The sequence below is a fragment of the Algoriphagus aurantiacus genome, from assembly GCF_035156405.1.
Classification (GTDB): domain Bacteria; phylum Bacteroidota; class Bacteroidia; order Cytophagales; family Cyclobacteriaceae; genus Algoriphagus; species Algoriphagus aurantiacus.
This window is the reverse complement of record NZ_JAXRUT010000005.1, coordinates 57672-115342: the sequence shown is the minus strand read 5'-3', so window position 1 is coordinate 115342 and position 57671 is coordinate 57672. Positions and strand designations below refer to the sequence as shown.

At 40.4% G+C, this 57671-nt stretch carries 41 protein-coding genes (2 of these 41 cut by a window edge); 15 read left to right on the top strand and 26 right to left on the bottom strand.

The window, feature by feature from the left end:
- The 15 genes from SYJ56_RS07070 to SYJ56_RS07000 form a co-directional block, all read right to left on the bottom strand.
- A protein-coding gene (locus SYJ56_RS07070; RefSeq protein WP_323832947.1) for an ABC transporter permease crosses the window boundary here: on the bottom strand, nucleotides 1-902 show its 5' end (the start). The gene continues 1540 nt to the left of window position 1, outside the view; the window shows 902 of its 2442 coding nt (coding positions 1-902); it begins with the start codon at nucleotides 900-902; the stop codon falls past the left edge of the window.
- A gap of 212 nt (nucleotides 903-1114) precedes the next feature.
- Nucleotides 1115-3466, bottom strand: coding sequence for an ABC transporter permease (locus SYJ56_RS07065; RefSeq protein WP_323832946.1), 2352 nt, complete (start codon nucleotides 3464-3466; stop codon nucleotides 1115-1117).
- 291 nt (nucleotides 3467-3757) lie between these two features.
- Nucleotides 3758-6127, bottom strand: a complete 2370-nt coding sequence (locus SYJ56_RS07060) for an ABC transporter permease (RefSeq protein WP_323832945.1) — start codon at nucleotides 6125-6127, stop codon at nucleotides 3758-3760.
- Between the two features lie 73 nt (nucleotides 6128-6200).
- Nucleotides 6201-8573, bottom strand: a complete 2373-nt coding sequence (locus tag SYJ56_RS07055; protein ID WP_323832944.1) for an ABC transporter permease — start codon at nucleotides 8571-8573, stop codon at nucleotides 6201-6203.
- Nucleotides 8574-8612: 39 nt separating this feature from the next.
- Nucleotides 8613-11027, bottom strand: a complete 2415-nt coding sequence (locus tag SYJ56_RS07050; protein ID WP_323832943.1) for an ABC transporter permease — start codon at nucleotides 11025-11027, stop codon at nucleotides 8613-8615.
- 34 nt (nucleotides 11028-11061) lie between these two features.
- Nucleotides 11062-13497: an ABC transporter permease gene (locus SYJ56_RS07045; RefSeq protein WP_323832942.1), complete on the bottom strand. Its 2436-nt coding sequence runs from the start codon at nucleotides 13495-13497 to the stop codon at nucleotides 11062-11064.
- A gap of 184 nt (nucleotides 13498-13681) precedes the next feature.
- Nucleotides 13682-16042 (bottom strand): ABC transporter permease, encoded by a 2361-nt coding sequence (locus tag SYJ56_RS07040; RefSeq protein WP_323832941.1) that lies wholly within the window; start codon nucleotides 16040-16042, stop codon nucleotides 13682-13684.
- Nucleotides 16043-16389: 347 nt separating this feature from the next.
- The gene (locus SYJ56_RS07035) at nucleotides 16390-17850 is read right to left on the bottom strand and encodes a hypothetical protein (RefSeq protein WP_323832940.1); all 1461 of its coding nucleotides are present in this window, start codon (nucleotides 17848-17850) and stop codon (nucleotides 16390-16392) included.
- A 591-nt stretch (nucleotides 17851-18441) separates the two neighbouring features.
- Nucleotides 18442-19263 (bottom strand): prolipoprotein diacylglyceryl transferase, encoded by an 822-nt coding sequence (gene lgt / locus SYJ56_RS07030; protein ID WP_323832939.1) that lies wholly within the window; start codon nucleotides 19261-19263, stop codon nucleotides 18442-18444.
- Between the two features lie 7 nt (nucleotides 19264-19270).
- Nucleotides 19271-19471 carry a hypothetical protein gene (locus tag SYJ56_RS07025; RefSeq protein WP_323832938.1) on the bottom strand — a complete coding sequence of 67 codons (201 nt, stop codon included), beginning with the start codon at nucleotides 19469-19471 and terminating at the stop codon, nucleotides 19271-19273.
- Entirely contained in the window at nucleotides 19458-19964 is a 507-nt protein-coding gene (locus SYJ56_RS07020; protein ID WP_323832937.1) for an RNA polymerase sigma factor, read from the bottom strand. Before SYJ56_RS07020 ends, SYJ56_RS07025 begins: the two co-directional genes overlap by 14 nt.
- Nucleotides 19965-20497: 533 nt before the next feature.
- Nucleotides 20498-22954, bottom strand: a complete 2457-nt coding sequence (locus tag SYJ56_RS07015) for an ABC transporter permease (protein WP_323832936.1) — start codon at nucleotides 22952-22954, stop codon at nucleotides 20498-20500.
- A 223-nt stretch (nucleotides 22955-23177) separates the two neighbouring features.
- Nucleotides 23178-24107: a DUF4097 family beta strand repeat-containing protein gene (locus SYJ56_RS07010; RefSeq protein ID WP_323832935.1), complete on the bottom strand. Its 930-nt coding sequence runs from the start codon at nucleotides 24105-24107 to the stop codon at nucleotides 23178-23180.
- A 321-nt stretch (nucleotides 24108-24428) separates the two neighbouring features.
- Nucleotides 24429-25451: a cytochrome d ubiquinol oxidase subunit II gene (locus tag SYJ56_RS07005; protein ID WP_323832934.1), complete on the bottom strand. Its 1023-nt coding sequence runs from the start codon at nucleotides 25449-25451 to the stop codon at nucleotides 24429-24431.
- Between the two features lie 9 nt (nucleotides 25452-25460).
- The gene (locus tag SYJ56_RS07000; RefSeq protein ID WP_323832933.1) at nucleotides 25461-26792 is read right to left on the bottom strand and encodes a cytochrome ubiquinol oxidase subunit I; all 1332 of its coding nucleotides are present in this window, start codon (nucleotides 26790-26792) and stop codon (nucleotides 25461-25463) included.
- A gap of 271 nt (nucleotides 26793-27063) precedes the next feature.
- Here SYJ56_RS07000 and SYJ56_RS06995 point away from each other — a divergent pair, with 271 nt between their 5' ends.
- Nucleotides 27064-28050 (top strand): bestrophin family protein, encoded by a 987-nt coding sequence (locus tag SYJ56_RS06995; protein ID WP_323832932.1) that lies wholly within the window; start codon nucleotides 27064-27066, stop codon nucleotides 28048-28050.
- A gap of 270 nt (nucleotides 28051-28320) precedes the next feature.
- On the opposite strand, the gene SYJ56_RS06990 is transcribed toward SYJ56_RS06995, so the two are convergent.
- From SYJ56_RS06990 to SYJ56_RS06980, 3 genes are all read right to left on the bottom strand, one after another.
- Nucleotides 28321-29016: a head GIN domain-containing protein gene (locus tag SYJ56_RS06990; RefSeq protein WP_323832931.1), complete on the bottom strand. Its 696-nt coding sequence runs from the start codon at nucleotides 29014-29016 to the stop codon at nucleotides 28321-28323.
- 350 nt (nucleotides 29017-29366) lie between these two features.
- Nucleotides 29367-31793, bottom strand: a complete 2427-nt coding sequence (locus SYJ56_RS06985) for an ABC transporter permease (RefSeq protein WP_323832930.1) — start codon at nucleotides 31791-31793, stop codon at nucleotides 29367-29369.
- A gap of 149 nt (nucleotides 31794-31942) precedes the next feature.
- Complete coding sequence (locus SYJ56_RS06980; RefSeq protein ID WP_323832929.1) at nucleotides 31943-32632, bottom strand: head GIN domain-containing protein; 690 nt, start codon at nucleotides 32630-32632, stop codon at nucleotides 31943-31945.
- Between the two features lie 358 nt (nucleotides 32633-32990).
- Here SYJ56_RS06980 and SYJ56_RS06975 point away from each other — a divergent pair, with 358 nt between their 5' ends.
- The 4 genes from SYJ56_RS06975 (at nucleotide 32991) to SYJ56_RS06960 (ending at nucleotide 38245) form a co-directional block, all read left to right on the top strand.
- On the top strand, nucleotides 32991-34928 hold the full coding sequence (locus tag SYJ56_RS06975) for a tetratricopeptide repeat-containing sensor histidine kinase (RefSeq protein WP_323832928.1): 1938 nt from the start codon (nucleotides 32991-32993) through the stop codon (nucleotides 34926-34928).
- Between the two features lie 156 nt (nucleotides 34929-35084).
- The gene (locus SYJ56_RS06970) at nucleotides 35085-35489 is read left to right on the top strand and encodes an OsmC family protein (protein ID WP_323832927.1); all 405 of its coding nucleotides are present in this window, start codon (nucleotides 35085-35087) and stop codon (nucleotides 35487-35489) included.
- A gap of 34 nt (nucleotides 35490-35523) precedes the next feature.
- Nucleotides 35524-36627 carry a DUF6544 family protein gene (locus tag SYJ56_RS06965; RefSeq protein ID WP_323832926.1) on the top strand — a complete coding sequence of 368 codons (1104 nt, stop codon included), beginning with the start codon at nucleotides 35524-35526 and terminating at the stop codon, nucleotides 36625-36627.
- A 400-nt stretch (nucleotides 36628-37027) separates the two neighbouring features.
- Nucleotides 37028-38245: a glycoside hydrolase family 18 protein gene (locus SYJ56_RS06960; RefSeq protein ID WP_323832925.1), complete on the top strand. Its 1218-nt coding sequence runs from the start codon at nucleotides 37028-37030 to the stop codon at nucleotides 38243-38245.
- A 186-nt stretch (nucleotides 38246-38431) separates the two neighbouring features.
- On the opposite strand, the gene SYJ56_RS06955 is transcribed toward SYJ56_RS06960, so the two are convergent.
- A complete protein-coding gene (locus SYJ56_RS06955; protein ID WP_323832924.1) occupies nucleotides 38432-38821 on the bottom strand; it encodes a hypothetical protein in 390 nt (129 codons plus the stop codon).
- 532 nt (nucleotides 38822-39353) lie between these two features.
- On the opposite strand from SYJ56_RS06955, the gene purH reads away from it, so the two are divergent.
- From purH to SYJ56_RS06910, 9 genes are all read left to right on the top strand, one after another.
- Nucleotides 39354-40880 (top strand): bifunctional phosphoribosylaminoimidazolecarboxamide formyltransferase/IMP cyclohydrolase, encoded by a 1527-nt coding sequence (gene purH / locus SYJ56_RS06950; RefSeq protein WP_323832923.1) that lies wholly within the window; start codon nucleotides 39354-39356, stop codon nucleotides 40878-40880.
- 197 nt (nucleotides 40881-41077) lie between these two features.
- On the top strand, nucleotides 41078-41296 hold the full coding sequence (locus SYJ56_RS06945; RefSeq protein WP_323832922.1) for a hypothetical protein: 219 nt from the start codon (nucleotides 41078-41080) through the stop codon (nucleotides 41294-41296).
- Nucleotides 41286-41621 (top strand): type II toxin-antitoxin system RelE/ParE family toxin, encoded by a 336-nt coding sequence (locus SYJ56_RS06940; RefSeq protein ID WP_323832921.1) that lies wholly within the window; start codon nucleotides 41286-41288, stop codon nucleotides 41619-41621. Before SYJ56_RS06945 ends, SYJ56_RS06940 begins: the two co-directional genes overlap by 11 nt.
- Nucleotides 41622-41812: 191 nt before the next feature.
- Complete coding sequence (cysS, locus tag SYJ56_RS06935) at nucleotides 41813-43303, top strand: cysteine--tRNA ligase (RefSeq protein ID WP_323832920.1); 1491 nt, start codon at nucleotides 41813-41815, stop codon at nucleotides 43301-43303.
- Nucleotides 43293-44276: a M28 family peptidase gene (locus SYJ56_RS06930; protein ID WP_323832919.1), complete on the top strand. Its 984-nt coding sequence runs from the start codon at nucleotides 43293-43295 to the stop codon at nucleotides 44274-44276. The genes cysS and SYJ56_RS06930 overlap by 11 nt, the downstream gene beginning before the upstream one ends.
- Nucleotides 44277-44347: 71 nt before the next feature.
- Nucleotides 44348-45370 (top strand): LacI family DNA-binding transcriptional regulator, encoded by a 1023-nt coding sequence (locus tag SYJ56_RS06925; protein ID WP_323832918.1) that lies wholly within the window; start codon nucleotides 44348-44350, stop codon nucleotides 45368-45370.
- Nucleotides 45371-45557: 187 nt separating this feature from the next.
- Nucleotides 45558-46703: a galactokinase gene (gene galK, locus SYJ56_RS06920; RefSeq protein WP_323832917.1), complete on the top strand. Its 1146-nt coding sequence runs from the start codon at nucleotides 45558-45560 to the stop codon at nucleotides 46701-46703.
- A 126-nt stretch (nucleotides 46704-46829) separates the two neighbouring features.
- On the top strand, nucleotides 46830-50273 hold the full coding sequence (locus SYJ56_RS06915; RefSeq protein WP_323832916.1) for a ThuA domain-containing protein: 3444 nt from the start codon (nucleotides 46830-46832) through the stop codon (nucleotides 50271-50273).
- A 397-nt stretch (nucleotides 50274-50670) separates the two neighbouring features.
- Nucleotides 50671-51174: a hypothetical protein gene (locus SYJ56_RS06910; protein WP_323832915.1), complete on the top strand. Its 504-nt coding sequence runs from the start codon at nucleotides 50671-50673 to the stop codon at nucleotides 51172-51174.
- Between the two features lie 124 nt (nucleotides 51175-51298).
- Here the strand turns inward: SYJ56_RS06910 and SYJ56_RS06905 are convergent, their stop codons facing one another.
- The 4 genes from SYJ56_RS06905 to SYJ56_RS06890 all read right to left on the bottom strand — a co-directional run bounded on the left by SYJ56_RS06905 (nucleotide 51299) and on the right by SYJ56_RS06890 (nucleotide 53466).
- A complete protein-coding gene (locus SYJ56_RS06905) occupies nucleotides 51299-51652 on the bottom strand; it encodes a hypothetical protein (protein ID WP_323832914.1) in 354 nt (117 codons plus the stop codon).
- A gap of 157 nt (nucleotides 51653-51809) precedes the next feature.
- Nucleotides 51810-52163, bottom strand: a complete 354-nt coding sequence (locus SYJ56_RS06900) for a hypothetical protein (protein ID WP_323832913.1) — start codon at nucleotides 52161-52163, stop codon at nucleotides 51810-51812.
- A 120-nt stretch (nucleotides 52164-52283) separates the two neighbouring features.
- Nucleotides 52284-53033, bottom strand: a complete 750-nt coding sequence (locus SYJ56_RS06895; protein WP_323832912.1) for an NIPSNAP family protein — start codon at nucleotides 53031-53033, stop codon at nucleotides 52284-52286.
- A gap of 55 nt (nucleotides 53034-53088) precedes the next feature.
- Complete coding sequence (locus SYJ56_RS06890; protein ID WP_323832911.1) at nucleotides 53089-53466, bottom strand: transmembrane 220 family protein; 378 nt, start codon at nucleotides 53464-53466, stop codon at nucleotides 53089-53091.
- A 203-nt stretch (nucleotides 53467-53669) separates the two neighbouring features.
- Between SYJ56_RS06890 and SYJ56_RS06885 the strand changes: the two genes are divergently transcribed.
- Nucleotides 53670-54230: a GNAT family N-acetyltransferase gene (locus tag SYJ56_RS06885; protein ID WP_323832910.1), complete on the top strand. Its 561-nt coding sequence runs from the start codon at nucleotides 53670-53672 to the stop codon at nucleotides 54228-54230.
- 467 nt (nucleotides 54231-54697) lie between these two features.
- Here SYJ56_RS06885 and SYJ56_RS06880 read toward each other — a convergent pair whose 3' ends face one another.
- The 3 genes from SYJ56_RS06880 to SYJ56_RS06870 all read right to left on the bottom strand — a co-directional run.
- Complete coding sequence (locus SYJ56_RS06880; protein ID WP_323832909.1) at nucleotides 54698-55717, bottom strand: SMP-30/gluconolactonase/LRE family protein; 1020 nt, start codon at nucleotides 55715-55717, stop codon at nucleotides 54698-54700.
- 205 nt (nucleotides 55718-55922) lie between these two features.
- Nucleotides 55923-57398, bottom strand: a complete 1476-nt coding sequence (locus tag SYJ56_RS06875; RefSeq protein WP_323832908.1) for an arylsulfatase — start codon at nucleotides 57396-57398, stop codon at nucleotides 55923-55925.
- Nucleotides 57399-57426: 28 nt separating this feature from the next.
- A protein-coding gene (locus SYJ56_RS06870) for a sugar isomerase (RefSeq protein ID WP_323832907.1) crosses the window boundary here: on the bottom strand, nucleotides 57427-57671 show its end. Its footprint extends 1030 nt past the window's final position; 245 of the gene's 1275 nt are visible here — the last part of the coding sequence; its start codon lies off the right edge, out of view; the stop codon is at nucleotides 57427-57429.

The window sequence follows — 57671 nt, the reverse complement described above, 5'->3', positions numbered from 1 at the left end:
AAGGCAATAAGTGTAAGGAAGGTGACGGTCCGACGGCTCCCGTTTACTTCCGCTTCCGCCTCCAAGTTTGAATCCAGATGAATTTGCTGGATGGGCTGCAGGTCAAATTCCTGATAATACCCCTCCATTCGCCATTCGGCTAATGTTTCTCCCTTGTATTTTTCCAATAGGTCATCGAGTTTGCTCTTTACAACTGTGGGATCACTTTCTGGCAAGACTTCGACATAATTGTAAAAATTTCCCCAATCCCAATCTTCATCGAGATTCCAGGGGATGGAATTGAAGGAGATGATTAAATCTGTCTTAAGATGGGAATTGTGTGGAATATCCTCAAAAATCCCAGTGACTTCTAACTGCGTCTGACCTCTATCTCCCATAAAAAAGGTGATAGACTGTCCTAATAACCTGTCAAGATCGGGAAAATATTTCTCGGCCATTGACTCAGACAGTACCACGTAGCCTGGCTTTGACAGTGCATTGCCGGAATTGCCTTGCACCATGCTATACGAAAACATCTCCAAAAAAGAAGAATCAGCGTAGTAAATCCTTTCCTCATGGAAACTGCGATCACCCACTTGGATAACGGGATCCGACATCAATGGAGCAGTATGGACTACCCTGGCTGCCTGAATTACCTCTGGAATATCCCTTTGCATTGCGGGAGCAATTGCAGGAGCGGTTTGGGCCCGATTCCCTACCATTTCCCCGTTCAGGAATGCTGAGCTTGTAACGCGGTATAGTGTAGGTTTGCGAAACTCATCATAGCTCAGCTCAAAATTCACATACCTGAAAATTAGAAGACATGCCGCCATTCCTATAGAAAGGCCGAGAATATTGATCAACGAAAACATCTTGTTTCGCCAAAGATTTCGGGTCGCAATTTTGAGGTAGTGATATAGCATATCTAATATCTTAATTGTATGTACAAATCATGGGTCTGGCTCTAACATCTCGATTCTAAATACTTGATACTTTCAGACGATGGTTAGGAGTTAATCGGTTAAAGGTTAATTGCTTAAAGGCTAAGGGTTAATTGGTTGTCTAATCTTCAACCTCTTGTCATCTAAAATCTTTGATCTTGACTCTAGAGTTTTGATACTAACTACTTCTTACTCTACTCGCTCTTCAAGCTCTTCACCGGATTCATCAGCGCTGCTTTGATGGATTGGAAACTCACGGTCGCCAAGGCAATCAGCATAGTCAATGCCCCCGCTCCTACAAAATACCACCATCGTAGGTCTATTTTGTAGGCAAATCCCTCCAGCCAATTCGAAGTCAAATAATAACTTAAAGGCAAAGCGATGAAAATGGCGACCAAAACCATTTTGGCGAAATCACCCGACAACAGTTGTATGATTTTCCATTCACTGGAACCCAAAACTTTACGGATGCCGATTTCTTTGACCCTTCTTTCGGCAGTGAATGCGGCAAGGCCAAATAAACCCAGACAGGAAATCAGGATAGCTATTCCTGCAAAATACCTGGAAAGTACAGATACCCGTTGTTCCGCTACGTATTGAGCTTGGTATTCTGCATCCAGAAATTGGAAATCAAAAGGAAACCCCGGATAGAATGTCTGAAAAAGCGATTTAAGCTGGTCAATAGTTTCCTGCTCTTTACCTGCTTGCACTTTGACTGCAATGGTCGAGGTTCTCTGGGGAGCTAACCACATTACTACTGGCTTCACTTCTGAATGCAGTGATTCAAAATTAAAATCCTTCACTACACCTATAATCTCCCGCTCCTCTTCAAATAACCTGACCCCCTTACCTATCGGATCAGTGACTCCCATGTGTTCAATTGCCGCTTCGTTAAAGAGAACCTTTGCAGAATCCGTACCGAATTCCCTGGAAAATGTTCGCCCTGCCGCCATCTCTATTCCCAGTAGCTCCAGCATATCATAGTTAACGGGCATCATCTCAAACTCAGTTATATCATTGGGAGCTTTGGCAGGCCACTGTACACCTTGCGTAGAAGCTATGTGCCCGGTCATATCGTGGCCAATGCTGGAAGTCCCCACCACTCCTTGCAATTTTCTGATCTCTGAAAGAAATGTTTCCAAATTCTCTGCCGATCCCAATCTATTAAAATAGAGGACATTCTCCTTATCGTATCCAAGGTGTTTGTTCTGGACAAATTCTATTTGTTTATAAACGACACATACCGCAACGATCAGGATAATAGATAAGGTGAACTGTACTACAACCAAACCTTTTCTGGCCCACAGCTCTCCAACTGATTTGTCCACATATCCTTTCAGTACCTTGGCAGGATTGAAAGCTGAGATGTATAACGCCGGGTAGCTTCCAGCTATTAGGCCGGTAACCAACGTAATCGAGAGAAAGGACAGGATAAGGAATGAATCTAGGGGCAAGTAAAGCTGTTTACCGGTAATTTGATTGAATTGGGGAAGAAGCAGTATCACTAATCCAACGGCTACGACCAAAGATAACATGGCCATCAGTGTAGATTCTCCAAGGTATTGAAGAACCAAGGTTGAACGCCCAGCACCTACCGCTTTTTTAATTCCCACCTCTTTCAACCTTCGGGAAGCCTTGGCCGTGGACAAATTCATGAAGTTGATAGAGGCAATTAAGAGTATAAAAACAGCAATCACTGAAAATAATCTCACATAATCGATTCTTCCACCAGCCTGTTTACCGTTTTCATAGTTACCATACAGGTATGTCTGAGCGTAAGGGGCTGCAAATAAGATACGATGGGTGACTTCACCGTTGGTTTTCCTTTCAATAAGATCAGCCATTTTCTCATTCAATTGATCAACATCGTTTCCAGATTTTAGAAGTACATAAGTATGAGGCCATGCAGTTCGCCAGCGGGAAGCCCACCCGGCATCTTCCATATATATTCTAAAAGGCAGCACAAAATCAAACTGCATCGAGGAATTTTGGGGCACGTCCTTAAATACACCTGTTACTTGGTAGTGCTCCTCGTGCTGCCATTCAATCATTTTGCCCACCACATCAGTAGTATTAAATAGATTCTTTGCCAAGGTTTCGGAAATCACTATAGAACTTCTATCGTCAAGTACCTGTTCCTCATTCCCTTGTATAAGGGGAAAAGAAAAAACTTTAAAAAAAGCCTCACCCACATATTGGCCGGCGGCCTGAATATCCTTGGTATCCACAGAAAGTGTATAGTCCTTAAGATCAAAACATGTAACGGCATATTCTACTTCTGGCATCTCTTCTTCAAGGGTTGGTTCAGTCAAAGCTGAAGTCCTAGTGGATAGCCCGATTTCGCTTTCCAATATTCGATGTTCCATCACTTGGTACAGACGGCTATCATTTTCATGAAACTTATCCATACTCAGTTCATCCCGCACCCAGAGAAAAATCAGTAAGGCACAGGCAAGTCCTGTGGATAGGCCAATCAAGTTAATAAAGAAAGTACTTTTATACCTTTTGAGGCTTCGGTAAATCAGGAGGAGGTTGTGTCGGAGCATGCATTTTAGGAATTGATTTCTTTTGTATTTGCGAGTTTTGTGCCAGTGCAAATCTGCATTTCCGACTATTCATAGACTACTTAACATCCATATTGAGGAAAATTTCGAACAAAATCGTTCGTGAACGGGCAGATCAAAAAAGTCAAAAAGCTGGGAGGCTGAAAAGTTAGTAGGTTGAAAATCCATGTGAACTGACTTCCCTCATGTAAACTGACTTCCCTAAAGACAAAAGTATATATTTTTGATCCCTTGACTTTTGGGTCTTTGCCAATGATTATAGATACTAGCTACTCACTCACTTTTCAGACTCTTCACCGGATTCATCAGCGCAGCTTTGATGGACTGGAAACTTACGGTAAGCAAGGCTATCAGCATCGTCAACGCTCCGGCTCCGATAAAGAACCACCATTCCAGGTCTATTTTAAATGCAAATCCATCGAGCCAGCTTTTGGTGAGGTAATAACTTATTGGAATTGCTACAACTACTGAGATCAATACCATTTTCGCAAAATCTCCGGTCAAAAGGGTCAAAATTTTCCACTCACTGGAACCAAGGACTTTTCGGATGCCGATTTCTTTGATTCTTCTTTCCGCGGTAAAGGTTGCAAGTCCAAACAATCCAAGGCAGGAGATTATGATCGCGATGCCTGCAAAGTACTTGGAAAGTACTGCAACCCGATGTTCTGACTCATATAGGGCCTGATAATCCTGATCTAGGTATTTATAATTAAAGTTATATCCAGGATTAAACTTTCTGTAAACTCCTTCAATCTTTGACAGGCTCTCTTTCGCACTTCCGGCGTCAAGTTTCACCATAAATTGCATAGCTCCACGTTCCAATAAAAAAACATACGGCTTAACTTCCTCATAAAGAGATTGGAAGTGGAAATTTTTCGCGACACCCACTATTTCGGCATTGCCGTAAAAATCTATAACCTGGCCTACGGGATCTTTCAGCCCCATAAGTTCCAAAGCGGCTTCATTGATTATTAGCTGATCATTTTCTGATTGAAAATCATAAGAAAATGAGCGACCTTCTTTTATTTCAATCCCAAGCAGCTCTATCATTCCTTCCATGACACCAGCGCCGTGAAATACAAATTCCTCCTCCGGATTTTTGCCGGGCCAGCTAACTCCAGTCATAATAGCACCCGGATTAACTATAATCTCCGATGTGCCTGAAGCATGGGTTACTCCGGGAATATTACGCACCTCTGAAATAAACGCTAAATCCTGATCAATTCCTTTAAATCCTTCTGAATCAAAGTATATCACATTGTCCTTATTAAATCCTAAATTTTTTGTCTGGATCAAATCGATTTGCTTGTACACCACCAACACCGATACTATAAATATTATAGATAAGGCAAATTGAAACACCACCAATCCTTTGCGAACAGAAACCTCACTCTTTTCGGTTTTTAATTTCCCTTTTAGAACAAGTGCAGGATTAAATCCGGAAAGATAAAGAGCTGGATAACTTCCAGCCAAAAGTCCTGTAAAGGCAAAAACTCCAGAAATAGCCATGCACAACCTCAAGTCAAAGACCAATGAAAGGTTTTTTCCGGTCATAAGATTAAACTGAGGCAGAAGAAGCTGCACTACTGCTATGGATAAAACAAGCGCAAAGAGAGTGATTACCAGTGATTCGGTCAAATATTGAAGAATCATTATCTTTCTTCCTGCTCCCATCGATTTCTTAATACCCACTTCTTTTGCACGGCTGAAAGCCTTAGCCGTGGAAAGGTTCATGAAATTAATCGAAGCTATGACCAAAATGAAGACGGCAATTATTGAAAACAACTTCACGTATTCAATGCGTCCCCCCACCTTAACGCCGTTTTCATATTTCCCATGCAGGTATCCTGAGGAATAGGGTCTTATAAATAGTTCATCCGGAGAGCTTTTATACTTTGTTTTAATAAAACCAGCAATTTTTTCGTTGACGAGGTCAGGATCTGAACCTTTCGACAGCAAAACATAGGTTCGATATAACAACTCATCCCAATCATACCATTGTGGCTGCAGATACCCTTTATACGCTTCCCAAGGGATTAAAAAATCAAAGCTTTGGGATGAATTTGACGGTAAATCTTTGAAAACGCCGGACACTACATATCCCTCTTCTTTAACCTTTAGCGTCACAACCTTTCCAACAGCATTTTCAACAGATTTAAACAACTTAAGTGCAAGTGTTTCAGATAGAGCAATAGAATTTTTATCGGCCAGTATCTGCACGGGATTCCCCTTAATTAACTCGTAGGAGAACATATTGAAAAAATCCTTCCCTACAAATCTTCCCTTTTCTTTTAGGATCACATCTTCATAAGCAATAGAAAGCTTAATGTCTTCAAATCCCTGTATGGAGGCTGTGGTTACAGCCAATTCAACTTCGGGAATTTCTTCAGCCAAAGCTTCTGCTAATAATGCAGGTGTGAAATCTTCTGTCTGAACTCCATTTCCTGACTGCCTATTTGCCATCACCTGATAAAGCTGTTCATCGTTTTCATGAAATTGATCATAACTCAGTTCATCCTTCACCCACAAAAAAATCAAAAGGGCACAGGCAAGTCCGGTTGAGAGACCAATTAGATTGATAAAGAAAGTGCTTTTATCCTTCTTGAAACCCCGGAAGATCAGAAGGAGGTTGTGCCGGAGCATAGATAAGTCGATTTAGGCTTTTGGTTCTAGACTCTAGAGTCTAGAATCTAGATACTTACTACTTCATACTAATTTACTCACTTTTCAGACTCTTCACCGGATTCATAAGAGCAGCTTTGATGGATTGGAAACTAACGGTAAGCAAGGCTATCAGCATCGTCAACGCTCCTGCTCCGATAAAGAACCACCATTCCAGGTCTATTTTAAATGCAAATCCATCGAGCCAGCTTTTGGTGAGATAATAACTTATTGGAATTGCTACAACTACCGAGATCAATACCATTTTTGCAAAGTCTCTTGTCAAAAGGGTCAAAATTTTCCATTCATTGGAGCCGAGGACTTTTCGGATGCCGATTTCTTTTGCCCGCCTTTCTGCGGTATAAGTTGCAAGGCCAAATAAGCCCAGACAGGAAATCAAGATGGCAAGTCCGGCAAAGTATTTTGATAAAATGGAGACCCGCTGTTCGGCAACATACTGGGCTTGATAAGCTTCATCCAGAAATCTATAATCCAGCGAAAACCCGGGATTAAACTCTCCATAGAACTCCTGAAGAAGGGATAGTGTATTTTGCTCCTCACCCGCTTCAATTTTGACCATGATATTCCAAGCCCCATTTTGCGAAAGCCGAAAGAACAATGGTTTTACCTCTTCATGGAATGATTCAAAATGGAAATTCTTGACAACTCCAATAATTTCTCGATCATCTCCCCAAAGTTTAATCTTCTTACCAATTGGATCTGTAAGACCCATGAAATCAATAGCAGCTTCATTAAAAATAATTTTAGAAGAGTCCGCACCAAAATCTCTTGAGAATGTCCGTCCTTCCTCTAGCTGAATATTAAGCAATTCCAGCACGTCATAGTTAACCCCAACATTCTCAAACTCGGTTTTATCTTCAGGGTCTTTCCCAGTCCATTCAACGCCCCAAGTGCCACTCATATGCCCTGCCATATTGTGCCCGATATTAGAGGCTCCAACAACTCCAGGAATTTTTTTTACTTCCGAAATAAACGTCTCCAGTTTACTCACATCACTCAATAGACCCTCTCTTCCAAAACTCACAATGTTTTCTTTTTCATAGCCGAGGTGTTGTTTTTGCACGAATTCAATCTGTTGGTATACAACAAAGACTGAAACGATTAAGATGACAGACAATGCAAATTGAAACACCACCAGACCTTTCCTTGCCCATACTTCCCCAATATGACTGTTAAGTTTCCCACCCTTCAATACTGCGATGGAATTGAGGCCGGAAATATAGAGCGCAGGATAGCTACCCGCGATCAGCCCTGTGACCAACACAACACTCAACAGGGTAAGAACAAAGCCTAAATTGAAGTTCAATGTGAGTTGCTTTTCAGTGATTACATTGAACTGAGGCAATAAAAGTGTAACCAGTAAAATGGCTACACCTAGAGATATTAAAGCCATTAATGTTGATTCACCCAGATACTGTAAAACGAGCGTTCCTCTTTGGGCTCCGATTGCTTTTTTGACTCCCAATTCTTTAATTCTTCCAGAAGCTCTGGCCGTGGAGAGATTCATAAAATTAATACAGGCAATGAAAAGGATGAATAAAGCTATGAGGGAGAATAATTTCACATATTCTATCCGTCCCCCAGCTTGAACTCCATTTTCGTATTGATTGTACAGATAGGTATCAGAAAACTTGGTGGCAAAAGGGGCTCGATGATCACTCTGTCCATTAGTCTTTACCTTCACATAGTCGGCAATCTTTTCATTAAACTGGGCTATGTCTGTGTTTTCCTGAAGGAGAAGAAATGTACTGGGGCCTGAATTGCTCCAGTTTGCCATACCTGGAAAATCATCTTTAAATGATTCAAAAGTCGAGACAAAATCAAATTGCAGTGACGATCGGGGCGATATATCCCGGAATACACCAGTAACCTGATATTGTTTAAGTTGCTGCCATTCCACCATTTTCCCGATTACATTATCGGTAGACCCAAAAAGCTGATGGGCTAGTGTTTCAGATATTACGATGGAATTTTTATCATTCAATACTTGATTTTGATCCCCCTGAATGACTTCAAATGAAAACATTTTGAAAAAATCGGCATCTGCAAACAGTCCTCTTGCCTTGATATCATTGGTCTCTAAAGAGAGGATGAAATCTTCAATCCTGTTGGTTGAGGTGGTCACAGCATAAATAACTTCCGGCATTTCTCTGGCTATGGCTTCTGCCATAGGACCTGAAGTCGATTGTCTGGTGATAGTCTCACCACCTTGCTCTACATTCTCCAATATCTGATATAGCTCCCCTTTTTTTTCATGGAACTTATCGACTTGCAATTCATCATTCACCCAAAGAAAAATCAAGAGAGAACAAGCCAGTCCACTGGACAAGCCAATCAAATTGATTATAAATGTGCTTTTAAACCGCTTGCAGTTTCTGTAGAACAGAAGAAAATTGTGACGTAGCATAGACAGATAGGTTTAGTGTTTTTAAACAATGATTTCTCGCTACTCGGACCGCAAGCTATTCACCGGATTCATGAGCGCTGCTTTGATGGATTGGAAACTGATCGTCACCAGCGCTACGATTATCGCTAACAAGCCAGAAATCAGGAAGATCCACCAGTGAATTGGAGCTTGATACGCAAATCCCTCAAGCCATTTATTCATTGCATACCATGATAGCGGAGTGGCTAAGACTATCGCTACCAGAACCAGCTTGATAAAGTCTCTGGATAGCAAGCCTACTATATTCCCCACATTTGCCCCCAGTACTTTTCTGATTCCGATTTCCTTGGTCCGTTGCTCAGCAGTGTAGGTAGCAAGTCCTAAAAGCCCTAGACAGGCAATCAAAATCGCCAATACAGAAAAGGTGGTAAAGATCTGCCTGAACCTGAAATCCGATTCGTATTGCTTATTGAAATCCTCGTCAAGAAAACTGTAGATAAATGGCCTATGGGGAGCCAGCTGCTTCCAAACTTCTTCTACCTGAGAAAGCGTGGCAGGCAAGTCTTCACCTTTGACCTTCAAACTCATATACCTACTCGCATAGGCCTCAAAAGGCAAAGTCAATGGCTCTACAGCATTATGTAAAGAGATATAATTAAAATCCTTGACTACTCCAATTACTTCCCCAGCTCTTCCCCACTGATCAAACTTTTTTCCGACTATATCCGCCGGATTAGAATAGCCATATTGCCTCGCTGCTGCTTCATTGAGGACTAAAGCCGATGTAGAATCTGAAGGATAGTCCCGGGAATACGATCTTCCAGCTACCAACTCTAAACCATAATGATCGATGAAGTCCAATCCTACCTGAAATATTGCCTGTCCCTGTCCCACCATCTCGCCATCAAAAGTTTCCAAAGTGGTATGGGCATTAGGAAAATGACTTCCCGGCACACTACGTGAAAAAGCAACCGACAGAATATTCGGATTTTTCTCCAGCTCGTTTTCCAAAGAAGAAGACACAAAATTCACCTGCTCATCATAATTGTAATCTATTACCACCATTTGTTCCTTGTCAAAGCCCATGTCCTTGTCCAGCAAATGGCTCATTTGAGTATAAACTATTATCGTCCCGGCGATCAGGGCAATCGATAAGCTAAACTGAAAAACTACCAATCCCTTTCGGAGATTTACTCCCCTTGCATCTGATTTATTTATTCCTTTGAGAATCATTACCGGCCTGAAACCCGACAAAACCAAGGCTGGGTATGAACCTGCCAAAAGGCCAATAACAAGCATGATCACAAGAAAAGTAGGAATGGTCTGCCAGTTGACTATTCGGCTGATTTCGAACACCTTTCCTGTCATATCATTCATCATTGGCATTGCGATGTTCGTCAAAATAACACCGACGACGGCTGCCAACACCACGATAATGAGAGATTCTCCCAAAAACTGGAATATCAGACTTTGGCGATCAGCCCCGATAGATTTACGGATGCCAACTTCCTTGGCCCGCTCCATAGATCGGGCAGTGGAAAGATTCATAAAGTTGATCATCGCAATAGCCAAAATAAAGAGGCCGATGATGGAGAACACGTAGATATTTGTCAAAGAACCTGTATCACCCGGCTGACGCTGAGCATCAGTTCGCAAATACACATCTTTAAGTGGTTCGATTACAAAGGTATATCCATGTCCATTATCACCATTTCTTAGTTTAATAAAATCAGGGATTTTTGCTTCGAAAGCCATTTGGTCAAACTGCTCATTCGCCAAAAAATAGGTGTAGGTATCCACATAACCCCAGGCATCAAAAATTCCCGGTCTGGACTGTTTGTAAGTGCTTAGGGACAATAAAGTATTGAATTTAAAATGGGAATTGGACGGAAGATCTTTCATGACTCCGGTCACTGTATAATCCCCTGGGTTTGATCTACCGGCTGCTTCACTCCCTTTCATGGTTTTTCCCACGGCATTCTCATCTCCGAAGTATTTTTTTGCAGTTGACTCCGTCAAAACCACACTGAAAGGAGCTACTAAAGCCGTCTTAGGATCACCTTCCAGCAGCTCCCAACTGAATACATCAAACACCGTCGAATCCATAAAAAGCACCCCCTCTTCCTGCTGCGTCTCTTCACCTACGGTAAAAAGGATATCCGCTCTTCCTGAGAACTGAACCACTTTTTCAATCTCCGGAAAATCCAGCAGCAGGGCGGGACCAATAGGAGCATTTCCCCAAACCCAAAAAGTGGAAAGATCAGGTTCAACATTTTCCTGCGCCTCACCGTGAATGACTCTAAATATCCTGTCTCCTTTTTCATGGTACTTATCATAAGAAAGCTCATCCTGCACAAACATAAAAATGAGTACACAGCAAGCCATTCCTATTCCCAAACCAATGATATTGATAAAGGAATACACCTTCTTTTTCAGAAGATTTCTATAGGCGATTTTTAGGTAGTTTTTCAGCATAATGGTAGCGGATTGAGTGTTTTTTGTGGTCGTTTTACTCTCCTTTTAAGTTATTTACTGGATTGATCATGGCAGATTTAATCGCATGATAACTTATTGTAAGTAAGGCAATAGTGACTGCCATGACCCCCGATACAAGAAATGTCTGCCAACCTATTTCAATTTTGTATTCGTAATCTTTCAGCCAATCCTCCATCAGGTAGTAAGCTATAGGAATGGCCAAAATCAATGAAATCAGAATCAGTGAAATGAAGTTTTGGGTTTGCATTCTAAAGATCCCTTGGATGGATGCCCCCAATACTTTCCGTATGCTCATTTCTTTGTTTCGTTGCTCCACCATAAATGCTGACAAGGCAAACAATCCCATACATGCAACCAAAATAGCCAACACTGCGAAACTGGTAAATATGGTCTTAATTCTATAAACGTTGTCATACATCTGAGCAAATGAATCATCCATAAAAGCATAGCGGAATGACAGATTCGGAGCAAATTCATTCCACTTGTTTTCTATAGTTTTCAACAAACCAGGCATATCTGCGGTATTAACTTTGACAGATGTAATGGTGTTGCTTTTACCAAAAAACATCGCCAGAGGCATTACTCTTTGCTTCATGTTATCGAATCGGAAATTTTTCACAACACCTACTATCTCATTCAGCTGGCCTGATCTGGATATTTTTTTTCCTATAGGATCCGTAAGCCCCAGCTCTTTTACCATTTGTTCGTTCACAATGGTTGCATTCTGATCTGAAACAATAGCTGCATCGAAGTTCCTCCCAGCTATCAACTCAATTCCCAATGTCTCAACATAGCCTTCATCTATTTGCCAGACCTGTCCTGAGATACTTTCATCAATGTTTTCTCTCCCTTCATTGGTAAATTGATTCCCGTTTCTTTTAGTATTCTCCAGAGGCAGGTAATCACTGATGGTTACTGACTCCACTTCCTGCAATTGGGCAAGTTCTTCTTTGAATGTCACATCTTTATCCCCAAGCATATTCGTTCCATAGAGTTGGATTACCTGATCTTTTTCGAAGCCTACTTTGGAATTCAGAATAAAAGACATTTGCTCATTAATGATGAGTGTACCGATGATAAGTACGATGGAAATCGTAAATTGTAAAACGACTAAACCACTTCGAAAACCACCTGATTTACCCCCTAACCTAAGTTTCCCTTTGAGGACATTGATCGGGGAAAATCCTGATAAATAAAGCGCTGGATAAAATCCTGCCAAGCAACCAACCAGCACCGCTGAAAGTAATAAAACGGGAACGAAAAATCCGTTTTCCCAAGGCATAGACAATTCAATACCAGTCATTTCCTGAAAAACAGGCATAAGGGATTGCGCCAATACTAAACCGATCGCAAAAGCTATCAATGTGAGCAACAGCGATTCTGTTAAGAATTGTAGGATTAAGTTACTTCGTCCTGAACCCACCACTTTTCGGAGACCTACTTCCTTTGCTCGATTGGCGGACCTGGCAGTTGACAAATTCACAAAATTAATAGTGGCAAGCAGCAAAATAAACACTGCAACTGTCCCAAAAATCCAGACAACTTTGATATCATTTCTAAAGCCAGATTCATGACCAATATCAGAAGAGTAAAGCTGGATATCAGTCATAGGCTGAAGGTAAATACTTGCCTTATCTTCAATCTCCTCAGCCATCGCATATCCTGCGGCAGCTAGGGCTGGTTTTAAATATTTTTTAATTATGGTAGCTCCAAATGTTTGATCAAAAAGGGAAACGTCCGTATCAGGTCGAAGGCTGATATAGGTTTGATAATTGGACTGTATCCAGCGTTCCTGCTCTCCTTGACCGAATTCCACTCCTGACATGGTTAAAAAATAACTATAATCGAGATGAGAATTGGTAGGGAAATCCTGCATTACGCCCGTGATTCTACGGGGATCTTCCCGATTTCCGTTTAAGTAGATTACATGTCCAATTGGATTTTGATCCTTGAAAAATTTCCGGGATACGGACTCGGAAATGACCATAGTTTTGGGTTCTTCCAATGCAGTTTTTGAATCGCCAAATACCAAGGGCACACTGAAAATATCCAAGATAGCCTGATCTGCATAGGCAAATTTCTCCTCATGATGCTGCATCTCCTGATCGTCGATCTGGATTTCATTTGTCCCCGCCCCATAAAAGAGGTCATTGGCCATTATCCTTCCAGCTTCTTCGATTTCCCCATAATCTGACTCAAGAGTCCGGGCCATGTTTGCAGAGAAATGAACATCTTTTTCAGTCTTTGGTCCAAAATTATACTGTGCAACTAAGCGATAGATATTCGCTGAGTTAGGCACGAATTTATCATAGCTCGTTTCGTGAATGATATAAACCGAGATAAGAATACATGCCGAAATCCCGATGCTCAATCCGGTTAAATTAATAAATGAAAATCCTTTGGATTTGAGGAGATTTCTATAGGCGATTTTGAAGTAATTTTTCAGCATTTTCTTTATGTGTTGGAAAATTGAAAGATTAGGTGGAAAGAAGTGGTAAGGTGGTAAAGTTTTAATGTCCCCCCAGTTCTCAGGTAATCATTGCTCTCTTAATTTATCTCACAGCTGTTATCCTTTTTCTTGATTTTAGGCTCTACTATTTTGATACTTATGTCTTGCTACTTGTTACTTATCATCACTCACTCTTAAGCGTCCTTGCAGGATTCGTCAAAGCAGCTTTGATAGATTGGAAGCCTACAGTGCCCATGGCGATGAGCATGGTGACTGTACCTGTGGCCGCAAAAACCCACCACTCAATTCCCACACTATACTGATAGTCTTGAAGCCATTGGTCCATTATATACCAGGCAACTGGAACCGAAAGGAGGAATGCGATCCCTACTAGCTTCAAGAAATCCTTGGAAAGCAATAGTGAGATACTGGCTACACTCGCACCTAATACTTTTCGCACTCCAATTTCCTTGATTCTATTTGCAGCCATATAGGTGGAAAGCCCAAATAGCCCGAGGCAGGAAATGACAATAGTCAGAATGGTGAAAAGTAAAGAAAGACTGGCAGTACGCCTGGTATCATTGAATTTTCTGGCATATTGCTCATCTACAAAACTGTACTCAAAAGGAAAATTGGGATTGAAGTCCTCAAAGACTTCCTGGATTGAAGCAATATTCTCAGTGATCGGCTGATCCGCATTAAGTCGAATATGTACCACATCAAACCATGATGATGGGCCCAAAACCATCAATGGATTGACAGGATCATAAGGAGACTCAAAAATAAAATCCTTTATGATGCCCACTACGGTATAGTTCCCATTATCATTAGACACTACCTGCCCTAATGGATTTTCCAATCGCATTTTTCTCACTGCTGTTTCGTTCAATAAAATAGCAGTTGAGTCACTTGGAAACTGGTGAATATCTATATCTCGTCCCTCTACTAACTCGGTTCCCATTACTTTCATGAAATCAGCATCTGTACTGAATCTGATGAAATCAAGTTTCCCATCCTCAGGAGTACTGCCTTCCCAGGAATAACCCCAGCCATCACTGTAGCGCTGGGTAATCGGGCTCATGGATTTGGTCATCGCCTCTACAGCGCCAGTGTTCAGGAGGGATTGTTTGATAGCACTATAATGCTTTTCCAAATCTCCCTGCATATTTACATAGATGAGATTTTCCTTGTTATAACCTAGCTCCCTTTTTTGGGCATGACTGATCTGACGCTGGATAATAATGGTAGACACGATTAGGACAATTGCAAAACTAAACTGAAGCACCACTAGTACTTTACGTGGGTTGACTGCAGAGGCGGCCGAACGGAAAGTGCCTTTTAATACATGTACGGGGCTAAAGGAGGAAAGAAAGAATGCAGGATAACTGCCCGCCAACAAACCTGTTAACAAAATAAAGCCAATTAACTGCAACCAGAAAACCACATCGCTGTAAGGGATAAAAAGCTGCTTATCCACCAAGGTATTGAAAGATGGGAGCGTTAGCTCCACAAAGAGAAGCGCGAATAATCCTGCAATAATTGCAATGAGCGTACTTTCTCCTATAAACTGTGCAACAAGTGATGTCTTTCTTGCTCCCACCACTTTTCTTAAGCCCACTTCTTTCGCCCGCTTTTCGCTTCGGGCGGTACTCAGATTCATAAAATTGATACAGGCAATGATAAGAATGAACACTGCGATAAATGCAAACATTCTCACCGTCACAACTCTGCCTCCAACTAGTTCACCATTCTCACTTTTCCCATATAGATGGACCTGCGATAGCGGATAGGTAAAAACTTCTGTGGAAGATTCCCCATTGGTATGCTCCTTGGTAATACTCTCTATTTTTTGATTAAAAGACTCCAAAGAGGCATTTTCAGTAAGTAAGACATAGGTCTCGACAGAGTTATTCCCCCAATATTCATCGTCCCAACCCAGCTTTTTCATATACTCCCAGGAGAGAAAGAAATCCGACTGAAAGCGCGTATTATTTGGGATATTTTCCAACACTGCTGTCACGGTAAAAATATCCGTACTATCGATCTTAACTGACTGGCCTATAGCATTTTCTTCACCAAAAAGTTTCTTTGCAAAATCTTCAGTGACCACCATATTATACGGATCTTCCAACGCAGTGCTACTATTACCTTGAAGCACTGGAAAGTCGAATACATCCAAAAATTCAGGATCAATGAATACACCGGACTCATTTGATTTTTTATCCCCTACTGTAAAAAGAAAACCTGCATTATTGATTCTCACAGCCTGTTCTACCTCAGGATAGTCTTTTTTCAGTGTAGGCCCCAAAATTTTTGGAGAGGAACCCCAAACCCAAAGCTCTCCGCTGAAAGTATCCCTGTTAAAGGTTTTGTAAATACGATCGGACTTGGGGTGATCCCGATCCATGCTTACTTCATTCTGTACCCATAATAGAATGAGAATAGCAGAAGCCATTCCGATACTCAATCCTCCAATGTTTATAAAGGCATACCCTTTACTTCTAACGATGTTTCTCCAAGCGATTTTAAAGTAGTTTTTGAGCATTTTGAGAGGATTGGAAGATTTTAAAATTGGAAAATTGAAAGATTTTGGGTTCTATAGTGGTAAGGTTGTAAAGTTGGAAGGTGTTAGTACCGTACTATGTGTCTGACTGAGTGGAGTCGAAGTCTTTTCTCATTCATAAATCTTTTTTCTTAGCTCCAGTCTCTTACTTTTTACATGAGCATCTTGATTCTTGTCTCCAGACTCTTGGTTCTTGGCTCTGACAAATCCAACTTTCCACAAACGTGCCAGTCAAAAAGCTTTCATTTAGGCCTGAATCAAGTGTTTTTTAACTCAAAGTTCAATCAGCTCGGACAGTTTTGTCCGCTCTCGGGCAAATCCCTTGCAATCTATTTATCTACTATCCATTTTAATAGATCATCGACATCTACAATTGACCAAGAGTGCGGATGTCTTTCTCCATTTGATCTGTAACCTTTATTTTCTGTGGGGATAAATTCAACCTTATCGCCAAACTTCCTAATCAGATCTTCAGAAAGGCTCTTCAAAAAATATGCGTTCATATCTTCATATTCATTCATTCTGTTTTCTTTCCACCACAGAGTATCTGGTTCTGAATAGAGCCTGATTTTCACATCTTTCAAATCGGCCAGATTATGAATATTGTTTGTCCTTTTGGTATAGACTGAATTTTCCTCATAGTTAGCAAGGTTGCTTTCAGGCTTTCCAAAACCAGATTCAAGTAGATCAATGAGCATTTGACTCTCTTGTAAAGAAACAGCCGAAAATTCTCTGTCCATATTTCTTTTGGCATTTTCATACAATCCCAACAGGTCAACCGGGGAATCTATTGCGAATACGCCAGTTGGCTGAATTAGGCTTTCTGACTGCTTTAAATAGTTTCCCATCAGTAAGCTGACATTTCCCCCACTGGAAAAACCCCCAATAAATACATTCTCTGTTTCAAGATTGTGTTTCTCGAAAATTTCAGAAAATATGTCTGAAAGCTTCTTTTTTTCATGATCCTCCAGCCAAATTTTTTGATTAAAGGTCATCAATGCTAGGGTTATTCCATGCTCCACAGCAGGTTCCAAAATTTCAAATTCTCTTTTAATTATTTCTGGATTTTCCGGGAAGCCGGGGAATACTATCAAAACCCCATTTGATTTTGCCTTTGGGATGATCAATTCATAATCACCCGTTATGTGGGTTGAAAATGAATTTTCGAAGGTTTCGGCCAGTTGTTTGCAATCTTCAGCAAACGACACGTTCCTAAATATTTCCCATTCTTTATCATCAAAGCTTTTCGGAGAAAAGGAAAAAACCATCAAGTGTTTATCCAAATCAGAGCAATAAAATTCTTTAACTTTTACATTAAGCCTGATGGGCTTTTGTGTGAAAAAGACATCATAAAAATCAATAGTCCCTTGATAAAATTGTTGATTTGTTGTCTGATTTATTGAAGAAAATGATGCGGCAGAGTTTGTTATCTTTTCCGAATCGATTCCATTATTTTTTCCAACTTCAGCTGTCAATCCGGAAAAATAATTCTCCATTAGCTCTTCAAGGCTCTTTTCGGACAATTCAGCATTCCCGGTAATCAACCATGCAAAGGAATAAGTCCAGAACTCAGAACTGGATTTATCTGCCCATCCGGGAGCAAACCGCACTTCTTCGACACCGGTAAATTTGATTAAAGAAGCGAAAGAAGGTGGCAGAGGGATTGTTTCTTTTCCCCAGTTGTCAGGAGCCTCTATTACTCTGGTTTTTCTACTTATCGCATTCTCCTGAGCATCACATGAAGAAGACAGGAACAAGAAAAAAAACAGGTAGACGAAACACTTTTTCATGTGTTTATAAGTTGGATTTCTTAGTTCATTTAGAACGGTAGTCGAGTGAGTTTCTAGGGGTTAATAATCCTCACCCTGTGTGTCATCTGCAACATGCTCGATTTTATGTCTTATAATTTGTTTAATGCCCAAATGGACATTTAAATTGAAGTAGTAAAGCCTCATCATTATAGTCTTTTGCCTCTTATATCTCGCTTCTTGTTTCTTATCTCTTATTTCTTGTCTTGATACTTGATACTTGGAACTTGATTCCTCCCTTTGATCTTAACCATTTTTGAGAATTTCACTTTTGAGGGTTCCACTTTTGTGCCACTGTAAAACCTATTCAGAGAACTCCAGAGGCCATATAAGAAAAATGAGATAATACAGCTCGGACGCTTTTGTTCGCTTTCGGTCGAATTATCTAAAGTCTAGAAGCCATTAATGGGGTAGAAAAAGAAAAACGTCAGTGAAGATAGATAATATAGTTATCTGGTTCTCTGCAAGAATTTGGCTGAAGCCCGATTGTGATTATAAATCCTGGGGGAATGGGCTAAAGCCGCATTCCTTTTTATGAAAAGGAATTCCAAAGAGTTTAACTAATAGCTTTGTTTAACTAATAGCTTTTACCACAATGCGATTCCTCATGAACATTAAAATCAGACCTGCAATGATAAAAGGCAGACTTAGCAGTTGACCCATGTTTAAAACCATGCTTGATTCGAATCCAACTTGATCAATTTTGAAAAACTCAAGAAGGAATCGGGCTGTGCAGGACAAAACCAAAAAAAGCCCAAATAGGAATCCTTTTTCTTTTTGGACTTTCCCAGCGTAAAAGTTCAAAAATAGAAATATGGAAAAATAGGCCAGAGCTTCATACAACTGCCCAGGATGCCTTGGGATTGAATCAATTTGTTGAAATACAAAGGCCCAAGGTACCGTGCTGGGATTCCCAATCATTTCTGAGTTAAATAGATTTCCCAACCTAATAAAACCACAGGCTAATGGAACTACCAAGGCTAATTTATCCAAAACCCAGTAAATATTAATTTTTTGCTTCCAAGAAAAAAGCATAACTGAAACCAAAATCCCAATGGCACCGCCATGACTTGCCAATCCTTTAAAACCTGTGACTTCAAATTCCGGAGAAAAACGGACAGGAATCAATATTTCTAGTGGGTTCTTGAAATAATATTCAAATTCATAAAACAAACAATACCCCAGTCTTGCGCCAATTACGGTGCCGATAACAACGAAAACAAGTAATTTATCCAGCTTTTCTTCTGGCACCGATTCACTTCTGAATTGCCTTTGCAACAGGAAGAATCCCAAGACAAAACCCAACCCAAAAAGTAAGGAATAGATCCTTATATCATAAAATCCAAGGTCTAACAAGCTGCCGTTTTGGCTCCAATTTATATAAAGGAGAATCATGCTAAACTTAAATTGAGCACCCTCCACTTAGTGCAAAAATCAATAAAGAATAAGCAAATGCATTTTGGGCTATTCGCTTGGAAACAAGGTTAAACGGACTCGAACTTTTTGGTTCGATACAGGAAAGGATTTCAGATTCCTCAATATCATCCAATCGATTCATCACCTTGAATTGATCCCAGGCAGGTTTTAGTCTAGTTAGATTCATTTTGTAAGGATATTACAGTCTTTTTAAGTTGAGTTTTTATTCGGTTCAATTTTGTACTGATATTACTTTCCGAGATGGAAAGCATCTTCGCCATCTCTTTATTGTCGTAACCTTCCAAGTAGAGGATTACAACAGCTTTATCCGTGGGTTTGAGCAAACCTATTGCTTGCTGAAGAACCATAAGGTCATCATCAGCGCCTATATCTTGAATGTTTTTCCAATCAAAGGATTCTGAAAAAGGCTCTGCCACTACAAAAAGCTTCTTTTTTCGTTGAATGGAGATCAGTGTATTGAGTGCTACCCGATACATCCAAGTACTTATTTTCGATTCCTGATTGAATTGGGGAAATGACTTCCATAGGGCGAGTAAGACATCTTGCCTATAATCCTTCATTTCTTCTTGAGAATTAGCATAGAGCCGACAGAGGCTATTGACAATACCTTGGTTTTGCCGAATCAATCCTAAGAATATAATTTTTACTTCAGACTCCATGATACCTTTACTATATAAACCATTAGTCGCAAAGTTTTCAATTTTGTCACAGTCTAAACAGTCTAAAATGAAAAAAAATGAAAAAGCTCGGACAGTTTTGTTCGCTCTCGGGGCAAATAGTAATAGTTATAAGGCTATAAAAAATCAAGTTTGGATCGCAAAGTTATCTTTACTCCTATCCCGATATCGGCTAAAGGAAATCCCAAACTTGCCCTAAGCTAATAGAATGGTCATTTCTATCCTGTTTCTTAGCTCTTGGCTCAGGATTCCTGGCTCTAGATTCTTTATACTCATTACCGAAAAAACCAGTCAATGAGATTGCCACACTCCTTCGTCGTTACCAATGACGGTTTCTCATGAGCAGATTGCCTACCCGCTATAAGGCGGGCTTCTTCCCCTACGTCCTCGCATCCGTATCGGATGACCAAACTCCAAACTTACCCTGAGCCTGACAGGCCGTCATCCTCTCTTTTCTCCAGTCTCTTTGTTCTTGGCTCTAGGTTCTAAATTCTTGAATCTTTAAACTAGCTACTCTACTCACTTTTCAGACTATCCACCGGATTCATGAGCGCAGCTTTTACACTTCTCAGGCAGATCGTACCGAAAGCGATCAGCAGCGTAATCCCAGCTGCCAGCGCATAAATCCACCAAGCTATGTCGATATGGTAGGCAAAATTTCCAAGCCACATATCCATAAAGAAATAACCTGCCGGGAAAGCTATAACTAAGGATACACCGACCAGCTTTATAAAGTCCTTGGCGAGCATTCCTACAATCTGATTCACGGTAGAACCCAGCACTTTTCGAATTCCTATTTCCTTGATCCGCTGCTCGGCAGTGAAGCTCACCAACCCAAACAAGCCTAGGCATGCCACGAAAATTGTCATCAAGGAAAGTACTGTTAGGAAAGAACCCATCTTGGCTTCCTGTATGTAGGTCTCATTATACAATTCATCCAAAAAGGCATATTGAAAAGCTTCACCAGTATTGAAGCCATTCCAGGATTGCTCCATATCAGCGAGCAAAGGCTGAAGCTCGGACTTATCTACTTTCAGAATCAGACTGTAGTAAGGATTGTAAACCATCATCAGAGGCTTGATCGGTTCTCTCAGGGATTTGGCCACAAAATCTTTCACCACCCCCACAATTTTCACTTCTGCTCTACCACCTTGGTTGTCTGTTCTTTTTTCAAAAACCTGCCCGATCGGATCGTTTTCAATTCCCAATTCCTTGGCGGCAGTTTGATTGATGATTATGTTATTTTCTTCGGAGCCGAGATCTAAGGAAAAGTTTCTCCCTGCCACGATTTCCATCCCCAGTGTAGGGATATATTCTTCATCAATCCCATACTGGATCAGTCGTAATGTGCTCGAAGTAGCTTCATCCGTTACCAGATTTTGGCTATTCGTATCAGTGGGACCAGAGGGTATATAAGCTGATTTCGTGAGATTTTGGACTCGTGGGTCAGCTTTAAGCTTATCTTTAAATACATCCAGATGCTCTCCCAAAAGTCCCGCATCCCGCAAGACAATCAATTGCTCTTTATCATAACCCAGATCTTTATTCTGGATGTAATTCATCTGTTGGGAAACCACCAGAGTACCGATGATCAGTACCACTGAAACCGAGAATTGAAACACTACCAGACTACTCCTCAAACCGCTTCTATTGCTTCGGGTAATTTTCTTCTTCAAGGATTCTATAGGCTGAAATGCCGAAAGAAAAAAGGCAGGATACCCACCTGCCATCAGTGTGACCAAAAGAATGAGGGCAAAAAGAGAAAGGAAAACTAAAGGTTGGAATAAGAATGCGAGTGAAAGGGATTTATCCGCAAAATCATTGAAAAACGGAAGTGCTAATTTTGCCAATAAAAGCCCCAAAACCATAGCAATACAAACCGCAATAAATGATTCTGACAAAAACTGAAAAACAAGATCCTGCTTTCCGGATCCCATAACTTTCCGAACTCCGATTTCCTTGGCCCGCTGGGAAGCCCCGGCAGTAGAAAGATTCATAAAATTGATGCAGGCAATCAGCAACATAAACACCGCAATCGCGCAATAAATCAATACAGTCTGCATGTCTCCCCCAGCCTCAAAATCTCCCTTTCCTGCGAATTGGTTGTTGAGATGGATATCTGTAAGCGCCTGAAGTTTAAGATAGACATGGTTTCCTTTTTCAAAAAACTCATCAAAACCAAGCCCCAAACCTTGCTTCATCTGATCCTCCATATACTTTTTAGTAAGCGCAGGGAATTTAGCTTCCACTTGATCAGTGGTGGCACCCTTATCCAGCAACAAGTAGGTGACGTAATTTCCGGATAGCCAACTTTGATTTTTGGCATCAGGATTACCCAGCATAGATGCGAGCATGGCAAAATCGAAATGGGAATTTTCAGGGATGTTCTCGATTACCCCAGTGACGGTATAATCCCCGGACAAGTCTAAATATTGACTTGAATAGTACCCAATCCCTTCCAGTTTAATAGCTTGATTGATGGGGTTTTCCTTACCAAAAAGAGCCGTAGCCTGATCCCTGGTAAGTACCACTGAGTTGGGTTTAGTAAGTGCGGTAGCAGGATCTCCGCCGATAAATGGCAGGTCAAAAACCTCAAAGAAATTAGGATCTACAAAAGCAGTATTTCCTTTTCGGATTACCTTATCCCCTATCCTGACTTTAGTATTGGAGTGGAGATTCAGAACTCTGGTGCTTACTTCTACCTCTGGTATTTCCTCTTTAAAAGTTTCTGCTACAGGAGCCATTACGCTGGCTTCACTAAGCGTTTGCTCCCCAATTTTAGCATCCAGGGTAACTCTGTAAATCCGATGTGAATTTGTGAAAAAACGGTCATAGCTAAATTCTTCAATCACATATAGACTGATCACCAGACAAGTAGCTATACCTAATGCAAGTCCCAGAATATTGATGAACGACACCAACCTATTCTTCTTCAGGCTTCTCCAGGCAATTTTTAGGTAGGTTTTTATCATTTTCTGTAAGATTGAAAGATTTTAAAATTGAAAGATTGCAAGATTAGGCACAAAGAAGTGGTAAGGTTGTAAAGTTGGAAATAGGTAAAGTTCTAAGATTATACTGTTCCACCGGCTCTCATTTGTTATCCTTTTTCTTGACTCTTGGTTCTTGATTCTAGACTCTTAACTGTTGATTCTCAAATCTTATATCTTGATACTTGATACCAGCTACTAACTACTTTCAATTAAACTCCAGATTGATGCTTCCGCCTGAGCTTTGCATAGTTACAGGAATTCCTCCTCCGTTAATTTTACCCAGAATTCTATCCTTTTTCACTTCTCCGCTGAAATTGGAAAGTTTGGAATTCACCCTTCCCCCACTTAGATCAAGGTCCAGCCCCAAACCATCCGGAACTACTGCCGTAATACTTCCTCCACTGCTCTTCATGGTAAGTTCTTTCTCCACATTTGAAAGCTGAGCTCTGATAGATCCTCCACTGGTATTTGCCAAAATGCTACCATTGATTTCTGACAAGTTTACGCTACCACCTGAAGTATTTACTTTAAGATCGCCAGTTAGCTGGTTTACTTTTATAGAACCTCCACTGGTCTGTACATTGACGTTCCCCTCGAAGTTTTCAAGTCTAAAAGAACCTCCGGAACTGTGTGTATTCACGTAGCCACTGCTATTTAAAACTTGGATGCTTCCTCCACTTGTCGCTATTTCCTGCTCACCATTCAGCCCGTCCACTGAAATCGATCCCCCGCTGGATTGGAATTTGGAAGACATTTCTGTTGGCACTTGAATCTTAAATGAAAGATTCAATTTACTTCGACCACTATTATTTTTCTTTTTAACTATCACTGAAATGGTATTTCCCGATTGGCTAATGTCCAGATTATAGTTATCCAATTCCTGCTCTACCTCCGCATCCTCAATTTCTATTTCCCGTCCATTCAGCTTCACATACATATCAACGATAACTTGGCTTCCACTTGCTCCTGTAACGGCTATGGAAGAACCTGAAGTTTCTACCTTAAGATTACCCTCACCATTAAGTGTAAACTGTTTGGTGAGATAAGGATCTGCTTTAAAGTCAGTTGCAAAAACACAGGATTGCAAAACTAAAACTAGCAGTAAGAAAGCTGAGGGAAATTTTAGGAGTTTCATGAGGGTTGGGATAAGAGTTACAGTTGACAGTAAGGCTCTTATTCCATTAGTATGCCACTAAAAAAAGTCAATAATTTCGCTGGAAATGGATATTTTTGACTTGTCAGCCATTTATCTCGGACAGTTTTGTTCGCTCTCGGGCAAATTGGTTCAAGCCTGCTGGCTTCAACTAATGAGCTGCGTCTTGACCTGAAACGTGTTTGGTTCTCCTGACTTGGACCTCTCTCATTGCAGTCTTCAGACTGCTCTTATCTGAATTGGCTGGGCTCTGCGAAAATTTCCTGTCCATTTGGTTAATGGACTTTCATAAAAAAACCAGCTTCAACCGATAGTGTGGTCAGAAACTTTATTCCTCTGAAAACTATACAATAGATAAAAAAGCGACGGCAGAATAAACACGCTTCCGATTAATAATGCCCAAGCTAAAGTAGCTATTGGTTTGTCTGTAGCTGACGAATTAAAAACAGATAAGTTCTCACCCGATTGGGTAATGATCATGTCGGGAAAATAATGATATCCGAAGGCCATCAGAATTGCAGTAACCACAAAGCCACTCAGAAAACGAACCAATAGGTTACTCCCACTTCTCAATTGCAGCCAGAGAACAATGATAGCCAAAGTAGCCAGCGCCAAGGTTCCAATAGTAATCCATTCCTTTAATAGCAGACCTACAAGTGGTACTTCATCTATAATTGAAGAAGCAAATACAAAACCACCCGCCAGCACTGTGAACACTATAAATAGCTTAGCTTTTCTTACCACTACCAATTTGACATCAGCTCTTTTGGCCTCGCCAACCAAAAAAACAGAGGCTAAAAACCCACAGATAGCAATAGTGAAGACACCCACGGAAATGCTGAAAAGGTTGAACCAGGGATGAATGTATGCTTCATAAAATCCAGTGGCTTCAGGATCAATCTGACCGCCTATCGCGGCTCCAAAGATCAGACCTAAGAAAAATGGTGTGATAAAGCTTGAATAGGTAAAAATAAAATTATACACTTTTTGCATATCATCCTGATACGCATCGTAATGTCGGAAAACGAAAGCCGTACCCCTTCCAATAATTCCAATAAGCATCAGTGCCAGAGGAATATGCAGGTGTATAGATAGCATGGTGTAAATAGGTGGAAACCCTACGAATAAGATCACAATCGCAATAATCAGCCACATGTGATTTGCTTCCCAGATCGGGCCAATGGTTTTATAAGTTGTATCGCGAAGCTGTTGCCTCATCGAGGCAGGAGTGAATAGTTCAAGAATCCCAGCACCAAAATCAGCACCTCCCAAAAGCACATACATCAATAGTGACAAGCAAAGAAAAATGATAACTACGTATAGCATAATTTCAGATTAAGAGTCAGTCAGTTCCTTTGAATTTTGATCCAATGTGTCAGGTACAGCTTTTATCTGTCTATAGAGCAAAAATGCTACTATGGCTGCAAGCGAAACATAAATCGCAGTAAATATGAAGAATGAATACTTGATACCCGGAATTGGCGTCACAGCATCTTTGGTCAGCATAATTTCATAGATAATCCATGGCTGCCTTCCTACTTCTGTAACAGTCCATCCAGCTTCCAGTGCTATAAAACCCAGTGGTGTAGCTAAGGCAAAAAGCCAAAGAAACCATCGTTGAAGCTGCCAGTGTTTCTTTTTCCATTGGGAAACAAAAAACAACAAGCTCAAGCCAACCAGTACCATTCCCAATCCAACCATAATCTGGAAAGCAAAATGCGTGACCATCACCGGCGGATGATGGGCCTCCGGAAATTGATCCAAGCCTATCACCTCCGCTTCAAAATCTCCGTGAGCCAGAAAACTCAAGGCCCCCGGAATTTTAATGGCATAGTTTACTTCCTTGTTCTCTTCATCGGGAATACCACCGATAATCAAGGGTGCGGACTTGCTGGTTTCAAAATGAGCTTCCATAGCAGCAAGCTTCGCAGGTTGCCTTACCGCTATATCCTTGGCAGAAATATCTCCGGAAATAGGCTGTAATAGAGCAGCAACTGCTCCAAAAACAATTGCTATCGTAAATGCTTTGCGATGAAATTCTCTATTCTGCCCCTTCAGCATCATATAGGAATGAATACCAGCCACCGCAAATCCAGTAGCCGCAAAAGCTGCCAAACTCATGTGTAGAGACTGAGTAAACCATGCGTCATTAAATAGCGCTGCCACAGGATCAATATTGAGAAATTGACCATCTACATAATCAAAGCCACTTGGACTATTCATCCAGCCATTTGCTGCAACTACCAAAATACCTGATGCCAAACCACTTATACCTACCACTACTCCTGTGAACCAGTGGAACCAAGGCTTGAATTTCCCCCAACCATAAAGAAAAAAACCTAAAGCAATCGCTTCGATAAAGAAAGCTGTACCCTCCAAAGAAAAAGGCATTCCAAAGATCGGTCCCGCATGCAGCATAAACTCTGGCCAAAGCAAACCCAATTCGAAGGAAAGCATGGTTCCTGATACCGCACCAGTTACAAAAAATATTGCCACACCTTTACTCCAGGCTTTGGTCAAATCCTTGTAAATAGGGTTCTTGGTTTTTAAATATTTATAGTGGGATGTCGCCATGAAAAAAGGCATTACCATACCGATACAAGCGAAAATGATATGGAATCCCAGAGAAAGAGCCATCTGAGACCGGGCAGCAAAAAGATCCTCCATGTAGACTAGTTGGTTTAATTCAGTCAAAAACCAGCAACTGAAAATGTTCAATAACTCGAAAGATTGACACTTAAATAGGGGTATTAGTTCAACTTATGGAAACTTAATTTATCTACAGGTTAACACGGCTTAAAGATTCCAAGACATCAAACTTTTGGATTCAAAAATACAAAACGAATTGTAAGGATCGTATACTTTTTAGCAGACAACCAGTTCTTTAAGCAGTGGATTTTTGACAATTTTATGTAGTTTAATTGCAAAAAATATTTTTATGTACGTAAAACGCTATTACAGTTTTTGGATGACAATTCGCTGGTCAAAATTTTCTTTGATTTATGGTGTACTGTATTCCTTTGTTATCATCGTATTATATGAGATCACTTCCCTTCCTTTTTCTCTACCCTGGCAGCCAATATCTGTAATTGGTGTAGCGGTGGCATTCTTTTTAGGTTTCAAAAACAATAGCTCCTATGACCGAACATGGGAAGCCCGAAAAATCTGGGGATCAATAGTCAATGAAAGCAGAACATTTGCAACGGGAATTCTCAGCCTTCCAAGTAAAGAGATGTCCTTTGAAAGCAAAAGAAAAATAATCCACAGACACCTTGCCTGGCTTTTGGCGCTCAAGCATGTGATGAGAATTGAAAAACCTTGGGAACATAATCTACCGGTAAATAAACTGAATTTTATCCCAAATTTTATCAAAGAATATTACGATGGAATCTTTGATGAAATCGAAAAATACCTCTCTGAAGAAGAGTTTAATAGCATTAAAAGCTATTCAAACATTCCGTCTCAACTACTAAAAACCCAAAGTAAGGAACTTGGTGAGCTTAATGAACAAGGTTTAATCAGTGACTATAAGCAAGTTTGGCTTCATCAGTTGCTCGGCAACCTATATACACATCAGGGCATGAGTGAACGAATCAAAAACTTCCCATTCCCAAGACAATATGCATCCACGGGCTTGTGGATCACCTATATATTTTGCGCCTTGATTCCATTCGGCTTACTGGATATTTTTGAGCAGTCAAGCGCTTTACATTATTGGTTGACCATTCCTTTTTCATCCATTATTATCTGGACATTTTTCGTAGTGGATAGAATAGGAGATTATTCGGAGAATCCATTTGAAGGTGGTTATAATGATGTACCTATTTCATCCATTGCCCGTGCGATTGAAATTGATCTGCTGGAAATGCTGGAAGAGGAAAACATCCCAAAGCCCTATGCTGTTGAAAATGGATTTTTGATGTAGGGGAATTAAGTGAAGGATTTCACGAATAAATTATAGAAACAACGATTCCAGACATTATATATATCCGCATATATATCCGCCTAACTGCATGAATGCACTTAGAATTTTCGCTCAAAGTTCAAATTTACCTCCACGGATATCCTCACAAGATATTAATGTACCCAATTCCGTGAGTGAGACACTCACGGAGGCATTCGTTAAATCTATCCACAAAAAAATCCCATAAACATTGCTGCTAATGGGATTTATATAATTAAAAACTATTTTGGTTTACCGCTTTCTGATAGTGCTTGATCCCGAAGTCCTGATATTACCTAATTGTGGAGAACCAGAGTAAATCACATCTCCAGACCCTGAAGAACTCACAGATACTTTTCCCAAATCACCTACATGGGTATCTCCAGAACCAGACTTGCTTACTTCCAACTCACCAATCGCCAGGTCTTCTCCATGGAAATCGCCAGAACCGGACTGCTTGATTTCAGCTTGATCCACTGAACCACCTTTAATTTTAAGATCAGCAGAACCGGATATTGAAACTGACAACTCCTGTGCTTCCAGTCTGTCCAAAATAATGTCACCAGAACCTGAAAGTCCAGCATAAAACTCTTCTGATCTCACCGGTGAAGTCACCTCTATAGTACCAGAACCTGAGCATTTTACGCCTTCAAGCTCCTTGTAGGTGATAAAGAATTTCAACTTTACATTGTTATAGCTTCCTTTTACCAAGCCTACACTCAAGACATCTCCGTCTATCTCGGTTTTGACTTTGCTGAGATCCACACCTTTTGCTTCGATTTTTATTTCTTCTTTATCCCCCTCGGTCATGATGACTTCCCAGCTACCGCCAGAATGTACTTTAGTAAAGTGTCCTGGAGTTCTTGTTTCGGAAGATTGCGCTTGTACGCATGCATTCATAGCAAAAAGCATGAATACTGCAGAAACTAATTTTGAGTAAATTTTCATTTTTATGGATTATAAGATTGGAAAATTTTAAATACTTGTCAGTCGTGCCAGATTGGAAAATCAAATAGTTGAATTGCAAGGTTTGAGTGGAGAAAGATTCCCTAATTAGCCAGCAATCATTAATTAGATGCAGTTTTCTAAGAAAAAGTTGCATCCCATTCTTCTAAACTATTATTTCCTAGGATCAGTCTCTTGATATATAGGACTAGGTTTTAGCTTCTTGATTCTTGAATCTAACTACTTGGTTCCTGCCTTCGGCAAGCAGGCCTGTCTCTTGGTTCTAAAGTCTTGGTTCTTTTGCCACGAATTTTAATACTTGATACTTGATACTAAATACTTGCTACTTTCATTTACTCACTCTTAATACTTTTCACCGGATCGGCCCAAGCTGCTTTCAGAGACTGTGACATCACTGTGATAGCTGCGATTGCACCGGCGATCAATCCAGCCCATAAGAATACTGTCCAACTGATGCCGATTTTATAAGCAAAGTCTTCCAGCCAACTAGACATCCCAAACCAGGAGATCGGAATTGCAATGACAAAACCAATCAGGACAAGTTTCAGAAAGTCTTTGCCCAGTAAAATCAGAATGTTTGCTGTCGCTGCTCCCATTACTTTCCTGATACCAATCTCACGGGTACGCTGCTGTGTAGCGAAAGTAGTCAGACCAAGCAATCCCAGAATCGAGATGATCACAGCCAAGCCAGAGAAGAAGGTGAAAATGGTTTTTACCCGTTCTTCAGCTTCATATTGTCTGTTGAACCCTTCATCCACAAAGGTAGGTTCGAATGGAAAGCCCGGTCTCAAGGCAGCCCATTCCTCTTTTAAGTAAGCTAAGGTCTGTTCTTTGTCTGCTGCTTCTATCTTCAAGCTGACCTGATTATTCCTGTCTTGGGAAACCATAAATACTATAGGCACTATAGGCTGATGTAAGGATTCAAAATGGAAGTTTTTCATCACACCTGTCACAAAACCTCGCCGGCCTCCATACAGAAATTTCTTGCCGATAGCTTCTTCCGAACTAGCCCAACCTATCTCTCTGACCGCAACTTCATTCAAAATAAAAGCCTCCGTAGAATCACTTGCCAGATTATAGTCAAAGTCTCTCCCCGCCACAATCGGAATACCATATGTATCCAGGAAATTATGACTGACTTCAATATCCGCTACCCGCACGTTGAGTTGACTCATTTCGCCATCAACTTCCGCAGTACCTCCTTGGGAATCCAAGAGTCTTCCGGATGGTGCACGGCTGGAAATACTGACAGATTTGATTCCTTGGTGTCTTTCCAACCTGTCTTTAAGCATCAAATAATTTTCTTCAATGGAAGGGCTGGAAGGAAGCAGTACAATGTCCTCTTTTTCAAAACCCAGATCCTTGCTTTGCATGAACTCCAACTGCCTTACTACCACAAGTACAGCCACAATCAACACTACAGATATGGCAAACTGCCCTACCACCAAAACAGATCTGAACTGCTCATGCCCTTTACCCGCTTTGAACGCTCCTTTTAGCACTTTGGCAGGAGAAAACCCAGAAAGAAATAAGGCAGGATAGCTGCCTGAGATCAACCCCACAATTGCTATCAATCCAATTAATGCTAAACTATATTCTGGGTTTTGCAGGAAGTTGAGACTAAGTTCTTTGCCTGTAAAATTGGAAAAAACCGGTAAAAACAAATACACCAAAACCAGCGCGAAAATCATGGAAATAATGGTCATCATGAACGACTCTCCCATGAACTGCCGGATCAGACGGCTTTTGTCCGCTCCCATTACTTTGCGCAAGCCCACTTCCATAGAGCGCATAGAAGATCTTGCGGTGGATAGATTCATAAAATTGATACAGGCAATAAGCAGGATAAACAACGCTACTGCCAGATAAATATACACATAGTCAATATTGCTATTGGCCTCAATCTCCGAATCCAGATTGGAGTAAAGATGGATATCTTCCAGAGGCCATAGGCTCAAAGCTGTAGTTTTGGACATGGGGATGCCCGCCTGCGCTTCTCCCATATTCCGGTCAATCAATGCGGGAAACTGAGACTCCAAGGCTTTGTAATCATACCCTTCCTTGATTAAGACATAAGTAGAAAAATTATTGGAGCCAAAATTTTGCATAAACGGCTCCAGCCCACCATAGAATTGCACCACAGGATTCATAGATGCTATAAAATCAGGATGCATGTGCGTGTTGTCAGGAATATTCTCAAAAACACCACGTACCTGAAATGTCATTTCCATACCGTCTACTTCCGCCAGTAATTCCTTCCCCATCGCCTTGGTATCTCCGAAATATTTTCTAGCTATATCCTCAGAGATCAAAACGCCGTCTGAATCCTTCAGACTAGCTATGGGATTACCCTCCAGCATGTTCCAGGAAAATACCTCAAAGACTTCTGGGTCTGCAAAGAAAAATTCATCTTCCACAAAGGAATTCTCACCGGATTTGATCAAAAGTCCTGCATTAAAAAACCTAACGACCTCCTCTACCTGATCTTCAAAGTCAGACTTAATCAGAGGCCCAAAAGGTGGAGCCAAATGACCTAAATGCAAACTCACCTCCCCATTGGCATTACTCCAACTTCTGGAGACCCTGTATATTCTCTCAGATTTGGCATGGTACTTATCATAGCTAAGCTCATGCTGTACAAATAAGAAAATCAAAATACTCACGGCCATTCCCACTGCTAGTCCGAAGACATTGATAAACATGTAAAGTGGGTTTTTCCCTGTATTTCGGACGAGTATTTTAAAGTAGTTTTTCAGCATGATTTCTTATTTAAGAATTGCGATTTACGAGCCTTTCGCCATTGATGGGAGTATGTGATTCATTTGATATTTTCCTGAGCTACTGGTGGTTGTAGTTATTTCTGGACATCCAACACCAGACAACTAAAAACTTATAACCTACTACCACTTTACTTCTTAATCACCTTACTAGAACCAGAGCTTGCTATTTTCTTGTTTTCCGGATTGCCTTTGTAGTACACATTCCCAGATCCAGATGATCCCACGGTCAGGTTTTCGCTTGCGCCGATGGATGTGTTACCCGAACCGGATTTGCCGATTTTTACTGAATTAGCCATCAATTCCAATCCATCGAAATCTCCTGAGCCCGACTGTCCAATATTAGCAGTATCTGCACTTCCCCCTTCTAAATACATATTTCCCGAGCCGCTCATTCCTACATTCAATGATCCAACGTTTAGCATCTTCACCTTTACATTTCCGCTTCCAGATTGTCCTATATTAAATTTGTCAGAGTTAATATTTGATTCCAGAGTCATATTTCCTGAACCACCAGAACCTATGCTTTCTAATTCACGCACGGTTATGTAAGCATCAAAATTGACATTTCGATGATTCCCTTTTTCCAGTTTGATCTCAAGCTTTCCGTCTTTCACTTCTGTTATGACTTTATTCAGATCAAAACCTTTGGACTCTAGTCTCACTTCATCTTTAGAGCCGATGGTGATGTACACATTCCAGCTTCCGCTAGATTCTATTGCGGTGAAATCACCCGGGGTTCGGGTTTCTGTTTGAGCTTGAGCGGAGAGTCCTAAGAAAAATAGAAATAGGACTAGCGAAGTTATTTTTGAGATATTCATAATGGATTTGGTTTTATTCCAATCCATACTTTTCAGAGATTGTGCCAAGCCAAAAGGTGCTCTCAAAGCATAATTAACAGTATTTCACTGAGTTGAACTGTCCGAGCAAGAGGGGTTTTGTGCGCAGGCGAACATTTTTATAAGCTGGAAAACTAAACTTATTTACAGTGAAATGCACTCAGTACAACAAAATCACCTCTTAAATCTGATGAAGTACAACTTGTATAAGTTTGGCTAAATTTTACGTCAAGGAGACTGCCTGTCTTTTGATTTTCAAGCTATCAGATGCATATTTACCTGATCACCCTGATCACCCTGATCACCACCCAAGAATTAAATACTCATTTAAAGCTGCTCTATGATTCCATACTTATTAGTTTGGATTTTAACTAGTATTTTACCGATTCAGAAATCCCAAACAGATAGTCTGAAAATGATTACGGAGCAGACGGACAACGATTCGATCAAAGCCTCCAGCCTATATAATCTTAGCAAGCTCTACTATACTTTTGATCAGGATTCGGCTATTCTTTTTGCCAGTGAAGCGGTGGAAATCTCCAAAAAAATAGGTGACCAGAAGATGGAAGCCAATTCGCTGAATATTATAGGTGTTTCTTATTTGATCAAAGCCAATTATGAGAAGTCATTAAGTACGCATTTCGAGGCACTGGGGATTAGAGAAGCAATCCAGGACAGCGTGGGAATGATAGAGTCAACAATGAATCTTGGTAACATTTATTATAGGCTAAACGCCCCTGATAAAGCGGCTATTCAGTATAATGAATCCCTAAAATTAGCTCAAAAGCTCAACCACGAGCGAGCTATGAGCCTCCTTTATAATAATCTAGGGAGCTATCACCTAGATAGGTGGTTGTCTTTTAAGGAAGACAATGACTTCAGAAAGACAAAGGATTTTTTAGAGAACTCGAAAAATCTCAAAGAAAAACTTCAGGATAAGCGTGGGCTCATCAATACCCTTCTTCAACTAGGTGAACTCCACTATGAATCAGGAGAAAAGATTAAAGGAATCCAAATGCTGACAAAGTCATTAGAATATTCTGAAGAACTAAATGATACCGAAGGCAGACTTTCTTCGCTTGGAACACTGTCGAATTACTATAGAGATGATAATTCTATTTCCAAGGCATTGGAATACGCAAAGCAGGCTTATGAGATTGCCTTAGCCACTGAGTCTAACTACCAGGTCGCAATAGCGGCAAGTAGAATGTCCCACCTTTCAGCATTATCTCAGGACTATAAAAACGCCTATGAATACTTGCAAGTGAAGCAAGCCAGCAATGATTCTATCTTCAATGACTCTAGGCAGAAAATCCGTGATGAGTTGGAAATCCAATACGAAATCGAGAAAAAGGAACTGGAAAATCAGAAGCTCATAAAGGAGGGGGAACTTTCAGATTTAACTATTCGGCGGAAAAACGAACTGCTTGTTATAGCGATATTAGTTGGACTACTCTTCCTTGGTCTAGCTTGGTATCAACGAATAATTAACCAGAAACTCCGCGTAGCCCAAAGCGAGCTTGAGCGGTTTAATGTGAAGGTACAATCTCAAAATCAGCAGATTCAGCAGCAATCTGCCGAACTGAATAAAACAAACCTTGACCTGAATAAAGCAAACAAATTCCGTGAGAAGCTATTCTCCATCATCTCCCATGACCTACGTACTCCTTTTGCTTCGCTCAACAATTCCCTAGATCTCTGGCAAGCAGGTGAACTCAGTAAGGAGGAGATGGATTATATTCTCTCCAACATTGCCAGCAATGCCCGAACTGCCTCTATTCTTCTCTCCAACCTGCTTAAATGGACCAGAACTCAAATGAGTTCTGAGCAAGTAGAGAATACTGACCTATCTCTTGCAGAACTAATATCTGAAAACCAAAATCTTTTTGCTAAGCAACTTAATCAGAAAAACCTACAACTGGAAAATCACATCCCTGCTGAGTTAATAATAACTACAGATCGGGAAAGGCTGAATTTTATCATTCGAAATATTCTTTCCAATTCCATCAAATTCACCCCTGAAGGTGGAGTCATCACCATAGAATCTGATCCACTCCATCCTAAGGCGTTCATGATTAGAGACACGGGTATAGGTATGAATCAAGCTCAGATAGATAGCCTGTTTGATAAAAAGCAGTACTCTTCAACAGGAACGAACGGTGAGCAAGGTACAGGAATCGGACTGATGCTCTGCAAGGACTTTGCAGACAGCATAGGTGCAACTATCTCGGTAAGTAGTGAAGCTGGGAAAAGTACGACTTTTCGGATCGAGCTTTGAAAAATGCTTTTTCAAATTAAATTGATTTGTAGGTTTCTAGCCAATATAATTTCAGAGAACAAATACTACCTTCAAATTAAAAAGAAAGGATAGCTTCATAGAATGGGGAATTTGAAATAAGTTAGCTATCAGCTTGACACTGAAATTAATAAACTAATGATCTACTCTTGCAAAGCAAGCTCCTCTTCAAAAAATAAAGCATCCATATCCATCAAAGAATCGGAAATTGAGTTTGGTATTACTCCTGATTCAGCCGATCTCCTACCCAACCCGGCCGAATTATTTTTAGGTTCAATTTCGGCTTGTATTCTAAAAAATGTGGAACGATTCTCCTCTTTGATGAACTTTGAATACACACGTGCAGAAGTAACAGTCACTGCAACCCGTCTGGAAAAACCACCAAGGATGGATGAGATAAGTTATGAATTGCGTATTTATAGTCAAGACAATTCACTTAATGTCCAACTGCTTCAAAAGAACATCGAGAATTTTGGAACAATCGTAAATACCGTTAAGTCTGCCTGCTCAATCCAAGGTGAAATCAAAAAAATAGCGGTTTAAATTATTGTATTAATTATGATCAATAACTGCACAAATGAGAATAGTATTTTTATTAATTGTATTACTACACGCACTAATCCATTTGTTTGGATTTGTCAAAGGCTTTGATTTTAAGGAAGTAAAAGAGTTAACACTACCTATATCAAAACCAATGGGTATGGTATGGCTGGCAGCAGCTACACTTTTTGCTATTTACGGAATTTTGAACTTTTCCAATACCAAATATGCGTGGGTCGTAGGATTTATTGCAGTGATTATTTCGCAAATTCTTGTCCTGCTATTCTGGAAAGATGCTAAGTTTGGGACAATACTGAACCTGTTAATTTTCGTAGTTTCTTTGGTTGGTTTAGGCTCATACTTATTAAAAAGGGAATTTTCTGAGAAAGTAAAAATTGATTTCTCATCCAACAACAGCCTTTCAACAGAGATATTAATGGAAACCGATATCACTCATTTGCCTCCTGTTGTTCAAAAGTATCTCCGTTATACTAAATCAGTTGGACAATCAAAGGTGATGAATTTTAGGGCGGAGTTTGTAGGCAGAATGCGTGGAAATGCCAACGACAAGTATATGAACCTCCAATCTGTTCAATATAATTTCTACCAAAAGCCGTCACACTATTTTTTCATGGAAGCAAGTAGAATGGGTTTACCCGCAACAGGATTGCATTTATATCAAAACGAAACAGCAGTTTTTGAAGTCAAACTATTAAACTGGTTGAAAGTGGTAGATGCCAAAGGCGATAAAATGAACCAAGCTGAAACTGTTACTCTTTTCAATGACATGTGTTTTATTGCTCCTGCGACTTTAATTGACAAAAGAATAACGTGGGAAATTATAAACGCCACTTCAGTAAAAGGCATTTTTAAAAATGGAAATATCAGCATAAGTGCTGTTCTTTATTTCAATGACAAAGGTGAACTGATAAATTTCATAAGTAACGATCGCTATGAAACTGATGGAAAACAATACAATAACTATCCTTGGGCAACACCGGTGGAAGATTACCGCATGATGAATGGATATTTTTTGCCAAGCAAAGCAAAACTGTTATACCTGAAACCCGAAGGTGATTTTACATATGGTGAATTGGAATATAAAAGTGTAAAGTATAATCTTCTAAAGATTGAAGATTAACAATTATGATATAACCAATAAGAAAAATACCGATTAACAAGCCTCCATTATGTAGTTGACAAAATGAACTATCAACACTAAATTATTTTTTTTGCTCCTATGCATCTTTACTGAGGAAGTGGAGTGATCCCTTCAAAACCCACAATACTCATACCCGACCGATAGTCAGAATGACTTCAATGAAGTTCATAAATCCCTTTCTATTTACTAAACAATTCGTTGATAGTCTTTAGCTTTGGATAGAATAGGTAGTGAGGGGTTCTAAATTAATTGTCCAATCATACAGGATAGAGAGTCCCCTAGAATAAAAAACTTTTTCCACTTTCTTATTAAAAAAGATTTTAATTTAATTAATTGCTACTTCTTCGATATTATTAAGTAAGTCTAAATAGATACTACCTTGGCCTGGAAAAATGTACCCCTGCTCTATCTTTTCTTCCTGATTTTTATCCTGAGTTGTTCTGCCCCTGCAAGCAATCATTTGGAAGAATCCCAAGAAACTATATTAACTTCTGATCCAGTGATTATGGCTTATTACGTGGCGGAGCGTGATTATAAGCCAGAAAATATCCCAGTAGAAAAGCTGACCCATATCATTTACTCGTTCACAAATGTGATCGATGGGGAAATGAAATTCAGAAATGAGGAAGCAGCTGGTCCAAAGCTGGAAGCCTTGGTTAAGCAAAAAGAGCGGAATCCTGATCTGAAAGTCATGATCGCCTGTGGTGGTTGGGGGGCAGATGGGTTTTCGGATATGGCATTGACGGAAGAAAGCAGGGCAAAATTCATCCAAAGTGCATCTGAATTCATCTCCAACTACCAACTTGACGGGATGGATATGGACTGGGAATACCCAGGCATTTCTGGTGCCGGCACTATGGCCCGTGAAGAGGACACGAAGAATTTCACTGCCCTGATGAAAGGTTTGCGGGAGATGCTGGACAGCTTTGATTCTCCGAAAATCTTAACCTTTGCTTCTGCTGGCTGGAAGCGTTACTACGATCACATCGAAGTGAATGAGGTGATGAAGTATGCCGATTACACCAATGTGATGACCTATGATCAGGTATCTGGAGTGTCTATCTACACAGGACATCATACTCCTTTGGGGGATATGAAGAGTAGCGATATCGAGGAAACTCCCTTTCAAGCTCATTTAGATAGTCTGTATCAGAGCGGCGACAACCTTGATCCTGATCCACGTTCGGCTGAAAAAATTGTGAACTTCCTGATCCAAGAGGGTGTGGATCCAAAACAGATTGTAATCGGAAGTGCTTTTTATGGTAGAGTTTGGAAAGGCGTACCATCGGCAAATAATGGATTGTATCAATTGAGCAGCGGTCTTCATATTGGCTGGATGGCCTATCATCAGATTCGGGAAAAGTATGAGCCCGACAGTAGTTTCAAACGCTTTTGGGATGAAAAAGCCCAAGCACCTTATATGTATCATGTCACAGACAGCTTATTTGTTTCTTACGATGACACTGTTTCCGTTGCGCTAAAAACTAAATACACTATGGAAAAAGGATTGGGAGGCATTATGTTCTGGGAATTAGGCAATGATACCAAGGAGGAAGGCAGTTTGCTAGACGCAATTTATAAGGCTGCAAACGAGTAAAGACTTGGAATCGAAGGTTTCCTTAGAGGATGGTAAACTCGATCATTAAAAAGTCTCCGAAACAGCTAAGTAAAAGCCACTGGATTTGTTACCGAATCCATAATCTAATGTCAGATTCGTTCTAGATGATTTGTCCACCATGACCCGAAGTCCTAGACCATATCCATACCGAATCGATTCCATCAGCTACAAGTCCAAAGCTTGGTTATTGGCGCTCGTGGCATTCACAAACAATACTCCTCCCAAAATCCCTCCACAGCGGGAAATGGGAAAGCGATACTCAGCCTCGGAATAGACAAAATCCTTTCCCCTGAATCTCCCTTGAGTGTAGCCGCGAGCACTTCTACTTCGCTGATCATAAGCAGAAGCAGGCAAAACCATATAAGGTAATCCTCCCTCAGGAGAAAAATTTCCCATCACCCAAAATGCCAGAAGATGGGCTGGGTTTCTTGGGAAAAGGGAATGATAACTTCTCCATTCTATTTGAAATAGTTCCGCATTGTTCTTATTCCCGGTAAACCGATAGGCTCCTCTATATCCCAATGAAAGAAAATATCCAGTGTAAGCAGAAATCATGTTATCCCGCTTATCAATTACGAAATTGGCAAACAACGCTGAGGTATGGTAGCTCTCCAGATCAAAACCATAGCGACTATTGTAAAGATAGTGAGAGGTAAAAGTGAATCATTTGGTTCAAGTCGGAGCCTTTTATCTTCAATTTTATAATACCCATCGAAATTATAACCTAAGACTGGGCAATACCACTGTTAATCCAAAAACACGCTATTGCAAAAATTAAAAAAAAATTCTTTGTACTTGCCCAAGTGTACATGATTTTGCTATTTATTTCTACTCAATATCAGGAATTTTTTCAAATGTTATATCATCTCTTTTTTAACACTTATCTCGAGGAGAAACATCACAAATTTTTTATCTAAATGCCTGATTTGTCTTTCAAAACCTTCATTGAGATAAGAATCCAAATCCTGCCAAACCCCTTATAATTCTAACACTTGCAATACAAACCCATTTCGACCTTTTTCCCTACCTTTGCACTCCGCTTCGGCATTCACATATTCCATTGAAACCAAAACAAATCCATTACCAAATGGCTACAAAAAAAATTCAATCAGCCCTAATCTCTGTCTATTATAAAGACAATCTCGAACCTATTATCGCCTTATTGAAAAAACACGGTGTGACTATCTATTCTACCGGTGGTACTCAGAAATTCATCGAGGAACAGGGTGCTGAAGTTATCCCTGTGGAAGAGTTGACCAGCTATCCTTCTATTTTTGGAGGTAGGGTAAAAACCCTCCACCCGAAGATTTTTGGAGGTATTCTTTACAGAAGAGACAACGACGGCGATGTGGCACAGGCTGGAGAATACGATATTCCGGCAATTGATTTGGTGATCGTGGACTTGTATCCGTTCGAAGAAACGGTGGCTTCCGGAGCTCCAGAAGCAGATATTATCGAGAAAATTGATATCGGAGGTATTTCATTAATCAGAGCTGCGGCGAAAAATTTCAAAGATGTAACCATCATTGCTTCCAAAGATCAGTACACAGAACTGGAAGGAAGACTCACTACTCAAGAAGGAGCCACTACCCTTGCAGATCGTCGTTATTTTGCAGCTCAGGCATTTCAGGTTTCTTCCAATTACGACACCCATATTTTCAACTATTTCAATAGAGAAGAAAATATTCCTGCGCTGAAAGTTTCTGAAACCAAAGCAAAAGCCCTTCGCTATGGAGAAAACCCGCATCAAAATGCCCATTTCTACGGGAACATGGATGATCTTTTTGATCAGTTGAACGGAAAAGAACTTTCCTATAACAACTTGGTAGATGTGGATGCCGCTGTGAATTTGATCGCTGAATTCAAAGGTGAAACAGCCTTTGCGATCCTAAAACATACTAATGCCTGTGGAGTAGCTTTGGCACCTACAGTAAAAGAAGCTTATCAAAAAGCCTTCGACGCGGATACCACTTCTGCTTTCGGTGGTGTCCTGGTAACCAACCAAACTGTAGAGAAGGACGCAGCTGAGGAAATGCATTCTTTGTTTTTTGAAGTGCTGATCGCTCCTGACTTTACCGAAGAAGCGTTGGAAGTATTGAAAGGTAAGAAAAACAGAATTCTGCTTAAGCAGAAAATGGATCTTCCTGGTACCAAGATGATCAAGACTTTACTTAATGGCGTGATCGAGCAGGACAAGGATTTGGCTACTGAAACAAAAGCAGACTTCACTGTGGCCACTAAAAAAGCCCCAACAGAAGCTGAAAAAGATGCACTAGTCTTTGCAGCAAAAATCTGTAAACACACCAAATCAAATACCATCATCTTATCCAATGAGAACCAGCTGTTCTCCAGCGGGGTAGGTCAAACTTCCCGTGTAGATGCATTGCTACAGGCTATCGAAAAGGCAAAGGCATTTGGCTTTGACTTGAATGGCGCTGTGATGGCATCAGATGCGTTCTTCCCTTTCCCTGACTGTGTAGAGATCGCATACAAAGCAGGAATCACTGCGGTAGTGCAGCCGGGAGGCTCTATCAAAGATCAGTTGAGCGTGGATTACTGTGACGAAAATGGCATCGCAATGGTGATGACAGGCGTGAGACACTTTAAGCATTAAGAAAGTAGCAAGTCGCTAGACATAAGTATCAAGACCTTTGAGGAGTTACACTGACAGAAGTCGAAGTGCCCTCGAAGGTCTTTTCCTTTAAACCTCTAAACCACAGGTAGCTCTGAGGTTATTAGTGGATAATTTTTCCAGTTTAAGTAAGACTATTTTCTCCTTATTCTCGTAAATTGGGTAAAACTCAACTGAAAATGGAAACCCTAAGAATCAAAGCATACCCAAAAAACAAAAAACAAATCAAATTAATAGCTGATTTTTTCAACAAAGAAGGGATTGAGTTTGATATGGTAAAGAAGGAAGAATTTCTGGAGTTCATGGATGAACTGGAGTCAAGTCTGAATCAGGTCCAAAAGATTCAAAAGGGGGAATTGAAAAAAGAAAAGGCCAGAGACTTTTTAAATGAGCTATGAAGTAATCCTAACTCCCGATTTCAAGAAGTTTTTTAAGCGTCTTTATAAGAAATACCCTTCACTAAGAAATGACCTTTTTGAGCTAATTCAAAAGCTAGAATATGATTTCCAAATTGGAGTTCCTTTGGGTTCAAACCTTTATAAAATCAGGCTCTCAATCGAAAGTAAAAACAAAGGAAAGTCAGGCGGTGCGAGGGTTATATATTATTTTTTGAGTCAAAATAATGAAATCTATATGATCCATATTTTTGATAAAAGTGATTTTGATAATATTCCTAAGGAAAAGCTTCTGGAATTATTGAGATCAGCAGGACTTATAGACTAAAACAAATAAATGTTAAAATATTCATTGATCCATTTCGTGATTGAAAACTCCTGAAAAGTCAGTGCTTTTAAAATAAACACATCTTTTTTATTCTCTTTCATTTCCCCACTCTAATCCCCTATTTTGCAGCCTGAATCAATTTCGGACTATTTCCGTTGTTGATTTTTACTGAATAGATATTGAATCTACTGATGAAGTCGCATAATCTTAAATTGTACAATACGCTTTCCCGCCAGAAAGAGGAGTTTCAGCCCATAAATCCGCCTTTTGTAGGGATGTATGTCTGTGGACCGACGGTCTACGGAGATGCTCATCTGGGCCATGCACGTCCTGCCATTACTTTTGATACGGTAAATCGCTACCTGACTCACTTGGGTTTCAAGGTTCGCTACGTGCGCAATATCACCGATGTAGGTCACTTGCAGGGCGATGCGGATGAGGGAGAAGATAAAATAGCTAAAAAAGCCAAGATAGAGCAGCTAGAGCCTATGGAAGTTGCCCAACAATATACGGACAGCTACCACAGAGATATGGCGATTTTGAATACTTGGAAACCTAGTATAGAACCACGCGCAACAGGCCATATTCCCGAACAGATCGCCTTGGTTGAGGCGATTTTGAAGGAGGGTTTAGCTTATGAAATCAATGGTTCCGTTTATTTCGATGTGCTGAAATACAATGAAACCAGCCAGTATGGCAAACTATCTGGTCGTGATTTGGAAAATCTAATGAGTGGCAGCCGTACGCTGGATGGTCAGGATGAAAAGAGAAATCCAGTTGATTTTGCACTTTGGAAAAATGCCTCATCGGAACATCTGATGAAATGGGATTCTCCTTGGGGAGTAGGTTTTCCGGGCTGGCACCTGGAGTGTACTGCTATGAGTTCCAAATACCTGGGAAAGCAATTTGACATACACGGTGGAGGCATGGATTTGCTTTTCCCCCATCACGAATGTGAAATCGCTCAGGGGAATGCATGCAATCATCAGGATCCAGCCAAGTACTGGATGCATAATAATATGATCACCATCAACGGTCAGAAAATGGGTAAGTCGCTGGGCAATTTTATCAACTTGCAAGAGCTTTTCACCGGTGATCACAAACTACTGGATCAGGCATACAGTCCGATGACAATCCGCTATTTCATTCTGACTGCACATTATCGCTCTACGCTGGATTTCTCTAATGAAGCACTTCTTGCTGCGCAGAAAGGCTATAAAAAGCTGATCAATGGGCTGAGAATTTCCAAGTTGCTAAAGTTCGAGCCTAGTGATATCGCAAAGGACGAGGAGCAGATCAAACAAGTAGAGCAAATCATTGCTAATGCTTATAGAGCCATGGATGATGACTTCAACACAGCTCAGGCTATCGGTCATTTATTCAATTTGTTGAAGAAAATCAACTCTATGTACACCGGTCAGTTGAAGTCAGCCGTATTTGGGGAAGCCATTTTCAATAAATTAATTGAAGCATTCGGCACCTTTGTTTCTGATATTTTGGGATTGATCGAAGAAAAATCAGATACTCAAAATGAAATGCTAAACTTGCTATTGCAGGTATATTCTGAGGCAAAAACTGCCAGGAACTACGACAAAGTGGATGAGATCAGAGCTGGTTTGAAAGCAATTGGATTTGTAGTAAAAGACATGAAAGATAAAATCGACTGGGCATATGAAGAATAGATTGTGGCTTATCGCCCTGTTGGCATTGGTTTGGGCGTGCGGAGGATCGGAAGAATCGACTGAGACACAGATCGAACAAAAACCTGCAAAGCCTTACCCTACTTTCAATCCGGATTCAGCTTATGCTTTTGTGCAAAAGCAAGTGGATTTTGGTCCTAGGGTACCGGAAACGGAAGCACATGAAACCACCAAAAACTGGCTTATATCAAAGTTTGAAGGATATGGCTTTTCTGTAGAAACGCAGGATTTCGAAGCTAAAACGTATGATGGACTCACTTGGGATTTGAGCAATATAATTGCTTCCTACAATCCTCAAGCGACTAAAAGAATACTCTTGGCTGCTCACTATGATACCCGAAGAATCGCCGACAAGGATACAGATCGAATTGACGAGCCTATCGATGGTGCCAATGACGGAGGCAGCGGAGTGGGTGTTCTGATGGAAATCGCACGGTTGATAGGTACCCAAGAAATGAAGCCTGAGGTAGGAATTGATATTATCCTGTTTGATGGGGAAGATGATGGTGAACCAGAAAATACAAAAGTGAGAAATACTGAGCAGGACTTTTGGTGGTGCTTAGGATCTCAATATTGGTCCAAAAACAAGCATAAGCCAAACTACTCTGCCTATTATGGCATTTTGGTGGATTTGGTTGGAGCCAAAGGAGCACGATTCTATAGAGAAGGATATTCCCGTCAATATGCATCTGGTATTTTGAAAAAGGTATGGGACAATGCTGCTCGTATAGGCCAAGGTGACTTTTTTATCTACAAAGGCGCTCCTGAGATTCTGGATGATCATGCTTTTGTAAATGAATTTGCAAAAATCCCAATGATAGATATTATTGAATATTCTCCTGACTTTGGCTTTGCCCAGTATCATCATAAGCATGCCGATAATATGGAAATCATAGATCGCCGGACATTGCAGGCTGTGGGAGAAACTGTTCTATTTACTGTTTACCAAGAGTAAAAAGCTTATCTTCCCGTCTTAGAATCGTCCAATTTGGAAGATTTGAAGTGATAGTTAAATGATTTTGCCACATGAAAAAAGGTCATCAGGTTACGATGAAAGAAATTGCCAAGAAATTAGGCGTTTCTGTATCAACTATTTCCAGAGCACTAAAAGATTCACCAGAGCTACATCCTGACACGAAAAAGCGCATAGTGGAAATGGCTAAGGAGATGAACTACCAGCCCAATCTTCTAGCGCAGAGTCTTAGAATCAGTCGTACCAATACCCTGGGTGTAATTGTTCCCGAGATCACCTCGCATTTCTTTGCATCTTGCATATCAGGTATTCAGGATTATGCCAATAAGCGTGGCTATAATGTAATGATTTGTCAATCCAATGAGACGCTTGAACTTGAGAAAGCGAATATCAGAACCTTGGTTTCTTCCCAAGTAGATGGCTTGCTAATCTCTTTGAGTCGTGAGACAAACAAATACGATCACTTGATTGATCTATATAATAGAGAAATCCCCTTTTTACTTTTTGACAGGGTAAACGAAGATATCCCCGTGTCTCGGGTCACTTTCAATGATGAAGGCGGTGCTTATCAGGTGACCAAACATCTATTGGAAACAGGCTGCAAGCGCGTCATGTATGTGTCTGGGCCTGAAGATCTCTACATCAGCAAAAAACGTAAAGAAGGCTACCTCCATGCGCTTAATGAATTCGGGATAACGCCAGATCCTAACTTGGTAAAAATCTCTGACCTCACTATAGAAGGAAACATGAAAGTCGCTCATGAAATAGCTGCCATGACTGATCGCCCCGATGGAGTATTCTGCATGATAGATCCAGTTGCGTTGGATTTAATGTCTGTTTGGAAGCCTATGGGAATCAAAATACCAGCTGATATGGCACTTGCAGGATTTACAAATAATCCAACCTCTGCTGTGGTAGAACCACCCCTTACTACAGTAGCCCAGCCTGGTTATGAAATGGGTAAATTATCCGTTACTCATTTACTCGATCAATTAGAAGGACAAGCTTCCGATGACCCTATTTCCATAGTATTGGAAACCACATTGATTCCTCGGCAATCGACAAAAGCACTCTAATCAAATGAAATCGAGCATGTTGCAAGCAACACACGGAGGGATGATTATCCGTTACGCTAGATTCCATGTGGCCTTTGTAAAACAATTATAATCACATGAAATCGAGCATGACTCAAGCGTCACATGGAGAGATAATTATAAGACCTACGAGATTCCATGTGTCCGCTAAAAAATCAATCATAATCACATGAAAGACAAAATTATCCAATCCTTTGAAAAACACTTTGGAATCGAACCCATTGTGGCATTTGCACCTGGAAGAATCAATTTAATAGGAGAACATACAGATTATCAGGAAGGCTTGGTTTTTCCAGCTGCAATAAAGCAAGGGATCTGGGTCGCAATCCAAAGAAACGGACTTCCTTCCTGTCGGCTTTACTCTGTGGATTATGAAGAAGAGTTTGTGTTTGATATCAACTCATTTTCTCCGAAAAAAGGACATTGGGCAAACTATACCATGGGTGTGATATCTCAATTCCAACAGGCGGGTTATAAACTGGAAGGCTTTGATCTAGTCTTTGGGGGAAATATACCAGCTTCCGGACTTTCATCTTCAGCTGCACTATCGGTAGCTATAGGCACTGCTTTGACGGAATTATTCAAGTTTACCATCTCAAAAAAATCTATCGTTCTTTACGCCCAAAAGGCTGAGCATTTATTCGCGGGGGTGAAATGTGGCATCATGGACCCTTATGCTTCCGCTTTTGGTGTAAAAAACCGTGCTTTATTACTGGATTGTCGTACTAATACACACTTTGAAGTTGAAGTTGATTTGGGCGATCATTCCCTCCTATTGGTCAATTCCAAAGTAAAGCATAATCTTGCAGACTCTGCTTATAACAATCGTAGAGAGGCATGCGAAGAAAGTGTAAGAATTCTTCAGGCAACTTATCCTGAAGCTACTACGCTCAGAGATATTCCCGAAAAAGATATTGAGAAAGTTCAGCAAATCTTACCCGGAGATCTTTTTCCTAAAGCAAAACATGTCATCACTGAAATCGAGCGAGTTAAACTAGCTTCTAATGCGCTTCATGCTGGAGATTTAATCGTTTTTGGCAATTTGCTCAAAGAGTCTCACCAAAGCTTAAGCCAGGACTTCCAAGTGAGCTGCGAGGAACTTGATTTTCTTGCTGAACAATCATGGAAATTGCCTGGAGTCATCGGTTCCAGAATGATGGGCGGCGGCTTTGGAGGCTGTACTATCAACTTGATTTCCAATACGCATTTAGAAAATTTCAAAAAGGAGATATTTTCTGCCTACAAAGAAAAATTTGGAATAGAAGCTGATTTTATCCCTGTTGCTCTTTCTGATGGTGCCAGAATACTCAACTAATTTTCCGTTTAAAACTTCTATTGTTTCAAATAGACAATTACAATAATATTTATCAAAAAAATCCCCAATTTGTACCCTTAAGCTCAATTGAGTTTAAATACCAATTTTCGTAACAATTGAAAACCTATGAATTTCCCAAAAAACCTAAGAAGCCTACTGCTACTTGGACTAATTGCGAGCGTGGGTTTCTGGAGCTGTAACTCCCGCTCCGGAAAACCAAAAGTGCTTGTATTTAGCAAAACAGCAGGATTTTATCATGAATCCATTCCTCAAGGTATAGCAGCGATCCAAAAACTAGGATCCGAGAATGACTTTGAGGTAGACACTACTACTCAGGCAGAAATGTTCACTGAGGAAAATTTAGCACAATACTCAACTGTAATCTTTTTGAGTACTACTGGTGATGTATTAAATAATTATCAAGAAGCAGAATTCGAAAGATATATCCAATCAGGCGGTGGTTTCATGGGTATCCATGCGGCGGCTGATACAGAATATGAGTGGGGATGGTATGGCCGTTTAGTAGGCGGTTATTTCGCCGATCACCCAGGTATTAATGACCCAAGTCCGAATGTTCAGGAAGGAGAAATCACTGTTGTGGATGCTAATAATCCTTCAACGTCTTTCCTTCCAACGCCTTGGACTCGAACAGATGAGTGGTACAGCTACAAAAAAATGAACCCTGATGTAAATGTACTTTTGAACCTGGAAGAAGATTCCTACCAAGGAGGTCTTGATATGGGCGAACACCCAATAGCTTGGTACCATGACTATGATGGAGGACGAGCTTTCTACACTGGTGGTGGACATACAGATGAGTCATTTTCCGAAGACCTATTCCTAAAGCATGTGCTTGCTGGTATTCAGTATGCTATTGGAGATAATTCGGTATTAGATTATTCTAAAGCTACGAGCAAACGAGTTCCTGAGGAAAACAGGTTTACAAAAACATCTTTGGTTACTGGAGATTTCACTGAGCCAACTGAAATGACCATTCTTCCGAACTTGGATATTCTCGTGGCACAAAGAAGAGGTGAAATCTTGCTTTTTGATAATGAAACAGAAGAGCTGAAAGAAGTAGGTAAACTTGATGTTTACTGGAAAACAGAAGTAAAAGGAGTCAATGCCGAAGAGGGTCTGATGGGTATTCAAAAAGACCCAAATTTCGCCGAAAACGGCTATGTATTTGTTTACTATGCGCCTACTGGTGAAGAAGAAATAAATAGACTTTCCAGATTTACTTTCAAAAACGATACATGGGATATGGCTTCAGAAGTTGTCATTCTTGACGCACATTCTGACCGTGATATTTGCTGCCACACTGGTGGTTCCATCGCTTTTGATAAGGACGGTAATTTATTCCTTTCTTTAGGAGATAACTCTACTCCTTTCAATCAAGCTGATTCTAAATTCATCAATAATGGCTTTGCTCCCCTAGATCAGAGACCAGGTAAGGAGCAGTTTGATGCGAGAAGATCAGCTGGAAATGCTAATGACCTAAGAGGTAAAATCCTTCGAATTAAAGTAAACGAAGATGGGTCTTATGATATTCCGGAGGGAAACCTTTATCATGTAGGAACAGAAGGGACTAGACCGGAGATTTATATACAAGGAAATAGAAACCCGTATAGAATCTCAGTGGATCAAAAAAATGGATTCTTATACTGGGGCGAAGTTGGTCCAGATGCCAATGCTGACAGTTTGGATTCTCGTGGCCCTAGAGGTTATGACGAATTGAATCAAGCGAGAAAAGCAGGTAATTTTGGATGGCCATATTTCGTAGGAAATAATTATCCTTATCGTGAATTTAATTATGAAACTGGTGAGCCGGGAGCTGCTTTTGATCCAAACGGACCAAAAAACAATTCAGTAAATAATACTGGAGCGACAGATTTACCAGCAGTAGCACCAGCATTCATCTGGTATCCTTATGGAGAATCCGAAGAATTCCCGCAATTAGGTTCCGGAGGAAGAAATGCCATGGCGGGTCCAGTTTATTATGCTGATATGTACACCGCAGACACTAAGTTCCCTGATTATTACGACGGGAAAATCTTTATTTATGATTGGATTAGAGGATGGGTAAAAGCCGTTACCCTAAAGGAAAATGGTGATTTTGACAAAATGGAAGCATTTATGCCAAGTACTAAATTCAATGGTTTGATCGACATGGAAATGGGTCCTGATGGTAGAATCTATGTGTTGGAATACGGAAATGGTTGGTTCTCGAAGAACCCCGATTCCGGACTATCAAGAATTGACTTTAATGGTGGAAACAGAGCGCCTACAGTAGCATCATTAAATGCTGATAAAACTTCAGGAGCTAATCCGTTAACTGTCACTTTTACTGCCACATCTTCTGATCCTGAAAATGATCCTTTGACATATACTTGGGATTTGGATAATGGAGAAACCAAGACGACGGATGTCCCTAGCCTTACTCATACTTTTGATGGAATCGGTGAATACGAGGTAAAAGTAAGTGCTAAAGATCCTGAAGGATTGACAGGCACCAGTGCTCTTGAAAGCGTGTACTCAGGTAATCATGCACCAGAAGTATCGATTACCATCGATGGAAATCAATCCTTTTATTTCCCTGAAAAGAAAGTATCCTACAGCGTGACCGTTAATGATGCGGATAACCCTGAAGCTGCAACAGACATTAGTACGCTTTATGTTTCTGCAGATTATATCGAAGGATTCGACCAGGCAGAATCAGATATGGGACACAAAGTCATGACCGAGGCGATGATGGGTAAATCACTCTTCACAACGTTGACCTGTAAGACCTGTCACAAAGAAGCTGAAGCATCTGTGGGACCTTCTTACATTGATGTAGCTAAAAAGTATAATCAAAGAGACGCTGACTATTTAAAGAATAAGATCAAAAATGGAGGCGGAGGTGTATGGGGAGAAACTGTAATGCCAGCGAATCCCGATATGAAAGATTCTGATTTGAATGCCTTAGTAGCTTATATCCTTTCTCTGGATCAAGTAACGACGCCATCTCTACCAGCAACTGGATCTATAGATCCTACTGTAGGAAAGCCAGCAACCCCAACAGGCGTATTGATGTTTAATGCATCTTACACTGATCAAGGTGGTGAAAATATAAAGCCTTTGACTGGTTCTACTACATTATTGCTGAAGAGTAATACCATTGACATGGGCACAACGGGCGATTATGCAAATGGCTATAATAGCATGAGCTATGATGGTAATAACTTGGTGATGGTTCCTAAAAATGAAGCATCTTTTGCAATCAACAATATTGACTTAACCGGAATCGCTTCAGTTACTGCAACTATTGTCACCCTAGGTAACCTTGGAGATGAATATGTCTTTGAACTTAGACTAGACAGTCCGACAGGTGAATTAGTAGGTTCGGAAACCTTCGTTCAAAAACCTTCTACTGGCCCTGAGGGTGCACCTAGCTATGGTCAATTTATAATCCCTGTATCAGGAACAGCAGATGGAAAACTTCATAAGCTTTTCGTCATTACAAAGCCTAAAAATGATGGAGGTAATGGAACATTTATAATTGGTGGGATGACTTTCAACGCAAAGTAAAACCAATCTTATCCCTATTAAAAAGCCATCCTCATAGTTGGGGATGGCTTTTTCTGCTTAAATACAAACATTATTAATGAAGAACTAGATTGCTAATCGCTAAAATTGGAAGGATTCAGCGGCTACTTTCATCTGTTTATAATTGTTTTTTCATTGGTCATAACCTGTCCCGTGACAAAGGAAACGGGATAGCCTGTCCCATCCCGTTATCGGGATCGTTTCGGAACTTGCCTACCGTCAGGCAGGGAAACTCGCATGCATTCATTATAATCATCCCAGTGTGTGACTCTTGAGTCATGCTCGATTTCATCTTAATCAAATCAGAAAACTTAAAATATCCTGTAGCATTCCAGATAGAACTAACGTATCTTCTTTACAACCAAAACACTATCCAATCATGAAAAACTTTCCGCAATTATTTGTACTGGGAATATTAGGTATCTTTTTATTAAGCTCCTGTCAAGAGGACGAAGAGCCAATAGACAACTCTTCTCAAGTCATTGGCCACTGGAGAAATAGCCATGACCTCGATGACAATATCCAAATGATTAGCTATTATTCCTTTTTAGAGAATGGGAATTTCAATAGTTCTTCCGTGTACATAAACTCTGATTCAGATGAACTTCTAGGCTATTCCGGTAGATCAAGTGGCACTTATTCATTGTTGGACGACCAACTGTCAATTCAAACCACAATAGTTTACAGTGTGCCAGAATCTTCAGATACTCCTTATGTACCTACTATTCAACTTGTACAAAGTTCCCAAAATTTTTCGAGTGAAAAAACAGTTGAATTTAATGAAAATCAGGATAAAATGACTTGGATTTACCCTCCTTGCGGACCTCTGGAGAATTGCATCGGTTCTCAGGTATTTGAAAGATTCACACCAATAGAGTTTTAATACAGATTCAACCACTTAATCTTACTAAACCTATTCCAAAAACAATTCCCATTTGCCCTACATCAAAAGACTGGGCAAATGGGAATAATAATGTTTAATGAATTGTCTGGCAAAAAAAAACTCATCAGAGGTTACACTGAGAGTTTTCTGGCTGCCAGATTACTTTGCTATCCTCAAGATCATCATAGCTGATTTCTTCATTTATTCCATTCCCGCCACAATCATAAAATATCAATAACGTACTGCATTGGGCACAACAATTACCCTGATAAAAAACTCTCTTTCCTTTATACTTTGCCTGCATGATATAAAATAAATCGCCCATTCCCCCTTCACTCAAAGATTCTTTCATTTCTAAAAGCCACGGTAAATCATTTATTGGATCGCTAACCCCACAGGCTGTGGCCGGATCTTCCTTTTCATCACATGCAAAGCTGAACAGTAGACAGAATAAAAGGGGGTAAAGTGACTTTTTCATAAAATTTTCCGATTAGTAAAACCCATTAGCAATTACTATACGGCAAAGAGTCGTTCTTTGCTACAGGAAAGACTGACTACACACGGGATTTGGTCTTTTAGTTTTCTCCTCCTGTATGTTCAAAAATTCATAGTCTGACACAGAGTGGAAAACTTCATCAGAAATTACACTGCGAGTTTTCATGCTGCCAGATTACTTTGGTATCCTCAAGATCGTCAAAGCTGATTTCATCATTTATTCTATTCCCGTCGCAATTGCGCAAAACTAAAGCCCAACTGCAGTTAGGACAACAACTTCCCCAGTAAAAAACCCTCTTGCCTTTATATTTGGCTTGTGCTATATAAGAGAATTCCGCCAATCCGCCAGTAGCTGATTCTTCTGCCAATTGCTTTAGCCAGGCTATATTCTCTATAGGATCACTGACGCCACAAGCTGTGGCAGGATCATCACTTTCCTGACACGCAAAGCTGAATAAGAGGCAGAATAAGAGAGGGAAAAGTGACTTTTTCATAGCGTAGGCTGGTTATGATAAAACAGTTTTAATGACAATACGGTCACTTACACTTATCCGCTACAGCAGAGCTGAGCAACATTCAGATTTTCTCGAGACAACAAACTGATTTTATGCAGATTATTTTAGAGGCGAAAAAGGCAGCGTCTTAAAGAATACGGCATCCACCTTTTCTACAATCTTACCATCTGCCTCAGAAGCATCCCGTGCTTTTACCCAAGCAGGATCTTTGATGAAGTTCTGAAAATTTCTTTCGAAAGATGCCTGATCCTTATCGGCCAAAAGGTAAACCAACTTTGACTGACTTCCATCCTTCTCAACTGTAACCCAATACGGATAATTTTTCAATCCCTGCTTTTCGAAAAGATCCTGTGTATGATCTTTAAATCGAGCGATTAGATTATCCAATCTGCCATCAAAACAAGTATAGGTTCTTAATTGAAAAATCCCACTCGCCTGTGGTTTAGGAGTATCATTTAACCCAGGGGCCAATTTCATAAAGGTCTGATCTACGCTCTTCACAAGCCCTCCATTTACTTCTGATTCCTTCTTAGCTTTCTGCCAATCAGGATCACTGCCAAATTTCTCCCACATGCGGTCTCTGGATTTTTCATCAGGGTATCCCAGAATATAAGTCATGGAGTTGTCTGTGTTTTCAGCTGGGACGAAATAAGCGATGTTTTCCATACCGCTTTTCTCAAAAAGAGACAGGGTATGATTCTCAAAGCGTTTGATCAAATCGGGAAGTTTCCCTTCATTAGCATAGTATTTTCGTATTTCAAAATAGGTAGAATTGCTTCCACTTAGTTGTTGTGAAAATCCGGCAAAGGCAAAAAACAGGGCTAGCATACTTAATAGTAACTTTTTCATGGTTATTTGGTTTGATGAGTAACAGAGAGAAACACACAGTCCTTAAATTATTTTTTTAACTACGGCTAGCCTTCTTGCTCCAGGCTTTCCAAAGCGCAGGACTAAGTACCAGTGCCACGATCAAAAGTCCAAAAGTCTCCCGTGCTTCTTCCATCTGTGGAGTTTTCATAGTGAGATCGTGCTGCTCTATCTCCTGAGCGATCCAATCTCCTATTCCTCCAGGATAAAAGTAAATAGCCCCTACAAGACAAACCACCACCACCACCGTAAGTGGTATCTTCGGGAAAATCCCGCGGGTTCCCATCAGACAAAACAACATAGCTACTCCGTAAATACTTACCCAAACTTCCGGGTCTGGATCATTGAACTGCCAATAGGCAAAGAGTGCAAAGATGAAAATCCACAATCCAAAATAGATTTTGTTAAACTTCATGATATTTTTGGGTTTGATCAAAACTACAGTAAAACAGCATATTTTATAATAATGTATTGAATAACATTTTCGAAAATGCTTGTTATAATTTTAGAATCCAGTTCTACATCTCAGGCATCTAATTACCCGAGGGTACCTTAGCCTACCATCCATGTTAGACCAGAGCTGATCAAAGACCATAGATTTTCACCCCATTCTCACCTATGCTCACGCTAATTCAAAGTAAAACTAAAGAAGATCTCCAAGGTATTGCTGACCTTCAAAGAGCCAATCTAAGCACCCTGATCAATCCAGATGAAAAGGAATCCCAAGGCTTTGTATTTGTGCAACATTCACTGGAAGATTTGAAAAAACTGAATGATATGGAATCCCATGTCATAGCACTGGATGGAGATATAGTGGCAGCTTACATTCTGGCGATGACCAAGGCTTCCAGAGCTGATATTCTTCAGTTGGTTCCTATGTTTGGTCAGTTTGATCTCATATCCTATTCAGGCAAAAAAATAAGTGAATACAACTACATTGTAGTTGGTCAAGTCTGCATAGGAAAGGCCTATCGTGGCATGGGGCTTTTTGATCAATGCTATGCAAAATACAAACAGGTATTTGAACATAAATATGACTTTACCATCACTGAAATCTCCACCTCCAACCTCAGATCCATGAGGGCTCATCAACGTATAGGTTTTGAGGTGATCCATACTTTTCATGATGGAGTTGAAGAATGGAATATCGTGATATGGGATTGGCGAAAAAAGGGGTAAAACAAAAAGGGAAACACTCTTTCGAACGTTTCCCTTTCTCTTACAGATAATCTTGATCATCTAAAAGAGCCAAGCTACTGTTAAAAGACTATTCCTCCAGTTACCCGGATTCATAATAATGATTTTCAAACTCCGCCTTCTCTACCTTGCGGCTTTGAAGATTTCAATCAACACTTTTGTGGTTGCCCATTTCAGACAAACTCCCGAAGGACTTTGACCATTCATGTTTCAATTACGAGCTGTCAATCTTTATCCGAGATCGTACTCTCGGTCTTTTTATCTCTTACTTGGTTTAATAAATATCTTCCTAATTTCACCCAATGCCAACATTCCAGTCACTTAGTTTCCCACTATCTTTCCACCAAATTATATTCTAAATCAACAGACTTATTCACCATAAATAGAGGGTTATCAACTTTTTAATCACATTTTAAAAGATAAACCCCAAAATTCAATATCATATCAGTTTAGTTCACTTTGATTCTCATCAAATACGCGTCTGCGGTCATGTACAAATAATCCTCATTGGCATCAAAAGCACAATTCGCAGTGCCTTGACCCGTCCCTATTGTACCGAGATGTTTTCCCTCAGGACTGATCACCCACACTCCTCCTGGTCCTGTTACGAATAGTGTTCCCGAACTATGAACGGTCAAGCCATCCGGCAAACCCGGATGCTTATCACCCACACTGGAAGTAGCGTCCAATAAGACCTTACCATTCAGGATATCTCCTTTTTCATCCAAATCAAACGCATAATACCTTGCTTTCTGAGCGTCTGATTGTGCAATGTAAAGTGTATTCTGATCCGGACTCAACCCTATCCCGTTCGGTCGATTAAGTGTATCCAGAAGCAGGTGCAAACTTCCATCAGCATCCAATCTATATACACCTTGAAAATCCAGTTCCTTGGGATTCCAATCATCCAAACCATAAGGTGGATCAGTAAAGAATATCTGTCCAGATTTATTTATGACCAAATCATTTGGGCTATTGAATTTTTTACCTTCAAAATCAGATACCAAAGCTGTGAAATCGGCTTTTGGGGCAGAAAGCGAAGCATTCATCTTTGCAATTTGTCTTTCACCATGCTGGCAAAGAATTAAATCACCATTTGCATTCAATGCCAAGCCATTTGCTCCTGGTTCTTTCTTGTTCGTCTCAGTTCCCAAATATCCAGACGGCTCCAAAAATAAACTTAGGCTATCTTCTTCTGTCCACTTCCATATTTTATTGGTGGGCACATCCGTGAAGATCAGGGCATTTTGATCAGCTAGCCATAATGGTCCTTCGGCCCACTCAAAACCAGAAGCTAAAACTTCGATTTTAGCATCTTCAGGAATAAACGTGCTTAGCTCTGGATCTAATCGTTCTACCGAACCAACAGTCTTAAAAGGGGATTTTGCAATCACCGAATCAGAAGAATTCTTTGGGCTGGTACAGGATATAACAGTAGCTAGAATGAATAAAACACTCGAATTTCTCATGACTAAATATTTCATTTTTCTTCTTTAAAGTTAAACAGAACTCATAAAAACTTAACGCTATAAAACAATAACAGGACAGAGAAGGATACTCAAAATCTATTTCCTATTTAAATTCATTTATTCAAAGGTTTTACAGTAAATAGATTGGGTACGAAAAGGCGGGGTTTATTCTCCGCCTTTTTTCATTTGTATCATTGAGTTTTTCCTATTTACGCTCTGATGGTAACAAACCAAAAATAGGATTTGGCTTGTGCGAATCATTCATCAAAGTTTCCAATTCTTTAACTTTATCTGGGTTTTGCGCAGCAATATCATTCTCCTCCCCCAGATCAGTGCTTAGATCATAAAGCTCAATTGTAGGTTCAGCGCTACCAAATACTTGCAGCTTGACCGCTTTCCATTTCCCCTGTCTCACAGCTTGCTTTCCGCCTTGTTCATGAAACTCCCAATACAAAAACTCATGCTGCTTTTGGTCACTTTGCTCCAACAAAGCTGGCAAAAATGAAATCCCATCAATACTCGCTGGGATTTTCGCACCTGCCACCTCAGCAAAAGTTGGTAATAAATCCCAGAATGCTGAAATGTGATCACTTTGCGAACCTGCTTTGACTTTACCTGGCCACCAAGCTATCATCGGAGTGCGTACACCACCTTCGTATAAGTCTCGCTTATGTCCTCGAAATGGACCGTTACTATCAAAGAATTCAGGATCAGCCCCACCTTCCAGATGAGCACCATTGTCAGAGGCAAATATTATTAACGTATTTTCTGCCAACCCCAATTCTTCCACTTTGGCTAGCACCTCTCCTACATACGCATCAATACGCTCCACCATCGCTGCAAAAGTGGCATGAGGATAAGGCTGAGATTGGTAAGCTGAGATATTTATATCACTACCGTATTCAGATCCTTCTCTAACCGGATAAGGATTTTCCTCACCGAATTTTGCTCTGTATTTTTGAAAAACCTCATCGTTAGGTGCAGCTAGTTCTGCATGAGGCATTACTATGGGCATAAATAGAAAAAAAGGATCATCCTTGTTTTTTTCAATAAATGAGATCGTCTTTTCCTGGATCAAATCCGGGGCAAAGCTCGTTTTTTCAATCCATCCATTTCCTTTCAACGTATCTTTTTCACTATTGTCCCAGAGGTATGCCGGATAATACCGATGCGCATAGCTCTGGCAGTTGTAGCCATAAAATTGCTCAAAACCTTGCTGATTAGGATCTCCCGTAGTACCAATGAAACCTAGCCCCCACTTCCCAAAAGCACCCGTTTTATAACCAGCACTTTGCATCACTTTAGCTACTGAAGCAGTGGAATCAGGCAATGGATATTGTCCTTCCGGCTCTACTCCCAGGTTGCCCCGAATAGGAGTATGCCCTGTATGCAAGCCTGTCAAAAAGGCTGATCGTGAAGGTGCGCACACGGTGGCACCAGAATAATGATTGGTAAAAAACATTCCCTCCTTCGCAAGTCGGTCTATGTTTGGGGTCTCTATGTATTGCTGGCCTAGAAATCCCAGGTCTCCATACCCAAGGTCATCTGCAAGAATAAAAATGATATTTGTCTTTTTTCCTTCTTCAAAGATCTTTTCCTCTCCTTTAGTTTTACAACCTGTAACTACCATTGAAAAGGAAAGAAAAAATAAGGCAATTGGTAACGTATAGAGTTTTATCATACCCCAAGATAACAAGAAATGTATCTGGCTAAAATAGTGAGGTGTATGATTTTGCACCTCGCTCCTGAACTAATTTATTACGAATCATCAAAACTCTATAAGTCTCAAGTGGCTCTGAAGGACCACCAGCTCGAACTCTTGCCTCGCACACCAAAGGTCTGACATCAGTCAAAAAGGCCATTTGCAGAATTTCCTGAGCCTGGGACCCCTCTCCATTCTGTTGACATTCATGAAGCTTCTTCCTGTCAACCAGCAGCGCCTTAGCGTAAGCAA

What these genes read in the sequence shown, in the direction of transcription:
- SYJ56_RS07025 (WP_323832938.1), bottom strand. Translation starts at nt 19,471, where the DNA reads ATGAATCTAACTAGACTAAAACCTGCCTGGGATCAATTCAAGGTGATG.
- SYJ56_RS06875 (WP_323832908.1), bottom strand. Translation starts at nt 57,398, where the DNA reads ATGATAAAACTCTATACGTTACCAATTGCCTTATTTTTTCTTTCCTTT.
- SYJ56_RS06980 (WP_323832929.1), bottom strand. Translation starts at nt 32,632, where the DNA reads ATGAATATCTCAAAAATAACTTCGCTAGTCCTATTTCTATTTTTCTTA.
- SYJ56_RS06895 (WP_323832912.1), bottom strand. Translation starts at nt 53,033, where the DNA reads ATGAAAAAGTTACTATTAAGTATGCTAGCCCTGTTTTTTGCCTTTGCC.
- SYJ56_RS07040 (WP_323832941.1), bottom strand. Translation starts at nt 16,042, where the DNA reads ATGCTCAAAAACTACTTTAAAATCGCTTGGAGAAACATCGTTAGAAGT.
- SYJ56_RS07015 (WP_323832936.1), bottom strand. Translation starts at nt 22,954, where the DNA reads ATGATAAAAACCTACCTAAAAATTGCCTGGAGAAGCCTGAAGAAGAAT.
- SYJ56_RS06975 (WP_323832928.1), top strand. Translation starts at nt 32,991, where the DNA reads ATGATTCCATACTTATTAGTTTGGATTTTAACTAGTATTTTACCGATT.
- SYJ56_RS06910 (WP_323832915.1), top strand. Translation starts at nt 50,671, where the DNA reads ATGAAAAACTTTCCGCAATTATTTGTACTGGGAATATTAGGTATCTTT.
- lgt (WP_323832939.1), bottom strand. Translation starts at nt 19,263, where the DNA reads ATGATTCTCCTTTATATAAATTGGAGCCAAAACGGCAGCTTGTTAGAC.
- purH (WP_323832923.1), top strand. Translation starts at nt 39,354, where the DNA reads ATGGCTACAAAAAAAATTCAATCAGCCCTAATCTCTGTCTATTATAAA.
- SYJ56_RS07065 (WP_323832946.1), bottom strand. Translation starts at nt 3,466, where the DNA reads ATGCTCCGACACAACCTCCTCCTGATTTACCGAAGCCTCAAAAGGTAT.
- SYJ56_RS06965 (WP_323832926.1), top strand. Translation starts at nt 35,524, where the DNA reads ATGAGAATAGTATTTTTATTAATTGTATTACTACACGCACTAATCCAT.
- SYJ56_RS06995 (WP_323832932.1), top strand. Translation starts at nt 27,064, where the DNA reads ATGTACGTAAAACGCTATTACAGTTTTTGGATGACAATTCGCTGGTCA.
- SYJ56_RS06905 (WP_323832914.1), bottom strand. Translation starts at nt 51,652, where the DNA reads ATGAAAAAGTCACTTTACCCCCTTTTATTCTGTCTACTGTTCAGCTTT.
- SYJ56_RS06940 (WP_323832921.1), top strand. Translation starts at nt 41,286, where the DNA reads ATGAGCTATGAAGTAATCCTAACTCCCGATTTCAAGAAGTTTTTTAAG.
- SYJ56_RS07050 (WP_323832943.1), bottom strand. Translation starts at nt 11,027, where the DNA reads ATGCTGAAAAACTACCTAAAAATCGCCTATAGAAATCTTCTGAAAAAG.
- SYJ56_RS06900 (WP_323832913.1), bottom strand. Translation starts at nt 52,163, where the DNA reads ATGAAAAAGTCACTTTTCCCTCTCTTATTCTGCCTCTTATTCAGCTTT.
- SYJ56_RS06880 (WP_323832909.1), bottom strand. Translation starts at nt 55,717, where the DNA reads ATGAGAAATTCGAGTGTTTTATTCATTCTAGCTACTGTTATATCCTGT.
- SYJ56_RS07055 (WP_323832944.1), bottom strand. Translation starts at nt 8,573, where the DNA reads ATGCTACGTCACAATTTTCTTCTGTTCTACAGAAACTGCAAGCGGTTT.
- SYJ56_RS06945 (WP_323832922.1), top strand. Translation starts at nt 41,078, where the DNA reads ATGGAAACCCTAAGAATCAAAGCATACCCAAAAAACAAAAAACAAATC.
- SYJ56_RS06930 (WP_323832919.1), top strand. Translation starts at nt 43,293, where the DNA reads ATGAAGAATAGATTGTGGCTTATCGCCCTGTTGGCATTGGTTTGGGCG.
- SYJ56_RS07010 (WP_323832935.1), bottom strand. Translation starts at nt 24,107, where the DNA reads ATGAAACTCCTAAAATTTCCCTCAGCTTTCTTACTGCTAGTTTTAGTT.
- SYJ56_RS06990 (WP_323832931.1), bottom strand. Translation starts at nt 29,016, where the DNA reads ATGAAAATTTACTCAAAATTAGTTTCTGCAGTATTCATGCTTTTTGCT.
- SYJ56_RS06955 (WP_323832924.1), bottom strand. Translation starts at nt 38,821, where the DNA reads ATGATTTCTGCTTACACTGGATATTTTCTTTCATTGGGATATAGAGGA.
- SYJ56_RS07020 (WP_323832937.1), bottom strand. Translation starts at nt 19,964, where the DNA reads ATGGAGTCTGAAGTAAAAATTATATTCTTAGGATTGATTCGGCAAAAC.
- SYJ56_RS07000 (WP_323832933.1), bottom strand. Translation starts at nt 26,792, where the DNA reads ATGGAGGATCTTTTTGCTGCCCGGTCTCAGATGGCTCTTTCTCTGGGA.
- SYJ56_RS06890 (WP_323832911.1), bottom strand. Translation starts at nt 53,466, where the DNA reads ATGAAGTTTAACAAAATCTATTTTGGATTGTGGATTTTCATCTTTGCA.
- SYJ56_RS06970 (WP_323832927.1), top strand. Translation starts at nt 35,085, where the DNA reads ATGATCTACTCTTGCAAAGCAAGCTCCTCTTCAAAAAATAAAGCATCC.
- SYJ56_RS06885 (WP_323832910.1), top strand. Translation starts at nt 53,670, where the DNA reads ATGCTCACGCTAATTCAAAGTAAAACTAAAGAAGATCTCCAAGGTATT.
- galK (WP_323832917.1), top strand. Translation starts at nt 45,558, where the DNA reads ATGAAAGACAAAATTATCCAATCCTTTGAAAAACACTTTGGAATCGAA.
- SYJ56_RS07035 (WP_323832940.1), bottom strand. Translation starts at nt 17,850, where the DNA reads ATGAAAAAGTGTTTCGTCTACCTGTTTTTTTTCTTGTTCCTGTCTTCT.
- cysS (WP_323832920.1), top strand. Translation starts at nt 41,813, where the DNA reads ATGAAGTCGCATAATCTTAAATTGTACAATACGCTTTCCCGCCAGAAA.
- SYJ56_RS07005 (WP_323832934.1), bottom strand. Translation starts at nt 25,451, where the DNA reads ATGCTATACGTAGTTATCATTTTTCTTTGCTTGTCACTATTGATGTAT.
- SYJ56_RS06985 (WP_323832930.1), bottom strand. Translation starts at nt 31,793, where the DNA reads ATGCTGAAAAACTACTTTAAAATACTCGTCCGAAATACAGGGAAAAAC.
- SYJ56_RS06925 (WP_323832918.1), top strand. Translation starts at nt 44,348, where the DNA reads ATGAAAAAAGGTCATCAGGTTACGATGAAAGAAATTGCCAAGAAATTA.
- SYJ56_RS07060 (WP_323832945.1), bottom strand. Translation starts at nt 6,127, where the DNA reads ATGCTCCGGCACAACCTCCTTCTGATCTTCCGGGGTTTCAAGAAGGAT.
- SYJ56_RS07045 (WP_323832942.1), bottom strand. Translation starts at nt 13,497, where the DNA reads ATGCTGAAAAATTACTTCAAAATCGCCTATAGAAATCTCCTCAAATCC.
- SYJ56_RS06915 (WP_323832916.1), top strand. Translation starts at nt 46,830, where the DNA reads ATGAATTTCCCAAAAAACCTAAGAAGCCTACTGCTACTTGGACTAATT.